Raw genomic sequence first — 56882 nt, 5'->3', positions numbered from 1 at the left:
TATCAATGCAGGTCACCGTGTTGAACATGCTAATCACTCAGAAGATATGGGGATTACTGTTGAGAACGTAAAGGTTGATTTCGGCAAAGTCCAAGAGTGGAAAGCTGGCATCGTGAAGAAGCTTACAGGCGGTGTTGAAGGACTTTTAAAAGGTAACAAAGTTGAGATCATCCGTGGTGAAGCTTATTTCGTAAATGAAAACACAGTTCGTATCATGGACGAAAAGAATTCTCAAACTTACACATTTAAAAATGCTATTATTGCAACAGGTTCACGTCCGATCGAAATACCAGGATTTAAATGGAGTGATCGTGTCATTTCTTCAACTGGTGCTTTAGCACTTAAAGAAATTCCTAAGAAGCTTGTCGTTATCGGCGGTGGATATATTGGAATGGAGCTTGGAACGGCTTATGCAAATTTCGGTACTGAAGTTACTATCCTTGAAGGTGGAAAACAAATCCTTCCAGGTTTCGAAAAGCAAATGAGTCAAGTAGTTTCTAAGCGTTTAAAGAAGAAAGGCAATGTGGAAGTCTTTACTGAAGCAATGGCTAAAGGCGTTGAAGAAACAAAAGATGGTGTTACAGTAACTGCTGAAATCAAAGGTGAGTCAAAAACTTTTGATGCTGATTATGTACTAGTAACAGTTGGACGCCATCCAAATACTGAAGAACTTGGTCTTGAGCAAGTTGGTGTTGAAATGACTGAACGCGGTCTTATCAAGATTAACAAGAAAGCTCAAACAAGCGTAAGTGGCATCTATGCGATTGGTGATGTTGTAGAAGGTCCAGCGCTTGCTCATAAAGCTTCTTATGAAGGTAAAGTAGCAGCTGAAGTTATCAGCGGACATGCTTCTGAAATCGACTACTTAGCGATTCCTGCTGTTGTATTCACAGATCCAGAACTAGCTTCAGTTGGATATGATGAAAAGTCAGCTAAAGAAGCAGGGTATGAAGTAAAAGCTTCTAAGTTCCCATTTGCAGCTAATGGACGAGCTCTATCTATGAACGAAACAGATGGCTTCATGAAGCTTATCACTCGTAAAGAAGATGGACTTGTTCTAGGTGCTCAGATCGCTGGCGGAAATGCTTCTGATATGATCGCAGAACTTGGATTGGCAATCGAAGCAGGAATGACTGCAGAAGATATTGCTATGACAATTCATGCGCATCCAACATTCGGAGAGATTTCAATGGAAGCTGCAGAAGTTGCAATCGGACTTCCTGTTCACATCGTAAAATAATCCATATAAAAACCCCTTGTACCGTATCATGAACTGCACCCTATAAAATAGACAGTTTATAAAAAGGACCTTTTAAGCAGCTAGTAGATGACCTCGGAATTGTTCCGGGGTCATCTTTTTTAATCCCCATTGATAGCGTGCAGAGTTGTAATACTCCATATAATCTTCAATCTTTCCTCTTAACTCAGCCACCGTTTTGCATGTTGTGGCGTCTACTTCATCTTTGAAATGGCCGAAAAAGGATTCTATTGGTGCATTGTCTAAACAATTTCCTTTACGCGACATGGATTGAGTGAACCCCAGTTCTTTCACTCTTTTGCGATATTCAGGATGAGTATAGTGAACTCCTTGATCGGAATGCAGGAGCGCTTCAGGGTGGACGTTTCCGTCCAAGGACATTATTAAGTTATCTAATGTTTTATATACAATTCCCATCTCTAATGAAGTAGATAGATGATAGGCCAATATTTCACGTGTTGTACCGTCTTTAACACATGACAAATAAACTTTTGTTCGATTCTCCAAGTATAAATACGTAATGTCTGTCAGTAAAACCACACCTGGTTCTTGAACGAATTTTCGGTTCAATACATTTGGACAGGTCTTATGTTTTTGAGTAGCCTTCGCCAAGCGTCTGTAAGGATTCTTTCTTCTGATAATGGATTGGATGTTAAACTTTCTTGTGAGACGAAATATCTTTTTAAGATTCATGATTACCCCATAATCATTCTCTAACTTCATCTTGATCTCACGTCCACCATCTCTTTTGTTTCTTTTATCGTATATTTGTTTAATGAGCTTATAATCCTCTTCATCACGCTGCTCGCGTTTACTACGTTTGTCTTCCGCTTTTAACCATGCGTAATAGCTTTTACGCTTAACCCCAGCAATCCCACAGAGGTAGGAGACCATTCTCTTAAGTTGGAATCTCCTAATGGTTTCTTCAATTAGTTGAAATTTCTCTGATAACGTTAATGCTTGTTCTTCTTCGCCTGCCTCTCTAGTTCTTCGAGCTTTTTTAAGAAGTCATTCTCCATTTCTAGAAAGGCAATACGAGCTTCTGCTTTCTTTAATTTTTCTTCCGCCGTTAATTCCTTCGAAGAAGGACGTCCTGTGCTGCCTTTACCTCGACGCTCGGTGTAAAACCCTTCGTTACCAAACTTTTCATAGGAGCGTCTCCAACGCTTTAAACACTGTTTTGGTTTTTCTGGGCCAATCATTTTAAGATCGAAACCATGTTCAAGAAATATGTCCATTGGTCCTTTTCCAGCTAGGTTCTCTTGAACAGCTTTCTCTTTAAACTCTGGTTTATAGCTGATATTCTGTTCTGAAACATGACTGACATTCGGATTGTTCTCCAGTTGTTTACGCTGAAATTCATCAAATTTAATTTTACTCATTTTCTAATCCCCGTTCTCCTCATTTGATTTGATTATAACGGGTTTATTGCAGAAGAACACAAAAAACCCGAATAAGGGACTTTTTTATAAGTGTCCATTATTCGGGTGACAGTTCATCAGCGGTACAAGGGGTTTTTTGTTTCTACATATAATACAAATCTCTTCATAACATTTAATATAAAGCTTATATGGAGGATGCTATGAATGTGATGCTGTGTATTACTATTCAAATCTTGGTATGGTGCGGATATTCGTTAGTTCTTTATCTATCGCACCATGACCATTCATTTTATGAAACCGTGCTTTTACTCATGTTTTCTTACTTTAATTTTTTAATCGCTATGAGGTTTATTCCTAAACGAACCACAGGTGTAAATATAACGATTTTATTTACCGTGATCTATGTGGCGGGTAGAATTGTATTTTTATGATTTTCGTTTCTCTTCTGAAAGTGCCTTTTGCAGAGAAATCATCATAAAGATCAAAACAAATGCAAATGGGAAAGCTGCGATTATCGAAGCGGTTTGCAATGCTTCTAGCCCTCCTGAATACAGTAATATTGCCGCCGCTGCAGCAATAACCATACCCCAGACGAACTTAATCTTAGAAGAAGGCTCTAGTCTCCCATGACGGGTTTGCATACCGAGAACAAAGGTTGCTGAATCCGCAGACGTAATGAAAAAGGTACTGATTAAGAAAATCGCAAGCAAGGACATAATGAAACCGAATGGAAGATGCTCAAGCATAGCGAATAATGCAGTTTCAGTTCCTTTATCAGCAATGATCTTATTAAGTCCGATGTTATCAAAAATCTCCAGATGTAGTGCTGCCCCTCCAAATATAGAGAACCATAATGCGCCAAAAAGAGTTGGGACAAGCAGTACGCCTAACACAAATTCTCTGATTGTTCTTCCTTTTGATACACGTGCGATAAAAGTACCGACAAAAGGTGCCCAAGCAATCCACCATGCCCAATAGAAGACAGTCCAGCCTTGAATCCAGCCGGCTTCACTAGGAACGAAAGGACTTAACTTTAAACTCATGCTAGGTAAAAATTGAAGATAGTTCCCTAAAGACTGCACAAAAACATCCATAATGAAATTCGTAGATGATGCGAACAGCAAGAATAGCATCAATATTATGGCAAGAATAATATTCAAATTACTTAAATATTTTATTCCTTTATCAAGTCCAGTCTGTGCTGAAACAGTAAATAAGACGGTTACAACAGCGATGATGATAAGTTGTGTAGTGAAATTGTTAGCAATATTCGTCACATAAGATAGACCGCCGCTAATTTGTACGGCACCGAGTCCAAGAGACGTAGCAACACCGAAGATGGTTGCAAATACGGCAACGATATCAATTGTCTTTCCTATAGGTCCATTTACTTTGTCACCAATTAGAGGAGTAAAGATTGCACTAATAAGACCTGGTGCCCCTTTTCTAAATTTAAAATAGGCTAACGAGAGACCAATCAGGGTATAAATTCCCCAAGGGTGTAATCCCCAATGGAAGAAGCTGTAGCGCAGTGCTGCTTGTGCTGAGGCGGCATTTCCACCTTCACCGCTAGGAGGTGTATAAAAGTGGCTGATAGGTTCTGCTACACCCCAGAATACAAGTCCTATCCCCATCCCGGCACTAAATAACATCGCAAACCAGGTAACCATACTGTATTCTGGTTTGTCATCGGGCTCTCCTAGTTTAATTTTCCCAAACTTACTAAAGGCCAGATAGAGGACGAAAATTAAAAAGCTTGTTGCTGATAGAAGATAAAACCAGCCGAATTTCTCTTGCAAGAAATTTTGGATTGTAGTGGCTTTTGCTTGTAATTCCTCTGGAAATAAAAATCCTATGACAATAAAAACGACTGAAATGAGTAATGAAACGATAAAAACCGTATTCGTTTTTTTCATTTCTTCACCAACCTTTCTTAGTATGTATCTATTTTATTTTTCCCTAAGGGCCCGAAAGTTTACATTGTAATTCAAATAAAATAGGAAGTCCAATCATATGATTGACCTCCTTAAGGAATGTACCCATTTAATTATTAATTCAACCTATTTTTTGGGTAATAATACATGACCCTGCCGTTAAAAAGGTGAAGTTCACCTTTTAATTTTGAAGCTAAGAACTTACAGAACTCATTCGCTTTTCCTTTATCACCGTGTGTAGAGATGTCAGTAAGGGAGACTTGAATATAGCATTGCTGATTTTCTGGAAATTCATCTGAATCATCCTTTTGCTCAAAACCGACTCCAACTAGAATATATCTGTTTTTCCTTGGGTCAGTTCCTCTTAAATAGAACCATTCGTTTTTTGCATCTTCTTTCTCCTCGATAATATAAGGAAAAGCTGCTTCGGAGTACCCCCAAGAAAGCTGTTCTCCGGTTTTACTCGTGATTGATTTGTAATAATGGAACATCTCTTTAACTTCTTCAAGGGTGACAGCTAGTTTTTCAGATGCAGGAACAAGCTTTATGTAAGCGTTTTGGGACATTTGGACTCACTCCAGTTAGTCATTATTAACAATATTTGTTCATACAATAGTTTATCATATTTTAAGAAGATTTTGACAATATAAGTTTGAAAGTCATTTAAAAAGGGAATTACTCTTACATCAATTTTGATCTTAACAGGATATTCAGTCATGTATATCGACAAAGTTTGAACAACCCGTTCGATGAACAATGTTTTATCATACGAGGAGGGATAACATGGAATGGTTTGAAAAATTGTATGACGAGAGTGAGTCCGTTAAGGTTAGGTTTGTAGGTTTTACTACAGACACGGTGAGATATGACTTTGGTATTGTATACACAAATATGTTTTTCGGGAAACCTCTAGTCGTCTGTATGCAGACTGGCAGATCAGCGCTTCTTGATTCCAATGACATGAGAAACCTTGAATATATTAAACAGGTTTTCCACATAAAAAGCTTAAAAGAAGCTGAAGATCTTGTGCTTTTCTTTGAAGAAGCTGTGCCCCATCTCCCTGTTACGGAACAGTATGATTAATTAATGAGCACATTTTTTTAAATGTGTTATACTAAAAGTGTTGACAAACGAAATGTGACATAATATTATACAGATATAGACGAAAGCGCTTTCAAAATGCGAAGGGAGATGGAACGGATGGGAGTAATCATTTGCCAAACGTGTGAGACAACTATTGAACATTTTGAAGAGGAAAAAGTAACTACCTTATATGCTAAAACATGTCCGCATTGCCAAGAGCAATCTAAATTAAAAAAATAGAAAAAGAAGACCTGCATGGGTCTTCTTTTTTTGTGCTATCGGATCGCTACTTGTTCTTTGATCACTTTAAGGTATTTTAAATCGGCATTTTCCGGACCTTGTACAGGTAAACCTGCTTCAAGGTTTTCTTTAATATAGGCAAGGTTTTCGTTTGTAATGATTTCTCCAGGAATGAAGATCGGAATTCCTGGTGGGTATACCATAACAAATTCTGCTATGATTCTGCCGGCTGATTCTTCGAAAGGAACGCTTTCTGTATTTGCATAAAATGCATCACGTGGAGAGAGGGCAAGAACCGGAATATCTGGAACGTGTACCGGCAATGATTTGACTTCTTCCGTTTTAGATGAGCTTTTTTCGTATGATAGCTTAGTCAGTGCTTCAACTAGAATCATGGTGTCTTTTTCATGATCCGCAGTAGTAATCAGACACAAGATGTTATAAAGATCTGATAACTCCACCTCGATGTTGTAATGTGTACGAAGCCATGTTTCAGCTTCATAACCTGTGATCCCAAGATCTTTTACTGAAATAAGCAGTTTAGAAGGATCGTAATCGAAGGTCGCTGAAGTGCCAAGTTTCTCTTCGCCAACACAATAAAGGTTCGGTATTTCGTTTATTTTTGCCCTTGTTTGATTGGCAAGGCGTATCGTTTTTTCTACTAACGTATATCCTTCTGTCGCTAAGCGTCTGCGCGCTGTATCTAAAGAAGCCAGTAGGATATAGGATGTAGAGGTTGTTGTCATCATACTTAATATGGTTTGAACACGTTCTGGCGAGACAAGTCCTTCTTTTATATTTAAAATAGAACTGCCGGTAAGTGAGCCCCCGAGTTTGTGTACGCTTGTAGCGGCCATATCTGCACCAGCTTGCATAGCAGACAGAGGCATCTGGTCATGAAAATGGATGAGAACCCCATGAGCTTCGTCAACAAGGACGGGTACATTAAAACAGTGTGCAACACTTACAATGCCTTTTAAATCTGCCGCAAATCCAAAATAAGTTGGATTGATGACTAGAACTCCTTTTGCATCAGGATGCTGGTTCAATGCTTTTTCAACGCTGTCAGGTGTTATCCCGTGTGAGATTCCGAGTTCAGGATCGATTTCAGGATGGATAAAAATAGGTGTGGCACCAGAGAATACGATGGCTGTCATAATGGATTTATGAACATTTCTTGGTACAAGTATTTTATCTCCCGGCGAAACGACCGACATGATCATCGTCATGATCGCACCACTAGTACCTTGAACGGAAAAGAAAGTATGATCTGCACCAAAAGCTTGTGCTGCAAGATCTTGTGCTTTTTTAATCATGCCTTTAGGGTGATGCAGGTCATCGAGTGGTGTGATATTTATTAGATCGATCGAAAGCGCATTTGGCCCGATGAAATTCTTGAACTCTTCATCCATTCCTTGGCCTTTTTTATGACCGGGGATATGGAATTGCAATGGATTTCGGTCTGCGTGTTCTCGCAAGCCCGTAAATAAAGGAGTTTCATGTTGAGACAATTTAATTACACCTCATCTATTGTTAACTTTTATTTTCATTTATTATTGCTTTTAAAAGAATGTTGCTCAACGACTTCCAAAAGCTTCAATTGTTTCTATCAAGTTTCTATTAGCCTTTTATTTATAAAACAAAAGAAGTATAACAGAAAATGCATGAATATGTAAGTCAAGGATTTGATTTTTGAGGAGGAGAGAATAGATGTTTAAAACACGTGTAACCACTTTGTTAGATATTGATTTACCGATCATTCAAGGAGGTCTAGCTTATTTAGCTTATTCCGAACTTGCTGCGGCTGTTTCTAATGCAGGAGGACTTGGACAGATTACCGCGATGTCGCTTCCTAATAGTGAAGCGTTAAGAACTGAAATTAAGAAAACAAAGCAGATGACATCACGTCCGTTTGGTGTGAATTTTGCAATTGGCCAGCATGGAAGATCATATGAGGAACAATTGGAAACTGCTATTGAAGAAGGAGTAAAGGTTATTAGTATAACAGGGGGAAATCCGGCACCTGTTTTAAAACGATTAGAGAATACAAACATCAAGACGCTTGTATTGGTCTCGAGTAAACGCCAAGCATTGAAAGCGGAGCAGCTGGGAGCGGATGCGGTAATGGCTGTAGGTCAGGAAGGCGGAGGGCATATTGGAAAAGAAGATACAGGAACATTTATCTTGATCCCTGAAGTTGCAGAGTCTTTATCGATCCCTGTAGTCGGTTCTGGTGGGATCGTCGATGGAAAAGGGATGATGGCCGCCTTGGCGCTTGGTGCAGAAGGGATTGAGATGGGGACGAGGTTTATAGCAGTGAAAGAATGCGTGCATGCTCACCCATCCTATAAAAAATGGATACTCGAAAGCTCCGAAAACGATACGATTGTTATCAAAAGGCAGTTAGGTATGCCAGGCAGGACGCTTAATACACCTTTTGCTTTAAAAATTGTTGAAGAAGAAAACAAAAATGGAACATATGAGCATTTAAAAGAATTTATCAGTGGAGAAGCCAATCAGAAATTTATTTATGAAGGGAAGAGTGACGAAGGATTTGGTTGGGCAGGTCAAGGAGCTGGAAGGATCAATGAAGTTTTATCTGTCAGTGAACTGTTTCAGCAAATAAAGGAAGAAGCAAAAGCAGTCCATCAAAAGTGGAACAGCCTTTTCTAACACTTTTCTTACAATAGTGATACATACCCATACATTTAACCAGTACGGCAATATACTAGTGGTAAGAAGCAGCTAAACTTCTGCTTCCTGCCACTTTTTTTATTACAGTTGTTTTTTTAAGTTGTAAAGAGGTAAAAGGGTTTTAAATGTTTCAGAAATCCGTGTAAACCATTCTTGTTCTGTCATGGCAACAGCCTCATCTTTTGAAATATGAACACCGCAAAGTAACTCAGCTTTTTTAACAGAACTTAAACGCTCAGCCATCTCTTTTAATCTTTTCTTTTTAACTTCGCCATGTTTAAAGCTATCAGGCTTAGTATGATCATCCGACCAAACGTAAGAATCAGGAATTTGCTTTTTTATCTGACTAAGATTCTTTAGAAAAGTTTTGCCATAAGAATCCTTAATGGGTGACTCATAGATAAGCGCAAACCAGATAAAAACGTGTGTTTCAAATAATCCAATCTGAAAATGTGGCAGCATTTTGTATCCTCTTTTATTTGGAGCAAAAGCTACCCATGTATCTTTTGGCGGATTCACAGTACGTCTTGCATGTTTGGCAACATGATAAAACATTTCCTCTCCTGTTAAACCTGTAAGTTCATCCGCATATTTAACGCCCAGAGCCTCGAACTTAGGACGTATATGGGTAATGATTTGATCCATTCGCTGCTCTAAACCATCCGTTTTAAAAACATTAAAATCTTGTTCTTTAAATCCATTGAATGTCATGTATGGTCCTCCTGAATAGTAAACGATACAAAAAAAGTTTATCACACAAGCTTATGTTTAAAAAAATGTTTGCTTTAGATTCCGCAAAGTGCCGTTTCCATATACCCCAGTCATTCATAAAATAATAAAAAACGAAATCGAAAAAAGAAAGGATGTGCCGGCGATATGAAACAAGTAATGAATACATTAAAAAGAACGGATGCAGAGAGAAGAATTCCAGTTTTAAAGCTTGAAATTGACTATGAATTAGCTACCTTGTTTGATGCCTTAAAATCTAAAGACCAAAAACAAATAAATGATTCTAAGCGTAAGCTCGAACGACTAAGGCTGGAGCTCGTGAGACTTGAGGCATGATTCAAAGAAATAGCGGGTAGCAAAAACGAATCCATCATGAACGGATGGTTCGTTTTTTTGTGAACAGACCGAATATGACTTATACTATAAGAAAGTCAAGGGGTGAGACGATGGAAAAAGAAACATGTATAAAGATAGAAGAAGCAGCAAAAGCTTGGACGGCTGAAGCCGCAGAGATGCTGCAAAAGTCATTCGAAGATACATTAACGATTACATATAAATCACATATTGCTGACCTTGTCACAAATATGGATAAGAATATTGAAAAGTTTTTTATAGAAAAGATACAAAAGGTGTTCCCTGATCACAAAGTTTTAGGCGAAGAGGGGTATGGGGATGAGATTCAGGATACTTCAGGTATCATCTGGATTATTGACCCGATCGACGGCACAACAAATTTCATTCATCAGCAATCAAATTTTGCAATTTCAATCGGTATTTATGAAGATGGTAAAGGTATAATGGGTTTGATCTATGATGTTGGCAACCAGAATCTTTATTTTGCCAAAGATGGTAAAGGTGCTTTTTTAAATGACTATAAACTTCCAAAATTAGATAAAACGACTCTTTCTGAAGCAGTTATTGGGGTAAACGCTACATGGGTCGGTCCGAATAAAAGAATTAATCACGAAAATGTACAGGAAATTGTTAGAAAATCAAGAGGCACGCGTTCATATGGTTCTGCTGCTATCGAACTCGCTTATGTGGCATCAGGAAAACTTGATGCTTATATGACAATGAGGTTGTCTCCATGGGATTTTGCAGCTGGCCTGATTCTTCTGAATGAAGTTGGGGGAATTGCTACCAATACAGACGGCAAACCGATACAGCTGTTGAAACAAAACAGCATCTTAGCGGCTAGACCTGGTCTACATGAAGAAATATTAAATGTTTTGGTACGGTGAGGCTTAAGCGGGAATAGCGATCCGGAGAATTAAAGCAATTAGCAAGGAAAGGTAACTTTCGTGTAAAAAATCCGTACATAACCAAAGTGAATAATAGTCAAAAAGAAAGAGAGCCTTCTTTATGAACGCTCTCTTTGCTTTTTCTTTAATGTAAATCCAAAACCCATTAAAATGAAAACAGAAATCAAGGATATGATAAAAATAAGTAAACTTTTTTCGCCGATCGCCACACCTATTCCGCATATAGCTAGAGCTGTAAGCAAGGCGATAATAAAGAAAAATACGTTCATGTTGACCTCCACATGTAAAAAAATCAGTAGATGCTGCATAATAAGTGTAACGAATTTACATAAAAAGAAAAAGCCTTTAATTAAATTTGTGATATAATAGTCAAGTTGAACAAAAAAAGATAAGAAAAAGAGATAGGATATAAGGAGAGAATAATTTGAATACAAGAGATGATTTACGTAATATAGCGATTATCGCCCACGTCGACCATGGTAAAACAACGTTGGTTGACAAACTGCTTCACCAATCAGGAACATTCCGCGAAAATGAGCAAGTAAATGAACGCGCAATGGACTCAAATGACTTAGAACGTGAGCGCGGTATTACCATTTTAGCAAAGAATACTGCCATTAATTATAATAACAAACGCATCAATATTATGGATACTCCAGGACATGCTGACTTTGGCGGAGAAGTAGAACGTATCATGAAAATGGTTGATGGCGTTTTACTTGTTGTTGATGCTTATGAAGGCTGTATGCCTCAAACACGCTTTGTACTAAAAAAAGCGCTTGAGCAAAAATTAACTCCGATCGTAGTCGTTAACAAGATCGACCGTGATTTTGCCCGTCCTGAAGAAGTTGTAGACGAAGTAATCGATCTATTTATCGACCTTGGCGCTGAAGAAGAGCAGCTTGAATTCCCAGTTGTATACGCGTCAGCATTAAAAGGGACAGCTTCAATGGATCCAGATCCAAACAAGCAAGATGAAAATATGACAGCGTTGCTTGATACTATTATTGATACGATTCCTGCACCTGTGGATAACAGTGAAGAGCCGCTTCAATTCCAGATTACAATGCTTGATTATAACGACTACCTTGGCCGTATTGGAATCGGACGTGTATTCCGCGGTACGATCAAAGTTGGACAAGCGGTATCACTAATGAAGCTTGATGGTTCCGTGAAAAAATTCCGTGTTACGAAGCTTTTTGGGTTCTTAGGGTTAAAACGTATTGAAATTGAAGAAGCAAAAGCGGGAGACCTTATCGCTGTTTCCGGAATGGAAGAGATCAACGTTGGGGAAACAGTCTGTCCTGAAGGCCAAGAAGAAGCGCTTCCAGTACTTCGTATTGATGAACCTACATTGAAGATGACTTTCTTGGTAAACAACTCTCCATTCGCCGGCCGTGAAGGTAAATGGGTAACTAGCCGTAAGATTGAAGAACGTTTAATGGCTGAATTAGAAACAGATGTAAGTTTGCGTGTTGAAAACACAGATTCACCAGATGTTTGGACAGTTTCCGGCCGTGGTGAGCTTCACCTTTCCATCCTAATCGAGAACCTTCGTCGTGAAGGATTCGAGCTTCAAGTATCAAAACCTGAAGTTATTATCCGTGAGATCGATGGTGTGAAATGCGAGCCAGTAGAACGTGTTCAAATTGATATTCCTGAAGAGTACACAGGTGCGATCATGGAATCACTTGGAGACCGTAAAGGTGAAATGCTTAATATGGTCAACAACGGTTCAGGACAAGTACGTTTAGAGTTCATGGTTCCTGCACGCGGATTGATCGGTTATACAACTGAATTCTTAACACAAACTCGAGGATACGGGATCCTAAACCATACGTTCGACAGCTATAAGCCAATGGTTGCCGGAAACGTCGGTGGACGCCGTCAAGGTGTTCTTGTTTCTATGGAAAACGGTAAAGCAACTCAATACGGAATCATGGGTGTTGAGGACCGCGGTACAATCTTCGTAGAGCCTGGTACAGAAGTTTACATGGGGATGATCGTTGGGGAACATACTCGTGAGAACGATATTACCGTTAACATTGTTAAAATGAAACAGATGACGAATATGCGTTCAGCTAACAAAGACCAGACGGTTACAATGAAAAAGCCTCGTGTTATGTCACTAGAAGAAGCGTTAGAGTACTTGAACGATGACGAGTATTGTGAAGTAACACCAGAGAGCATTCGTCTCCGTAAAAAGATTCTAGACAAGAGCGAACGTGAAAGAGTAGAGAAGAAAAAGAAACTTGCTCAAGGCTAAACTTATTTTTTAAGAAGCGGGAGTGGGGAATCGTGAAAGAACAAGATATCATGGAAGCAACAGGTGAAGGTTCGTCCTCAATGGCTTTGCTGCTGGGGATCGAACACAACGAAGTCAGAGCTTTCTTGCTGCTTTATTTAATCATTACAGTGCTTAGCATCATTGTATTTAAATTAGGATTTGCAAAAAAATTGCCACCGTTAAAATCGGTCGTGATCTATCTGTTTTTGATTATCGGCTGCATACCTTTAGCGTTTTTCGGAATCGGACTTCCAGTCGCAGAAGGCTTGATTGTAGCTGCACTTATCCTGATCATCTATAAGGTAAGATTACACCAAAGTAAAAAAGAAAACGGCTAAGCAGGAGGTTCTAAATGAAACTTATCGATGCTCTTTCCAACTGGCTAAGCATTAAAAAAGTACATGAAGAACGGCCGAATGATTTAGCTGCAAAAGATACTTTTGATTTTTTTAGTGAAATCTTAAGAGATGACCATCGCGTAATCATTCATTCTGTTTCCGTTCAAGGACCGTTTTACATTGTAGCGTTTGAAGTGGACGGAGTGGAACAAACTGAACGATTTTTTGTCGATGCAGTGGATGCTTTATACGAAGGAATACAAAATGAACCCAGATATAACGAGGAGTGCTGATCAATCAGCACTCCTTTTTTTATGTAGAACAGATACAAAGTATCCAATAATCATAGCAAAAAGAAAATGTCCGATCAGCCAAAGTGTAAATGGCAAGCTTAATGGGGGTTGAATGGGCTTTGTGATAGCCAAACGATAAAGAGGAAAAAAGGTAAAGGACATACAGGCATTTATGATTAAAGAGATAAGATAGGGGCGCCTATACGTTTCAGAGAAAAGATCAACAGCTGCTATCAAAACCACTGAAATAACAATATGAGAGAGGTACTGAATCAAAAAAGAGGAAAGAATGGAATCAGGTAAGGGTAAGAAATCAATATTCACTAAAAACGTATAAAGGCTAATTCCAAAGCTTTTTTCTAATAGATAAAAAAAACAAGCCAGCAGGGTGCCGGCAATTGTTCCATAAAAAGTCCAAGTGAATAAGCGATTACCAATCATTGTTTGTATCTGGACTTCTATATAAAGTAAAATTACCTGTAGCTTCCCGCTGGGCTGTTTTTCGAGTAATACGCTCTCTGCATGTTTCGCACATAAAGGTGTGTATGGGTCTATTTCGTAACTTCTTTGCAAGTGAACATTCATTTTCAATAACTTCAATATTATCGCATAATACGCATTTTACACGCATTTGATTTCACCTCTTTCGAATAGTATACCATAAAGAAAAACGTAAATTAAATAAACGAATGAATACCAATAAAGGTTATTAAGTGGTACAGGTATTTTTCAAGAAGAATTAGAGGCTTGTTGTTGGCTGAATAAGACACGGCCGTTAGACAGCCGAGCTTCTTAATATCACACAAAAAAGTATGATAATTCACATAAAAATGAACGATATCACATGTTTTGCCAATTAAAGGAAAATGAAAACGCGCATAGTTTGTACATACATAAGTAACAAAAAAAACTGACAAGGAATGATTCTTCCTTATCAGTCTCGTTATTCTTAGCTTTCGTTTTTTAACCGCTGTGGCTGATTCTTTTTTGATTTTTCTTGTTTTTGCTGGTTATTTTTCAGTTCACGTTCCTCTTTCTCAGAAAGCTGACCGTTGTTTGTTTCTGTAGGAGAAGGTTTGTCAGTATCAAGATTGTGTGGAACTTGTGGCATTAAACGTCCAACGATGCCAGCTAATTCATTCATAATCCCACCGATTGGATGTCCTTGTCGGATCTGTTTTCCCATCTGACGGAGTCTCTCTACAAGATCGGGATCTGCGGTTACAACCGCATTTCTACCGTTAGGATCATCCTTAAGAGCTTCTGTTACAGAGTATTTAATCGAACCGACCCGAGAATTATCAAGGCTGCGGTCTACGTCAATTCCTACAACTGCATATGGACCTAAGACAACAGCTGTGGCATCTTCTACCCCTGGAATCCCTGTTGCTAGGCTAACGAGATGCTTTGAAACCTCCTGAGAACCTTTTGGCTGAGCTTGTTTCTTGCCTTGTGCTGTTTGATTTACTTTAGTCAGACGTGGTGTATTTTTATCGCTTTGCTGTGCATTATTATTGTTTTCATTCATGCAGCCAAAAAGAACAAAGATTGCACTCATTACTGCAGCTATTCGTAATGTCTTCAAAATCATATCAGTCCTTTCCAAGTCATTTCCGTTATTTTTTGTTCATTCTTCTAACTTTATTCCTTCACACATACATTTTTAATAGGCAGTCCATAAAAATGCACTGAATAGATAGGATTACATTTAAGTCAGGAGGCTGAATGTTGAATAAACGATACGTCCTAGATACAAACGTGCTTTTGCAGGATCCCTATTCCATCCAATCATTTGGGGACAGTGAGGTAATCATACCTGCGGTAGTTTTAGAAGAAGTGGATTCCAAGAAACGTTATATGGACGAAATTGGGAGAAATGCAAGAGAAGTTTCCCGTCTTATTGACCGTGTCAGGCAGAATGGCAAACTCCATCAAGGGGTACAGCTAGAAAATGGGGGAAAGCTTCGTGTTGAGCTAAATCATAAATCCTTTCAAAGGCTTCAGGATACATTTGTTGAACCGACGAATGATAATCGGATCCTTGCAGTTACACTAAATTTAAAACAAGAGGAAGAGGCTAAGAAAAGCGGTGTCAAAGTAATATTGGTTTCAAAAGATGTATTGGTCCGTGTAAAAGCAGATGCTCTTGGGATAGATGCAGAAGATTTTTTAAGTGACCGTGTAATTGATAAGAATGACCAGACTTATACAGGATATAAAGAGATTTATGTACAAGGTGAACTATTGAATAAATTTTATGAAAAAAATGAACTTCAGCTGATCGAACTGACTGGGCATTCCTTTTATCCACATCAATTTGTCATTTTAAAAGATGTTTTTAGATCCTCGGTTTCAGCCCTTGGGAAAGTAGACGAGTTTGGCAAAAGTTTAAAGCCTCTGCGATATGATTCTGAACAAGTATGGGGGATACGTGCTAGGAATGTTCAGCAGAAAATGGCGTTTGAATTATTACTGAGAAAAGACCTGCCATTAGTTACCTTGATCGGAAAAGCGGGCACTGGAAAAACGCTCATTACACTGGCAGCGGCATTACTTCAAACGGAAGACTTGAAAGATTACATCAAGTTATTTATCGCCCGTCCAATCGTTCCTGTAGGGAAAGATATTGGCTATCTTCCAGGCGAGAAAGAAGAAAAACTCAAACCTTGGATGCAGCCTGTCTATGATAATCTCGAATACCTTTTCAATACAAAAAAGCAGGGGGAACTCGAAAAGATTTTAGCTGGTATCGGCTCAATCCATGTTGAGGCCCTTACCTACATTAGAGGGAGAAGTTTGCCAGATCAGTTTATCATTATTGATGAAGCTCAAAACCTGACGAAGCATGAAGTTAAAACGATTCTCACCAGGGTAGGAGAAGGTAGTAAAATTGTGCTTCTGGGTGATCCTCAGCAAATTGATCATCCCTATTTGGATGAATTTACGAACGGATTGACGTATGTAGTGGAAAAATTTAAAGACCAGGCAGTCAGCGGACATGTACGGCTGGAAAAAGGGGAACGTTCGTCATTAGCTCAAATAGCAGCAGACCTCCTGTAAAGAAAAAAGACAGCTTCTTAAAAGGAGCTGCCGCGTTTTGATTTTGAAAATTTATTTAAATAACTGTGATAGCTGTGACTCGTTTGATCGGATTTTCTTTGTTACTTCCATCCCCAAAGTAAAAGTGAACCGGTCCGTCTTCTTTTAATGGTTTACCATTTTCAGAAAAAGCCAAGTAACCGTCTTGTGCTTCTTTAAGTGTGATTTCAACATTTCCGTCACCTGTTTCAAAACGTACTTTTTTCGCTTCAGGTTGCGGTTGTGCATTATAGATAAAATAAGATAAAGAAATCGCGAAAGAACCGGTCAGAAGAGTCTCTTTTAAGGTTTTTTTCGGTGTTTGTTTGTCCTTTTCAGCTGGAGGGACAGCACCTTCTTTTAATTCTCTATCCCAGTGAGCAGAAACGTCTTTTAAGTATTTTTCTTGCTCGCTTTCTTTGTCTTTTTGCTCATCAAACAATGTGTTAAGATTTTCTTTTCTATCATCAAAAATCCAAACACCAGGATCTAAAGTCAGCGGGTAGTTTACTTTCCCGTTAAGGGCAACGATGAATTCCATATGTACCTCCTTGATTTGAAAACACTACTAAAAGCATAGCATGAATATATGAATACTGTAATATGTTGATTTTTTTCAGACAAACCGGTATATTTAAAGTTAGAAATTCGTTCGAACGGAGGGATGATCATTGTCAGCTGAGATGGCAACTGGACATCGGGAAAGGGCATTTGAACTCTTAAAAGCAGATGCAGATAAAATCCTGAAATTGATTGAAGTTCAAATGGAAAACTTAACTATGCCACAATGTCCCCTCTATGAGGAAGTATTGGATACGCAAATGTTTGGTTTATCCCGTGAAATAGATTTTGCAGTCCGCTTGAATTTAGTAGAAGAAGAAGCGGGCAAACAATTATTGGAATCGCTCGAAAAACAGCTCACTGCATTACATGATGCATCTATGAAAAAATGATACACAGCCAGTCCGAAAAAACATTTGGACTGGATTTTTTTATATTTATAAAGAAACCTTTATTTTTAATCAAAAACTGGTACAATGTTACGAAATAATATGTTTAAAGGATGACCCGCAGGCTGAATCATTAAGAAAAAGAATTTCTGTGTTACAATATCTAATAATTATGAAAGTTAGAGAGGAGAAAGGTGGAAAAAGTGAAAAAAGCAGTAAGACCCTATGACTATTCTCTTTTAGTGGCTGTGCTTATTTTATGCAGTTCGGGTTTAGTCATGATCTACAGCGCTAGTATAGGGGTAACGATTAATAAATACGATTATAGCAGCAGTTTTTTCTTTACAAGACAACTTATCTTTTTAATTGTGGGGCTGCTTTTAATGTATTTTACGATGAGGTTCAACGTACAGATCTACAAAAAATTAATGCTTCCAATCGTACTGGTATCTATAGGAGTGCTGGTTGCCGTTTTGATTTTTGGGCGAGAAGTAAACAATGCTAAAAGTTGGTTATACATAGGCCCAGTCGGAATTCAGCCTGCTGAGTTCATCAAACTAACACTCGCCATTTATCTGGCTGCTATCTATTCAAAGAAACAAGGTAAGATGCATGACTTTAAAAAAGGCGTAATTCCTCCACTCAGCATCTTTGCCATTATGTTTATTTTAATCATTTTACAGCCGGATTTAGGGACTGCCATGATTGTAGCAGGTGTAGCAGGAATTATTCTTTTTTGCTCTGGGATTAAATTTAAACATATTTTTTCAATGGCCGCGTTAGCCGGAATAGTGGGGCTTGGGATTTTCTTTCAGCTGAGTGATGAACAGCTTTCTCGTTTTGACGCCGCTTTTGCACCATTTAAAGATCCGGCAGGTGATGGTTACCAGCTTGTAAACGGTTATATTTCTATCGCGGCTGGCGGGATAACGGGAAGCGGTCTTGGACAAAGCATCCAAAAATACGGCTTTTTGCCTGAACCCCATACTGATTTTATCATTGCGATCATCGCTGAAGAATTAGGTTTTATAGGTGTGTTTATCATCATTGCTCTTTTGGGGTATATCGTTTTGAAGGGATTCTGGATCGGTATGCAAAGTGATGATATTTATACGAGTCTGCTAGCCTTTGGCATTTCTGGCATGATCGGTATCCAAACAGTTGTTAACTTAGGAGCGGCAGTAGGTTTGTTGCCTATCACTGGTGTCCCGCTTCCGTTTATATCTTATGGCGGATCTTCCCTTCTGTTGTTCATGACATCGATGGGAATTCTGATAAATATTTCTGCAAAAGTAAAAGTGAATAAGAAAGTACCTGACAAACAACCGAATGTAAAAAGAAAGAGATTAGAAGCCATCATGTAACGGTAAAAGGAGAGGAACTTGTATGAGCAGAAAAATCAGCAAAGTCTTAGTAGCAAACCGAGGAGAAATTGCAATTCGAATATTCCGGGCATGTACTGAACTGGATATTAGAACTGTAGCCATATATTCAAAGGAAGATACCGGTTCCTATCATCGTTATAAAGCGGATGAAGCGTACCTGGTCGGGGAAGGGAAAAAGCCGATAGATGCATATCTCGATATCGAGGGAATTATTGAGATAGCAAAAACAAACGGTGTAGATGGAATTCATCCTGGCTATGGTTTCTTGTCAGAAAACGAAGAGTTTGCAAAGCGATGCCGTGAAGAAGGAATTATTTTTATAGGTCCTGAAGAAAAGCATTTGGATATTTTCGGGGATAAAGTAAAAGCGCGACAAGCTGCTATTGATGCGAATATTCCAGTAATCCCAGGAAGCGATGGTCCTGTAAACTCACTGGATGAAGTGAGGTCCTTCGCAGAACAACATGGTTTCCCAATTATCATTAAAGCTTCAATGGGCGGCGGAGGCCGCGGTATGCGAATTGTCAGAAGCGAAAATTCATTGGCAGAAAGCTATGAAAGAGCAAAGTCTGAAGCAAAGGCTGCTTTTGGTAAAGACGAAGTGTATGTTGAGAAATTCTTAGACAAGCCAAAACACATCGAAGTACAGATTCTTGGAGACTATGAAGGGAATCTCGTTCATCTCTACGAGCGTGATTGTTCCGTACAAAGAAGACATCAAAAAGTAGTTGAGGTAGCACCGAGTGTTTCCCTAACTGAGGAACTGCGTAACGAGATTTGTGAATCTGCGGTTTCATTAATGGAGCATGTTGGATATGTGAATGCAGGAACTGTTGAGTATCTTGTGACGCCAAATGGTGACTTTTATTTTATTGAAGTTAATCCGCGCGTACAGGTAGAGCATACGATTACTGAGATGGTAACGGGTATTGATATTGTTCAATCCCAAATTCTTATTGCTCAGGGCTTCTCATTGCACAGTAAAGAATTAGGAATTCCGCAACAGTCGGAAATTTATTGTCATGGATATGCGATTCAATCGCGTGTTACAACTGAAGATCCTGCCAATCAGTTCATGCCAGATACCGGAAAAATCATGGCATACCGTTCTGGTGGTGGATTCGGAGTACGACTGGATGCCGGTAATGGTTACCAAGGTGCAGTCATCACACCTTTTTATGATTCATTGCTTGTGAAAGTTTCAACATGGGCATTATCTTATGAGCAAGCTGCATCTAAAATGTTAAGAAATTTAAAAGAATTCCGTATTCGTGGGATCAAGACCAACATCGCTTTCCTAGAAAACGTGGTAACCCACAAGAAATTCCTGTCAGGAGACTATGATACTTCCTTTATTGATACGAGCAGTGAATTGTTTGTGTTTCCTAAACGTAAAGATAGAGGAACAAAAATGCTTTCTTATATTGGAGCAACAACGATCAACGGCTTTCCTGGTCTGCAAAAACAAGAGAAACCAGTGTTCAACCAACCTCGTATCCCTAAAGTAAAACGGACTGAACCTATTCCAGAAGGAACAAAACAGCTTTTGGATCGTGAAGGACCGGAAGCAGTTGCTCAATGGGTCAAAGACCAGAAGAAGCTATTGCTAACTGATACTACTTTCCGAGACGGTCATCAGTCGCTACTTGCCACACGTGTAAGAACGAACGATCTTCTTCATATCGCAGAGCCTACTGCCAGATTATGGCCAAATATGTTCTCCATGGAAATGTGGGGTGGAGCAACGTTTGACGTAGCTTATCGTTTCTTAAATGAAGATCCGTGGGACAGGCTTCTAAAGCTTAGAGAAAAAGCGCCAAATGTCTTGTTCCAAATGCTTTTAAGAGCATCGAACGCAGTAGGTTATAAAAACTATCCGGATAATGTCATCGAAGAATTTGTTAGAAAGTCTGCGATGGCTGGAATCGATGTCTTCCGAATCTTTGATAGCTTAAACTGGGTGGAAGGCATGAAAGTCGCGATTAACGCTGTACGTGAAACAGGGAAAATTGCTGAAGCAGCTATTTGCTATACAGGAGATATCCTTGATAAAAACCGCACGAAATACGATCTAAACTATTACGTAAATCTAGCGAAGGAACTTGAACAAGAAGGTGCTCACATTCTTGCGATCAAAGATATGGCAGGACTGTTAAAGCCTCAAGCAGCTTATGATCTCGTTTCAGCACTAAAAGAGTCAATTGACATTCCGATCCATCTTCACACACATGATACGAGCGGAAATGGTATCTATACCTACGCAAAAGCAGCAGAAGCTGGTGTAGATATTGTCGATGTGGCAGTGAGTGCAATGGCAGGAGGAACATCACAGCCAAGTGCTAACTCGTTATACTATGCACTAACAGGCAATGAACGACAGCCAGATTTGAACATCCAGCATGCAAATCAGCTTTCCGGTTATTGGGAAGATATCAGAAAGTATTACTCAGGCTTCGAAAACGGCATGAACGCTCCAGATCCAGAGGTTTACGAACATGAGATGCCTGGTGGCCAGTTCAGTAACCTGCAGCAGCAAGCGAAAGCTGTCGGCCTTGGAGAGCGCTGGGATGAAGTGAAGCAGATGTACCGACGAGTAAATGATATGTTTGGAGATGTTGTTAAAGTAACACCGTCTTCAAAAGTCGTTGGTGACATGGCGCTTTATATGGTGCAGAATGATTTAACTGAGGATGAAGTCTATGAAAGAGGAGAATCACTCGATTTCCCTGATTCCGTTGTTGAATTCTTCCAAGGTTACCTCGGACAGCCATATCAAGGGTTCCCTCGTGAACTTCAGCAGATCATCCTAAAAGGTAGAGAGCCTTTAACGGTTCGCCCTGGTGAAACGCTTGAAGCTGCTGATTTTAAAGATATAAAAGAAACGCTTTTCCATAAGATCAACCGCCAAGTTACGAGTTTCGATGCTCTTGCCTATGCTTTGTATCCGAAGGTGTTCTTAGACCGTGAAAAAATGCACGGCCAATTCGGAGACATCTCTGTTCTGGACACACCTACATTTTTCTACGGCATGACATTAGGTGAACAGATCGAAGTTGAGATCGAGCAAGGAAAAACGCTTATTGTAAAACTCGTTTCGATCGGTGAAGCTCAAAGTGATGGATCTAGAGTTCTCTATTTTGAGCTTAACGGGCAATCTCGTGAAATCGTCGTTACCGATGAAAGTGCAAAAGTAACGGTTTTAGCTAAACAAAAGGTCGATCCTTCGAACCCTTCTCAAATCGGGGCAAGCATGCCAGGAACAGTGATCAAAGTCTTGGTTGAGCCAGGGGAGACAGTGAAGAAAGGCGATCATTTGATGATTACCGAAGCAATGAAAATGGAAACTACCGTCCAAGCACCATTTGACGGGCGAGTTAAAACCATTTCTGTATCAAACGGAGAAGCCATCAGCGCCGGCGATCTCTTGATCGAACTAGAAAAATAATCACTAAAAAGACGTCTCATGAAGAGGCGTCTTTTTTTAGTGTGGATTTTAGTTGATTTTATTTTGGTATTTACCAGGTGAAACTTTGTGAGATGTGCATAGAACCTCTTAAATGATGTATAGAAGTCACATTTTTGTGCATAGAAAAGCGTAATATGCATAGAGCCTAGTTTTATGTGCATAGACGAATCAAATTAGTGCATAGGATTCGAAAATTATGCCATAGACCTCACAATACAGTGCATAGAAAACCTTTTACGTTATTTCATAATATACAAAAAGTCTGACACGCACAGTTGGCGTCAGCCAAGTTTCAGTATAAGTAAGAATTCCGGCTTTTTTAGAAAAGATAAGGGGCATTTCCTAGTATAAAAAGCTAGAAAAGCTGGTGATTCTTAGCCCGACAGATGCTCGGGTACTCACGGTTCAACTTCATTCCAGTGTTCGCGCAGACTAATAACCCACTTCATTTCTATAAAAATAGCTGACAGCTAAGTCTCCTATATGACCTAACTGTCAGCTAATAAAAAAACTATTTCCGATAAATGATCAAAGTTACGAAACTGAGTGTTCCGAATAAGAATGAAATGATTAAACCATGTGATAAAGCTACGAATAAGTTCAAATCGGATAAAACGATCATGGCACCTGAAACACCTTGGAGTAAAGCGAATAATGCAGCATACATCAAACCTTTGTTTAATGTAGTCTGATTTCTATAAAACTTTCTGGCATGATACCACGAGTAGACGATCCATACGAACAATAGAATAGCTGCCATTCGATGGAGAAAATGTATGCTGGCTTGAGAACCTAATTCAGTAATCGTACCGCCGCATGTCGGGAACTCTTGCCCGCATCCCATACTTGAACCTGTATGTCTTACTAACGCGCCAGTGTAAACAACCGCATATAAGTAAGCAAAGAGCCAGTAGAGGTTCTTTTTAAATGCTGCAGAAACTCTTGCTGTATAAGGATTCTCACGGTCTTCAAAAGATAGCAATGCAATTAGCAGTACGCTGGCAAATGATACGAGTGAGAAACCAAAATGTGAAGCAAGTACTGCAGATGACTGACTCCATATAACTGCCGCCGCTCCTAAAAGACCTTGGAGAACAATGAAAAATACAGCTGATACAGCGAGTATCTTAACTTCTTTTCTTGGATCTCTTTTCCACGCCCATATCGCTAGAATGATTACTAAAATGCCTAACCACGCAGATACATAGCGATGACTGACTTCTATAATCGTTTCAAGCTTAGGCTGAGTCGGGAGTAATTCTCCATAGCAAAGAGGCCAGGAATTACCGCAACCATCGCCAGAATCTGTTTTTGTAACAACAGCTCCCATAAGTAAAACGAGGAGCATACCGAATGAAGTAATAATAGAGAATAATTGATAAGCTCTTTTCACTTTTAATTCACCTGCTTCATAGTTCTATAAACTTCACAAAATTGTAAAAAAATTTGCTAGTAATCCTACCGAGCTGATAGTACAAATAATATAAGGTACTGTCGGTACGAGTCGAAGTATACAAAGTACTTGTTTTGTTTTATAATGTTAAAGGACATTTTCTTTACTTTCTTTGTACATTCTTATCCTAACATATGGGGAAATCAATCTACTTTACATATTGTGAACAGATCAAGACAATTTTTAACCGTTGATTTTACGTACAAGCCCATATAGAATGAATGAGGGCTTATCTTACACTTGAAGAAAGAATTGGAACTGAATTCCCCTTAGAAGGAGGTGTATCTGTGTTGAGCAAAACACCAACTGCATATGAAGCCGCTAACAAGGTTATGGAACCGGGACCTCTTTCAGAAGCAAGACCAACGGGTACTTGGAAAGATTTCTTAACCATCGCAAAACTTGGAATTGTAATGAGTAACTTGATTACGACTTTTGCGGGGTTCTTCCTAGCCCTAAAGTATAATGGTTATTTGCTTACAGACAACATCCTTCCATTAGTATTGTGTATACTTGGAGCGGCGTTAGTTATTGCCGGAGGATGCTGCTTAAATAACTATATAGATAGAGATATCGATCAGCTTATGGAAAGAACCGTAGAAAGACCAACTGCAACAGGCCGTATTTCTGCCAGTCAGGTCCTATGGGTGGGAATTATTCTATCAGGTATAGGAACGGTAATGCTTGCGATGACGACAGCTACAGCAGCAGTTATTGGATTGATTGGACTATTTGTATACGTTTTCGTTTATACATATTGGCTAAAGCGTACTCATTCCATTAATACAGTGGTAGGTGGTGTCTCAGGGGCTGTACCTCCGCTAATCGGATGGGCTGCAGTAGATGCGAATCTTCATTGGATCGCATGGATCTTATTCCTGATCATGTTCTTATGGCAACCACCGCACTTTTTGGCACTTGCCATGAAACGCTGTGAAGATTATCGAAAAGCTGGCATTCCTATGCTCCCAGTCGTATCTGGATTTGGAATTACAAAGCGCCAGATGATTTGGTATGTAGCGGCATTGCTCCCAGTGTCTCTTTACCTGTTTGATTTTGGGATGGTATATCTAATTTTGGCTGCCGTGTTAGGTACAGGATGGCTAATTTTAGCTCTCTCAGGATTAAAAACAAAAGATGATATGAAGTGGGCGCGAATGATGTTTGTGTATTCATTGAATTACATGACAATCATGTTTGTCGCAATGATTCTAGTAAATATTTAATATGATGGTTTACAAATTGGAACAGCGTGAATTTGGCTGTTCCTGTAATTGCCTTTACATAAAAGGGCTTTCATAAGCTATTTTGCTATTTCCATTCAAATATCTTTTTATTTGAATTGAATAGATAGAAGATCAGTCAAGACAGACTACAACGAGAAAGTGGGGTATATGTAGTGATGAAAAAATGGCTACAAAAAGGACGTATGGTTTCCTTATTTGCCATGTTGGCACTCTTATTGATGGGGTGCGGAGATCCGACTCTATCGGCGTTAATTCCGCAAGGTGAAGTTGCTGACAAACAGTTCCAGCTAATGCTGATTTCAATTAGTATTATGATTCTGGTTCTAGTGGTAGTTTTCGTTCTTTATGCATTTGTATTATTGAAGTTTAGAAAGAGAAAAGGTGACACATCTACACCGAAGCAAGTGGAAGGTAACCACATGCTAGAGTTATTATGGACTGTTATTCCTATTCTTTTGCTTATCATTTTAGCGGTGCCAACTGTTATGAGAACGTTTGAATTCTCTGCAGATGCAAAACCGGCTTCAAAAAATGAACTGAGCATCAAAGTAACAGGTCACCAATACTGGTGGGAATTTGAGTATCCAAAAGAAGAACTGATTACTTCACAGGAATTAGTATTGCCTGCGGATACAAAAGTTCATGTTGAGTTATCCTCTGCTGATGTTATCCACTCGTTCTGGATTCCTTCATTAGCAGGTAAAACAGATACAAACCCTGGGGATAAGAACAAAAACTTTATGTGGTTTGATACTGGGAGCGAAACAGATGTTGTGTACAAAGGTAAATGTGCTGAGCTTTGTGGGGCATCACATGCTTTAATGGATTTCAAAGTAAGAGTTGTTTCTAAAGAAGACTATAAGAACTGGGTTGCAAGCTTTAAGGCTGCGGACGGTAAATCTTCTGCTAATGCAAACGGACAACAAGTCTTTGAAAAGAACTGTATTTCTTGCCACGCAGTTGGACAAGAAGGCGGTAACACAGGACCAAGCCTAAATGGTTTTGGTGATAAAGACCGTGTAGCAGGTATCTTAGAACATAACAAAGAAAATCTGAAGAAATGGATCAAAGACCCTCAAGAAGTGAAACCAGGCAATAACATGCCTAAAGTAAACCTTTCTGATGAGGAAATTGATGCGGTTTCAGATTACTTGTTAGATCTTAAATTGAAATAGTCTTAAGCTTTGAAAAAAGGAGGTTACACCGTGGCAACTCACGAAAGTCACAAAAAGAGAAGTGGGCTAATGGATTGGCTCACTACCGTTGACCATAAAAAAATCGGTATTTTGTATCTTTTGGCTGGCGGATTCTTCTTCCTAATCGGAGGACTCGAAGCCATCTTGATGCGTATTCAATTGATGGAGCCAGACAGCAAGATCTTTACTGGCGAACTTTATAACCAATTATTAACCATGCACGGTACAACAATGATCTTCTTGGCAGCCATGCCGATCATCTTTGGATTTATGAACGCGATCCTTCCATTGCAGATTGGTGCGCGTGACGTAGCATTTCCATATGTTAACGCAGTAGGTTTTTGGTTATTCTTTTTCGGTGGATTATTATTGAACCTTAGCTGGTTCTTAGGCGGAGCACCTGAAGCAGGATGGACTGCTTATGCACCTCTCTCCACTGTAGCAGAAGATACAGGTGTAGATTTCTACGTTCTTGGTCTTCAGATTGCTGGTGCAGGTACACTTGCCGGGGGGATCAACTTCCTTGTAACAGTTATTAATATGCGTGCGCCTGGTATGACATTTATGCGTATGCCTCTATTTACTTGGGCTTCATTTGTAACATCTGGACTTATCTTATTTGCATTCCCTGCACTTACAGTAGGATTCTTCCTGCTAATGTTTGAACGTGTATTCGATGCTAATTTCTTTAATCCAGATATGGGTGGTAACGTATTGATCTGGGAGCACATTTTCTGGATTTTTGGTCACCCTGAAGTTTACATATTGATCTTGCCTGCCTTTGGTATTATCTCTGAAGTAGTTTCTACTTTCTCAAGTAAACGTTTGTTCGGATACAGCGCAATGGTATTCGCAACAGTTCTTATCGGATTTTTAGGATTCATGGTTTGGGTCCATCACATGTTCACGGTTGGTCTTGGACCTGTTGCAAACTCCATTTTTGCGGTTGCGACAATGGCGATTGCCATTCCGACTGGTGTTAAAATCTTTAACTGGATCTTTACGATGTGGGGCGGACAGATCCGTTTCACAACAGCTATGCTATTTGCTGTAGGATTCATACCAACGTTTGTAATGGGTGGAGTTACAGGGGTTATGCTTTCTGTACCTGCTGCTGACTACCAATACCATGATAGTTATTTCGTAGTAGCTCACTTCCATTATGTAATCGTTGGTGGTTTGATTTTAGGATTATTCTCTGGGTTATACTACTGGTATCCAAGAATGTTTAATCGAGTGTTGAATGAAACACTAGGAAAGATAAACTTCTGGCTGTTCTTTATTGGCTTCCACTTAACCTTCTTCCCTCAACACTGGTTAGGTCTGATGGGGATGCCAAGACGTGTTTATACGTACATGTCTGGACAACAGCTTGATGGTTCAAACTTTGTAAGTACAATTGGGGCAATCTTAATGGGTCTTGGGACAATTGTATTGTTAATCAATATTGTTATCTCTGCTTCAGCGAAGCATGCAGCTACGAAAGATCCTTGGGACGGTCGTACCCTTGAGTGGGCAATGCCGGTTCCAACACCTGAATATAACTTTGCTCAAACACCGCTTGTTCGTGGACTTGATCCGTTGTATGTTGAAAAAACAGCGGGCAATGGTGAAATGACACCAGCTGAACCTGTAGGTGAAATTCATATGCCGAATGGTTCCATCCTGCCATTCTTCTTATCATTGGGTATGTTTGTTGCAGGTTTTGGATTTATTTATGCAAACTGGATCGTTGCTATTGTTGGTCTAGGCGGAGTATTAGTAACCATGTTCCTTCGCTCTGTTATTGACGATCATGGATATCATATTCATAAAAAAGAAGTTGAAGCAGACATTAAAGGGGGTAGAGCTTAATGAATGCTGGAGAACGTTTAACAGATGCTAATTTCCCTGCTCATCCGGAAAAAGCTACCCTTGAAGGTAAAAATAAATTTTTAGGATTCTGGCTTTTCCTAGGTGGAGAAACCGTTTTATTTGCTACTCTATTTGGAACGTATTTAGGTCTAAGAAAGATGCATCTAGATGGTCCATCTGGGGAAGAATTATTCTCACTGCCGTTAGTATTTTTGGCAACTATGCTTTTATTAACAAGTTCTCTTACGAGTGTATATGCCGTACTTTCTTTGAAACAAAACAAAGTACGTTCTTTACAAGGCTGGTTTATCGTAACCTTACTGCTCGGACTCGGATTCCTCGGCCTAGAGATTTACGAGTTTATACACTATGTTCATGAAGGACATACTTTCACTAGTTCTGCATTCGGATCTGCGTTTTATTCATTAGTTGGTTTCCACGGAGCTCACGTATTGTTCGGAATTCTTTGGATCTCAACTTTATTGGCCAGAAACTGGAACAGAGGTATTACATTAGCTAACGCACCTAAGTATTATTTGTTTGCTCTTTATTGGCACTTTGTCGATGTTGTATGGGTATTCATTTTTACAGTTGTATATCTAATGGGAAAGGTGGGTTAATCAATGGCTAATCACCATAATACTACTGAACCAACCGTGCATCGTCATGAGGAAATTCAGCGTAAACTTGCCTTAAAAGAGGAACGAAAGCATCACAATGTTTCCTTTGTTATGATGATTCTTTTAACGATTGTAGCGTTTTTCGCTATTTGGAGTGATAAGATCAGTGATTCTTTTGCTGTTATCTTTATCCTTACATTGGCTGTTGTCCAAGTGTTTTTCCAGCTTTATGTCTGGATGCACTTAAGCCACAAAGGGCATGATTTCCCTATATGGGGTATGGCCAGTGGTGTATTGGTTGCAGCTGTAACTGTAGCCTCATTAATGGCAATGATCTGGACATCGTAATAAATAAAAGGGCTGCGACTTGCAGCCCTTTTTTATTTGTTACAAAATTAAGAATTGTCCCGTCTTACCATTACAAGGAATTAAAAGACTGTTATAGTTATAGTGAGCAGTATCCTAAAAGGAGATGACAAAATTGCATCACAATCATCATATGCCCTCGAGTCTAAGTGAATTTAGCTGGTATGAGCTTTATCCACCATCTGTATATATCATTTCTATCCTGTTGGCCATCATTTATTTTAGATGGATCATAAAAGAAAAAGACGGCACATCTATCGCAACAAAATGGAATATTGCTGCAATGGTTTCATCAATCGTTCTATTTATCGCGATTAAAGGAACACCCATACAAATCTTGGGTCATCATTATCTGTTTAGTGTTCATATGGCACAAATGGCAGTATTATATTTGATGATTGCACCATTGTTCATCTTGGCTATTCCGGAGAAAAAATGGAAAAGCTTTCTTGAGAAAAGTCCATTAATCGCAAAAGTGTTTCATGCACTTACAAAACCATTAATCGCATTAATCGTTTTCAATGCTCTTTTTTCGTTTTACCACATACCTGTAGTATTTGATGCAGCAGTATCAAATGTATTTATTCATTATACCTATCATTTTATACTTATTGTGACTGCCTTCACGATGTGGTGGCCAGTTCTTTGTCCCGTAAAGGAACTTGACACACTTTCAGATATTAAGAAAGTGGGATATGTTTTTGCAAATGGTGTTTTAATGACACCAGCTTGTGCTCTGATTATGTTTGCTGATTATACACTGTATGAAACTTATAGAAATGTTCCTAGGATCTATGCAACCATGACGCCTTCAGAAGATCAGCACGTTGGCGGTGTTACGATGAAAATATTCCAAGAAGTCATCTATGCTTTTGTATTAGGGCTGATCTTCTACCGATGGGTAAGAAAAGAAAGAGCGCGTGACAAGGCTGATTTAGATATGATTAAAAGTCAAAATAACAGACTTGATCCGCAGATGAAATAACCAGTAAATACTGGTTATTTTTTTTATTAAAAAGATGGAATCCATCCTTTATGTTTTTGAATGTATATAGAAAGCGAATGATGGAGGAGAAGAACATGAGAATCAGTGCGAGACAAGCAGCAAGTAAATTTATTGAATCTTATTTTCCGAACTGTGAAGTGGCCTATTTGGCTGGAAGTGTAGTCAGAGGAGAAGAAACCAAAAGTTCGGATCTAGATATCATTATTATTGACAGCAATATAGGAGAATCCTATCGTCAGTCACTAACCGAATTCGATTGGCCGATAGAAGTATTCGTTCATAATATGTTTACGTATAAAGATTTTTTAAAAGAAAATGTTGATCGCGCAAGACCATCTCTTCCGCAAATGTGTGCAGAAGGCATTATCCTGCGTGATACCGGACATGCGTCACGAATTAAAAATGAAGCACTTCAACTATTGAAAGCAGGGCCGACACCTTGGAGATCAAAAGAGATCGAAAAGGCTAGATATCATATCACTGACCTTTTAAACGATCTTGAAGGATCCGTCAATGATGTTGAGGATTTGTTCATCGTGTCAAAGTTAGCCGACTTAGTCCATGAGTTTGTACTCAGGGTCAACGGTCATTGGATCGGAGAAGGAAAGTGGATTATAAGGGCATTAAAGGAATTTGATGAATCATTTGCAGATGATTTTGCTGAGGTGTTTAACTTTTACTTTAGCAGTCGTGAAAAAGAACGTGTCATTCAGTTTGTAGATGAAACGATTGCTCCATTTGGCGGGAGACTTTTCGAAGGGTACTCTTCACATGCACCTAAAAGCGCAGCTGAATAAGGTTGTTGCCATATGGAGAGTACATACTAAAAAAAGCAGCCTTCTTGAAAAGAGTCTTTAATAAAATAAAAAAACCGGTGACTTTCAACCGGTTTCTTGGGTTCCCTCTGATCAAAAGAGGGGATTTTTCATTTTATACATGAAGTTCATTATGAAGGGCTTCGATCAACTTGTTGCATTGCTTCACAACATGTTTCGGAAACTCTTCATCGTATTCTACACCGTGTGGATAATAGTGCTTACCTAAGTATGGAGTACCTAGTTCAACCTTAGCGTGAGGTGTTTCTGTTTCTCCTTCAATGACATGACAAGGAAAGCGGAAATAGTAAACATCACCATTTGTCATATCTTCAAATTTGTAGTCGTATGTAATACGGTCATAGTCCCATTGCCCAGCGCGGATCATTCCGTGGCTTGCCATGACATGTTCTAAAAGTGAGAATTCAATTACCTTCCCGTTTAAGCCGCTTTCTTCAAATTTCATTGTGAAACCTCCTAGGATAATTCAATAAAAATAATAATCACTTCTTAATGATATTATGAAAGCGCTAAAGATGCAATCATTGTCAAAAACATGAATATTTCATCTTATTTCGCAAAAGATAAAAGGTATCAATCAACATATATGAGGAGGCCATTTTTTTGAAAAAAGTAAGTGATATCATGACAAGAGATGTAGATTTTGTAACACCTTTAGATAATGTGTACGAAGTAGCTGTAAAAATGAAAGAGGATAATGTAGGTGTTATCCCAGTATGTGAAAACGACCAGGTGATCGGCGTCATAACGGATCGTGACATTGTCATAAGAGGAGTTTCTGAAAAACGCCCAGGCTCTACAAAAGTAACAGATATAATGAGTGATGATCTGTATACAGGGTCACCAGACATGAGCGTACAAGAAGCTTCTGAACTTATGGCAGAAAAGCAAATCAGAAGACTTCCTATTGTAGAGAACAATAAAATGGTTGGGATCATTTCTTTAGGTGATCTATCGCTTACCAAAGAGAGTGATAATTCTGCAGGACACGCACTAAGCGAAGTTTCGGAGCAGAGAGATCAACTGCAATAAATGGATGACGGGATTATCATAAGGATAATCCTGTTTTTTTATTAACCCTGAAAATCGCTCGATATGCTACACTATAAAGAGATGAAAGATACAGGGGGAACCATTATGCGCGGATTGGTTACTTTTTTTCTATCTATAGTTATCTTGATAGGATTGTTTTTTTATGACATACTGCCAGACCTATCAATGGAAAAAGAGCCATCTGAAAAAAGATTAAAATACATAGAAGAACCGATGAAAATCCCAGAGGGAGCTTTATCAAATTGGTTAGGTAAAGATATAGAAGCTTTTAAAAAGCAATGGGGAGAACCTGATAGAATTGATCCGTCCGCTTATGATTATGAATGGTTAATTTATGGAAGCAGGAGTCCAAAAGGTTATATGCAGGCTGGTGTACAAAACGGCAAAATCGTTACCATTTTTGCAATTGGTTCAGAGCTGAATACGAAACCATTTACGATTGGCGATTCTTCTAACAACATTATTCAGCAATACCCTATTGAGAGCGATATAACGATAAATGAGGGTGCAAATTTTTTCAGGTTTGAACTTTCCGAGGAAGAAGTTATGCTCAGACCGCTCATCAATGTTGGCAAAGATAGATGGGTACAATTGTACTTTGATAAGTTTACAAATAAATTGCTGAGTGTTCGATACACCACTTCCGATGTTTTATTAAAACAAAGGCCGTATTCTATTGTTTACAGAGGAGACCTTCCTGAAATAGAAGAAATTCCGGAAGAAGAACAAAATAAAATTGACCAATCCGAAGAACAGCAAATTTTTGAACTGACGAATATTATCAGGCTAAAATACAACAAGAGTCCGCTACAATGGGATGAAAGCGCATCGGATGTCGCCTTTTTACATTCCAAGGACATGTTGGACAAACAATATTTCTCACATCAGAGCAAGGATGGCAGAACATTATCCGACCGATTAAAAGAAGGTAATGTAGTGTTCCAACAAGCTGGGGAAAACATTGCTGCAAACTACACAGACGGCATTGCAGCGGTTGAGGGTTGGATGAACAGCGAAGGGCATAGAAAAACGATGCTCAATGATGAATATACCCATCTAGGGGTAGGAGCATTTAAAAAGTACTATACACAAAACTTCCTTGTTCCAGCTGCAAAACAGTAAAGAAGAGCTGATTCTTTAATCAGCTCTTCTTTTTTCATTAGTATCATTCTGGAAGCTTAAAGAAAGTCCCTGTAGCTGATGCGATTAAATTCTCTTTTTCATTCCGGACTTTTCCTTCCATTCTAACTAATTGACGGCCATTATGTATAACTGCTGCCCTGCAAATAAATTTTTTACCAATTCCTGGTGTCAAATAGTCTACTTTTAACTCCACTGTCACGGCTCCCTTTTTATTTCCAGGGACATGGCTTGCTAGAGTTCCTAATGCAGTATCAAGCAATGTAGCAGTTAGTCCGCCATGAACAATTCCAATAGAGTTATCGAGTAGAGGTGAATTTGGCATTTCCATTTCTAAAGTTTTTTCATCTATTACAGTAGTTTGTAACTGCAATAAAGAAGCAATATGAGTTAGTTTTGTATTTTCTCTTTTTGCTTTGAGACTGTTTAAAAAAATTTGTATCACTTCTTTTTCCTGCTCACTGCTTTCACTTATAAAGCGGTTCAATTCATCTTTTATATCCACAGATGCATTACCTCAATCTTTATTTTTGACTGTTATCAAAACAGCTTTTTTTTATTGTACCTTTTTAGGCACTGTGGAATAAAGTAAACAGAATCGACTTATCAATTTTAAAAAAATGGGCGCACCAATTACTGGGCATTTATGTATCATGTAGTAAAACATGATTCGTCAGTGGACGGCTGGGGGTGGATTCTGTGGTAAAGACTGATATCGAAAGCTTTAAAGAATTTGTACAAAAACATCCTGAATTAATAAAAGAAGTACAAAAGAATAAAAGGCCTTGGAAAGAAGTTTACCAGGATTGGATTGTGTTAGGTGAAGAACATGAAAGTTGGAATCAATATTCTAAGGGAAAGAAAAAACAACAAAATAAACAGCCGAATCAACGTACTTCCTCTGCAAAAAATACGAAAGCAGACCTAACGATCGGGGATATTATTGCTGGTCTGAGCAAAATTCAGATTAATGATGTTCAAAAATACTTATCTCAGTTTGGCAGTTTAATGGATGCGCTCCAAGAACTTTTAAACCAGTTTAATAATCAGTCTGACAGACCAAGCCAACTGCCCGAAAAAAAGATGAAAGATTATCCTTCTTATAAAGATTAAAGGATGTGTGTGGTGTGCGGAGAGAAATCCAGGATTATTTGAATACAAGACCTGACCTTAAGTACTTTATTAGAGAAAAACCTGAATGGTATAGAAAACTAAGCCGCAATCCTTTTTTAATGGCAGAGCTAGAAGAGAACGCAAAAGTATTTTATGGCCGGACGTTTGGTCAGAGAGTGGACCGGTTCCATCAGCAGCTTCAAAACTTTGGACTATTAATGGAATTGATATCTGTTATGGGAGAAACGTCAGATGACCAAAACCCGCCAGATGGGTTTCACCCTCCAATGCCTGAAGGGAATTCACCATCAGGCGGATAATTTAATAAATTTTGGAAAAAACTATTCCTATAAGGAGTGGTTTTTTTATGAATAAAAGCAAGGGTATATTACTAGCGGTCTCCGGTTTTATATTATCAATTTGTCTAGTGGTGTTCGGCATAAATAATAACGATAGAGAAAAGCAAAGAGAGTTTAATTATAATGAGGCTGTTGAAGCCTCAAGTGAATATCCCTTGATTGAAAAAGACTGGGCTGTTAACTACCGTGTAAAAAAACAAAATATCTACGTTGAAAATATTATCCCAGGATTTACTTTCCAGGAGAACCTTTCAGAAGAGTTCAATCGATTAAATGGATATATGGCTGTTTTTGTAGATGGAAAATGGAAGATGAATGCTAATCAATCTATCTTTATTTTAAAAAATTTGACCGAAGGAAAACATAAGATCACACTGCAGCTTAAGAAAAAAGACGGGTCAGATTATGGGATCAAAAAACATATATTTGTTAATGTTCGCTAACTCTTCGTTTCGAAGGGTTTTTTTATTTAAATCCATGTAAAACGTTTTCCGTTTCAGATACTCGCTTTCCAGTGGCGTGTGGTGAGCTTCTTGCTGTTTCGCATCATTAGGAGTCTCCACCTGATCGGACATCAGTTCACACACGAGTACTCTACTGAGACAGGGTAGTATCTATTAAAATATTTTATATTTTTCAAAAATTCCCTTGATGGCTATCCTTTATCGTGTTAACATGGCTATTAAATATTAATTTAAAAAGATGTTGGAACTCTTATTTAGAGAGGTGGAGGGACTGGCCCTATGAAACCCGGCAACCATTCAATGATTTTATTGAAAAGGTGCTAATTCCTGCAAAGCGTTACGCTTTGATAAATAAGAGAGGTTTACATAGTTGTTGAGACCTCTTTATTTATAAATAAAGAGGTCTTTATTTTATTGAAAAAGGAAAAATAAGAATTTCTAGCTGCATGATAACGTAAAAAATTAAATAAACATAACAGGTTCTGAGTAAATGATCGACTCAGCTTAAAAGGGAAGCCCGGTGAAATTCCGGCACGGTCCCGCCACTGTAAGAGGGAGCGACTTATCGATCCACTGTTTCACATATAGAAATGGGAAGGGATAAGGAGCTATGAACTTAAGTCAGGAGACCTGCCTGTTGTGAATGCTTGTACTCTACGAGGATATAGAGAGGAGTGGAAAATACGTGTTGAGAAGATCTGTGTACCTCAACTCTAGTTAAGTGCGTATTGAATCTCTCTTTTCTTTATGGAAAGGGAGATTTTTTGTTGGGGATGAAAAATAAAAAGGAGTGGACCAAATAAGATGAGTACATGTAAAAGTTCGAACCTAGGTTATCCAAGAATTGGAGAAAAACGGGAATGGAAAAAAGCACTTGAACAATTTTGGGCAGGGAAATTAGATAAAGAATCTTTCCTGAAGCAAATGGAAGAAATTCGTTTGCAACATCTTCAAAAGCAAAAAGATCAAGGGATCGACTTAATACCCGTTGGAGATTTTAGCTTGTATGATCATGTCCTTGATACTGCTATGATGTTTGGATTAGTACCGAATCGCTTTGAATATGAGGGAGAGAAGGTCTCTCTTGAAACCTATTTTGATGTAGCACGCGGCAATAACAATGCGGTTGCCGCAGAGATGACGAAATGGTTTAACACAAACTATCATTATATCGTTCCAGAACTGGATCATGCCGTTCCGGCTCTTGTTGAAAATCGTCCGCTACAATATTTTAAGGAAGCGAAAGACAAACTTAATATTAAGGGAAAACCCGTTATCTTAGGTCCGATCACTTTTATAAAATTATCTAAAGGATATAACGCAAGTGATTTTAAAACGATGGTTAATCAATTTGCGCCACTTTATGCTGAGATCTTACGACAATTGGAGGATGAAGGTGCAGAGTGGATACAAATCGACGAACCGATTTTGTCAACAACCATTTCAAAAGAAGAAATTACGATATTTAATGAAGTATATCAAGCCTTGCATCATGCAGCCCCCAATCTCAAAATAATCTTACAAACTTATTTTGATAGCATTGAGCACTACGAGGATGTTGTATCACTTCCTGTTCAAGGGATTGGACTTGATTTTGTACATGATCAAGGGCAGAATCTAAAGGCTTTAAAAAAGTATGGCTTTCCACAAGATAAAGTACTTGCTGCAGGAATCATTGACGGGCGTAACATATGGCGGGTAAATCTATATGATAAACTTAACATCCTTGAGAAGATCCGAGAAATTGTTTCAAAAGAAAACCTAATCATACAGCCCTCATCCAGTTTGTTGCACGTGCCTGTGACAATAAAATACGAAGAGACGATCGATGAGACTTTAAAAGGCGCATTGTCATTTGCTGATGAAAAATTACAAGAAGTTATTGTCCTTACGAAAGGGATTAAAGAAGGAAAAGAAGCAATCGAGACCAAAGTTACTGCAAGCGTTGAAGCTATCGACCGGTTAAACCAATCAATTGATCGAAATAATTCAGAAGTTCAAGAAGCCCTAGAAAGTCTCGATACATATCAAGCAGAAAGACAAGCGCCATTTATCATCCGTCAAGAATTGCAGAAACAAGCGTTTCAGTTACCTCTTCTGCCAACAACAACGATTGGAAGTTTTCCACAAACACAAGAAGTACGGAAACATCGTCAGAAATGGCGGAAAGCCGAGTTGTCTGATGTTGAATACGATGCATATATAAAAGCTGAAATAAAAAAATGGATTGATATTCAAGAAGAAATCGGTCTAGATGTGTTTGTGCATGGTGAATTTGAACGGACAGACATGGTTGAATATTTTGGTGAGAAATTAGCAGGCTTTCAATTTACAAAATTGGGTTGGGTTCAGTCATATGGTTCCCGTTGTGTGAAGCCACCTATTATTTACGGTGATGTTGCTTATATTGAACCGATGACAATCGCAGAGACCATCTATGCTCAATCGTTAACAAAAAGACCTGTAAAAGGCATGCTGACAGGACCGGTCACAATTTTAAACTGGTCATTTGTACGCGATGATATATCACGTTATGATGTGGCTAATCAGATCGCGCTTGCTCTCCGAAAAGAAGTTGAAGTCCTTGAGGAAAATGGCATCCGCATGATTCAGGTTGATGAACCGGCAATTCGTGAAGGACTGCCCTTAAAGCGTGAAAACTGGGAGAGTTATTTAAACGCAGCGGTTTACGCGTTTAAACTAGCAACATCATCTGTACAAAATGGTACACAAATTCATACTCATATGTGTTATTCAGATTTTGAAGCCATTATCGATGCTATTAAAGCTCTTGATGCTGATGTGATTTCGATTGAGACATCAAGAAGTCATGGTGAATTGATCTATGCCTTTGAAGAAAATACTTATGACAAAGGCATTGGGCTTGGGGTTTATGATATTCACAGTCCACGAGTTCCAAAGCTTGAAGAGGTTGTAAGAAATAGTAAACGTGCCCTTCAAGTACTTGATCCAAAGCAATTTTGGATCAATCCAGATTGCGGATTAAAAACACGGGGGGTTGAAGAGACAATTAACGCTTTAAAGGTGATGGTAGAAGCTGCAGAGCAAACGAGAGAACAGCTCCTTGTTAAGAAGAATTAACAACGAGATGATTTTAGACAAAGCTAAATGAATGATTGAAGAAAAGCGCTAGTTTCCATTAACCTCTTCTTATTTTTAGAAGAGGTTTTATTTTTTTAACAAGAATTTTGTACTGACGCAGCTTTTATTTACTTCAAATAGACAGCCGTGCTTTTAACTATAATCATTATCCGCTATAATATAAAAGTAACCTCATACCTAAAGGGAGGTGGCTGTATGAGTATCGAACAAGTTGCATTGCTGGAAGAGTCATTATCTTTAGCGGAAATGGTTTCGAGTTCTAGCGTTGCATCCGAATATAGAAAAGCCAAATATATTTTGGAACAAGATAAACAGGCACAAGAGATGATCTCGCGCTTTGCCGATATGAAAGAAAAATATGAAGAAGTGCAAAGGTTCGGCAAGTATCATCCTGACTTTCATACTGTTTCTGCGCAAATCCGTATGCTTAAAAGAGAGCTAGATTTCAATGAGAATATAGCGAACTTTAAGAAGGCGGAAAAAGAGCTTGAAAAGCTTTTAATTGAGTGCAGCAGAATTATTGCCGGGAGTGTTTCGGAGCAGATAAAAGTTCCAACAGGCAATCCGTTTTTTGATGAGAGTTCTTGCAGTGGTGGATGTGGATCTGGTGGATCATGTGGCTGTGCATAGCAATTAAGGATTTCTCAGCCTGATACAGTCAAAACATAAGTTACCGCAACAGAACATTTTTTCTTGCGGAACTAGGAAACGCATACGGAAAACATATATGTTTTCTTCGGATCTAACAAAAAAAAGCTCCAATGATAGACGTTTTCCTTTCATTGATTTTACGGCATACTCTTTTAAAATATCTGTTGCAGTATCGAGTGAAGTGTTTGGGACAACAGATACATAGACGAAAGGAATACCTGCCATTAATTTTTTTTCAATGGTGATGACTTTAGGATCTGATTTGATTCGGTTAAAAAAATCTTCCCATATAATCGCAAGATCCATATATGAACACATCCTTATTTTGATCAGTATAATGGGTAAAATATAGTATCTCAATCTATACAATATGTGCACATCATTATTTATTAAAGGGGCTTATGTTATGATTGGTAATCGTCGTGGACTCTCTGTCTTTCTCCATTCATTAAAATTTTCAAAACAGCTGCGGCGCTATGGAAATGTTCATTATGTTTCGAGAAGACTTAAATATGCGGTTTTATATTGTGATGGAAATAAGGCAGATGAGATTGCAGCCAAACTTGAATCACTGCACTTTGTAAAAGAAGTTAAGAAATCGCATAAACAAGAAATTAAAACCGAATATGAAAGTAAGATTCATGATAAAGCAAAAGAATATGATTATAAGATGGGTATTTAAAAAAACAGGCAAGCAAAGGTATAAAAACTGCTGCCTGTTTTTTTTTACGTTAATGATGGAATTAAATAATTTAATCTTAAAATACCGGTCAAATAATGGAAGTAAAGCTCTGTTTCCGCAAAATCTGTGGATGGTTTGACATCAAAAGAAATAATGTCTTTATTGATCTCAGCAGCTTTTTCTTCAAATAGATTATACCGTTTAGAAGGAATCGGTACCCCTTCTCGGCATATGTATAACGGCTGGAAATTACCTTCTGCTGCAGGGTTAAGAACTGCTACGAGTGAAGCATACTCTTTATCTTCTTTTTGAAGCCTTAGACATAAAAGCTGTGAAACTCTGTCTTTATTGGTCTCAATAATTTCTAAAAGCTCATATAAATCTGAATACCCTTCCCCAAGCTCAATAAATCGTTGAATCATAATAGATTGCTCCTTTCTCCTAACTCTCCTTCATTAGGATAACAAAAAGCAATGATAAAGAGAACGAAGAATGAAAAAAACCTGCAGCGTCTGCTGCAGGTTGCCTTTAAACAAAAATCACTTCTGTTCAAAGGCGATGGGAGAGGAGAAACCGGATGAAGAACTTATGGGGAGTAAGTCTTCTCCGCGGTTGGCAACAACATCGTTCGTGATGTTGTTATATGTAGTATGACCCCTTTTATTTTGCTCTATACTTATTAGTAAAAGATTTGATTGTTTGATTACGTGTTTACTTGTGATAGGATAGGTAATGGAAAAAAGGATAAAAGAATCAGGTGAAAAAACGTGAGAGTAATAGCGGGAGAATGCAAAGGAAGGCCACTAAAAGCTGTACCGGGCACAAATACGAGACCTACTACCGATAAGATTAAAGAATCCATTTTCAACATGATTGGTCCCTTTTTTGAGGGAGGATCTGGACTGGATCTCTATGGCGGAAGCGGGGGTCTTGGACTCGAGGCACTAAGCCGCGGTATGGATCATTTTATTTTTATTGATAAAGATCAAAAAGCTATACATACCATTAAAGAAAATATCAAACAATGCGACTATGAAGAAAAAACAGAAGTTTTTAGGAATGATGCAAAACGCGCATTGAAAGCGCTTCACAAAAGGGAAATTCAATTTAACATGATCTTTCTGGACCCTCCTTATGCAAAACAAATGTTAATGAAAGATATGGAAGAGATCGATAAACTCGGATTGCTAGCAGATGATGGAAGCATTGTCGCGGAACATGGGACAGATGTTTCCTTGCCTGAGCAGGTTGGCAGCTTTCATTGCATAAGACAAGAAACCTACGGAAAGACAACAACGATTTCCATTTTTAGACGCATTTAAGAAAATAAGAGGTGAAGATTATGCCAACGACTGCTGTTTGTCCTGGAAGCTTTGATCCTGTTACAAGAGGTCATCTGGACATCATTAAACGTGGAGCAAAAGTATTCGACGAAGTGATTGTAGTGGTAGCCAACAATCAAAGCAAAGATCCATTGTTTACAGTAGATGAAAGAATTGTTTTATTAAAAGAAGTTACACAAGAGTTTCCTAATGTAAAAGTAGACTCTTTCAACGGTCTACTGATCGACTATGTTAAAAGTATTGGTGCGAATGTAATTTTAAGAGGACTTCGGGCTGTATCTGATTTTGAGTATGAAATGAAAATAGCTTCAATCAATAAAAAATTGGACGATGAAGTGGAAACTTTCTTCATGATGACGAACAATCAATATTCATTCTTAAGTTCAAGTATTGTAAAAGAAGCTGCCAAGTATCATGCTAACGTATCAGACTTGGTTCCAGAAGTTGTAGAAGAAGCTTTAAAAGAAAAATATAACAGCCCCCGTTAATAACGGAGGCTGTTTTTCTTAATAAGTCTTCGATGCCAAATGAATATCGAAAGCAATAAAAATACGAGAGTGGCGTAGTGGCTATGTGCGAGTACTGTCATACCGATTTGTCCCATATCTGCACTTTTATCGGTGATGAAGGCAAATGCAGGAGCAGCCCCACTTTTAACGTGATACAAATAGGGGAATACTAAGACACAAATAAAGGCAGATAAAAAACCATGTATGATTCTTGCAATAAAGAATGGTTTAAAGTTTATCTCGGTATCTGCAAGAATACTTGCTACTTGGGCCTGTACTGAAAAACCGCTAAATGCCAAGATAAAACTAACAATCGCTGCCTGTTGTAGAAGAGAGGATGCCGCACCACTTGTTAAGTTGCTTCCAAGTGTAATTTCAAATATTCCTTTTATTAATGGAAGACTAAGTGTTTCTGAAAGAGAAAAGAGTGTAAATACATAGCTCATAAGCTTCGATAAAAGATCTGCAACGTGTAACAGATCCATCATGCGGCTTAACACCGAAAATAGAATGATAAAACCGCCGATCATTAATAGCGTTTTTGTGGACTGCTGAATGGCATCACCAAGGAGCTGACCTATAGGCCGGTTATCAGCGAGCCTTGCTTCATGCATGTGCTTAAAAGCATTCTTGATCCCTTTTCCGCGATAAGTATCAGTTTGTGCACTTTCGTCTTTTTTCCAGCCATGAAATCTCATAAGTAAACCAACAAAGAAATTACCTAAATAATGACTAACGGCAAGGACGATGCCAAGTGCAGCATTATGGAAAAAACCAACTGCTATAGCGCTGAACATAAATAGAGGGTTGGAACAGTTTGTGAAAGAAACGAGACGCTCAGCTTCTACGGTGGTAATTTGTTTTTGATGCCAGAGACGGGCGGTCAATTTTGCTCCTGCAGGAAAGCCCGACGAAATCCCCATTGCCCAAACGAATCCTCCGGATCCAGGTACACGAAAGAGCGGCCGCATGAGAGGTTCAAATAAGACACCAATAAGGTGGACAACCCCAAAGCCCATCAAGACTTCAGACAAAATGAAAAAGGGCATAAGAGAAGGGAAGACAACATCCCACCACATTTTAAGTCCGGTTACTGATGCCATATAGGTGTCTTTTGGGTATATAATAATAGAGAATGCTATAATGATCGCCGATGAAGCCAGTACTAAAGTCTTTAGGTGTGTTTTATTCATAAAGGGGATTACTCCTCTCACTATATAGTACGCATTTCTTACTTGTCCTCATCCTTATTTATACGTATAGCTAATCGCTTTAGACCATATGTTAAAAAAAGACGATGCTTCCAAAGGAGGAGCAAAGGATGACTGAACCTAAAATCGGACTTGCTCTAGGGTCTGGCGGCGCCAGAGGCTTTGCGCATCTTGGAGTGGTAAAAGCAATAAGAGAAGCCGGAATTCCAATTGATATGATAGCTGGAAGTAGTATGGGGGCACTTGTCGGTGCGATGGTTTGCATCGGGCATAGTGACGAAAATCTATATAAAATGGCAAATCTTTTTAAGCGAAAATATTATATGGATTATACGGTCCCTAAAATGGGGTTCATTACAGGAAAAAAGATTAAAGAATTAATAAAACTGCTTACGAAGCAAAAACATATCGAGCAAACCCAAATTCCATTATCCATCGTTGCAACGGACTTGCTGTTGGGTGAGAAAGTAGTGTTCACATCAGGCCCCATCGCTGATGCAGTAAGAGCAAGTATTTCAATTCCTGGAATCATGGTCCCTGAAAAAATAGACGGCAAGCTGTTAGTAGATGGAGGCGTGATTGATCGTGTGCCAGTTTCTGTAGTACGGGAGATGGGGGCAGACTTGGTCATAGCAGTGGATATCTCCCATTTCAAAGCTGAGCATGAGGTATCATCCATCTTTGATGTGATCATCCAGAGCATCGATATTATGCAGCGAGAAATGGTCAGGTGGCATGAAGTATCAGCGGATATTATGATTCGTCCAATGGTAGAACAATTCAGCTCAACAGCATTTAAAGATGTTAATGATATTATTGCTATAGGAGAGGAAGCTGGCAGAAAGCAGGTTCCACTAATTCTAGAAAAGATTAAGACCTGGAAGGAGTCATCGAATGACCATCAATAGAGAAGAGAAAAAGAAAAATTTTTTCTCGCAAAATAAGTTTGTTATCTTGTTTTTACTTGTATTTGCGTTCCTCGCCTTTTATCCCCTGCCTTATTACATTACTTCTCCTGGTGATGCTAGGGAGCTAGACCCGATCATCCATGTAGAAGGTGGTGATGAAGATAAAGGGACTTTTATGCTTACAACTGTATCGATCGGAACGGCAAACATACCTCAGTACATATGGGCAAAATTTAGTGATTATCGAGAAATCATACCTGCCGATCAAATCAGAAGCGAAGATGAGACAGATGAGGAATACAATCAAAGACAGCTTCAAATGATGGAAGACTCACAACATGCAGCAACCATCGTGGCTTATCAAGAAGCAGGTAAGAAAGTCGACATTGAATATCATGGTGTGTATGTGACCGGAATCATGTCTGGTATGCCAGCAGAAAAAAAATTAAAAGTTGGAGATAAGATAGTAGCAGTTGACCATAAACCTGTTATGGAAACTAAAAGACTGTTAGATGTGCTAAGTCCTAAAAAAGCAGGAGACAAAGTAGATCTGACTGTCTTACGCGGCGACAACAAGATGAACGTTGCTATAAACATTGAAGAATTCCCAAAGAAATATGTGCAGAACCAAGGTCCTAAAGCAGGGCTTGGCATCACTTCACCTGTAACAGACGTTACCATCGTAACGGAGCCTAAAGTTAAAATTGACACTTCTCAAATCGGTGGACCGTCTGCTGGTCTTATGTTTACGCTTGAAATCTTAGATCAGCTCTCTAATGAAGATTTGACCCATGGCAAAAAGATCGCGGGGACAGGTACGATGGACCTTCAAAGAAAGGTAGGTCCGATCGGAGGGATAAAGCAAAAGATCGTTGCAGCGGACGAGGCAGGAGCAGAAATATTCTTTGCTCCGGTTGAAGCAAACAACTATCGTGATGCGGTTAAAGCACAAAAAGATATTGGTTCAAAGATGAAGATTGTACCTGTGAAGACGTTAGATGATGCTTTAGAGTATTTAGAGAAGCTTTAGGAGTCTCGGGGCAACTTCCACATAGGAAGAAAATACTTAAAAGCAATAGTCTTTTAAAGAATAGCATTAAAAAAGGATGCAGTTCCAGTTATGGAGCAGCATCCTTTTCTTAATTTAGAAGTATTCTTATTTTATCATCACCGGTGGAGTATTATACTCTTCCTTTTCGGCTAATGATCCGTTTAATACGGCGCCTTGAGCATAGACAAGCGACGTTTTTGCCTCCATTTTTAGGCCTTCAAAATCGTGCTTTGAAACAGTGGTGACTAAAGGGAGTTCTAGAGATTTTTTCACAGAACTAAGGTATTCTCGTCCCGTTTCTGTCATCCCAAGAACACGTAGATATTTAGGAGGAGCGTCCAAAATTTGATGCATATCCTCTTTCTGGATTTTATTCAGTACGTGAAGACATGCTCGCTGGAGCCGTGTCCAGGTGTATCGTTTTGTTTTTAGGCGGCTCATAAATGACTGGAAATCTTCAGCTTCCTTCATCGCCTCGATCATTCTAAATTCTAATCCTTCTTCTATTTCATAAAATTTGTTTATTTCAGAAGGACTTGAAGATAATAGTTGATAACGCAGGAGGGGGTATAAGCGTTCCCAGCTCATTAATGTTCCTTTTTCCTTTTTCTCAACTTTTAAAATGTTAGAGGTGTAATCCGGTATGTAGCTGGCTGCTTTTTCGATATCATGGGAGAAGACGGCTTCCCTTATAGCAGTTGCACTTGCAATATCCCCTTTACCCAGAAGAACATCATGATAATTGGCATTCTTCCTCTTGATCGTGAAGGGCTGTATGGCTGAACCGAGTTCTCGGCTTGCACGGATGTACTCAAACCCTAAAATATTATTTGGTTTGCTAAGATCAAGGGGCAATGGTCGTTTCAGCTGTTCAAAAGCTCTTGCAGCAGCTGTAGGATAGGATAATCCTTGGGCTATAAATTCACTAACATAGGCTTGGAAGTCTTGATCCTGAGAGTTCACTAAATCCAGCGTTTCATGAAAAACCGATACATCGCCTGATTCGCTGCCAAAACAAAAAGAATCTGCACCTGCTGCCTGCAGCAGAAAGATGCTTCCAAAAGCAAAACGAGGTGCGTAGCTTGTGGCGTATGCATAAGGAAGTTCTATAACAAGATCAGCGCCTCCCAAAAGAGCCATTTTTGTTCGTTTCCATTTAGATAGGAGAGCAGGTTCCCCGCGTTGAAGAAAATTCCCGCTCATTACGGCGATTACACAATCGGCTTGTGTTACATTCCTGGATTCTTGCAAATGATAATAATGACCATTGTGAAAAGGGTTATATTCTACAACTACACCGGTGGCTTTCAATAAATCCACTCCTTAACAGTCCTTGAATCTTTTACGTTTACATTGTACTAAAAACAGTTTAAAATCAAAAGCATCACTGTAAAGATATAATATTGACATTTTATATTTTGACCGATATAATTACTACTGTTGCCTTGAGGTGATAAAGACATGAAATGGTCACTACAGGAATTAAAAAATTTTTACCGTAAAAAACCGTTAACGTTTGAACAACACGTTGATGCGAGCGGTGTTATGGAAAAAGACCCTGAGATCAGAAGCATTGATCCTGTTTACGTAGAAGGACATGCGGATGTTACTCAACAAAAAGCCACTTTTTATTTGACTATAAAAGGAAAAATGGTGCTGCCTTGTGCAAGCACTTTGGCGGATGTGGAATTTCCATTTTCGGTAAAAATGACGGAAATTTTCATTTTCGACCCGAACTATACGGAATTTGAAGATGAAGAAAGCCTTCATAAAGTCGAAGGTCATTACGTTGATCTTCTCCCTGTCATCGAAGAGCATATTTTGCTTGAAAAGCCGCTGAAAGTAACGGCTGGAGATGTCACAGATGGTCCTGCTCCCCAAGAGGGAAAGGGATGGCAAAGGATAACGGATGAAGACCGTCAAAACCGGGTTGACCCGAGAATGGCTGGTCTGGCTAAATTTTTTGACAAAGACAATGAATGAAAGAATAGTTTATAATGATTCTTTCAAGACCTTTAAGGAGGTGGATACAAAATGGCAGTACCTTTTCGCAGAACATCACAAACTCGCCAAGCGAAGCGTCGTACACACTATAAGCTTTCCATGCCTGGTATGGTAAAGTGTCCACAGTGCGGAGAATACAAGTTATCTCACCGTGTTTGTCGTGAGTGTGGATCTTACAAAGGAAAAGAAGTAGTAAGCAAGTAATGAAAAACAGGAAGCCTTATGCTTCCTGTTTTTTCATATACATAAAAAGAAGCGCTTTCTTTTATCGGAGGTGTAAGCATGGAGCAGGCCGTACTTTGGCATAAAGAGAATCATATTGGATGGATCACACTAAACCGTCCTACGGTAAGAAATGCAATTAATTTTGAAGTGATGGAGAAATTATCGTCATTTTTAAATAAGGCCAAAATGGATAACGAGATAAAAGTAGTAATTATAACGGGAGCTGGCACAAAAGCATTTTGTTCTGGCGGTGATCTAAATGCTTTTCATTCATTAAAAACGGAAGAAGAAGCATTTGGTATGCTCTCAAAAATGGCTGATGTACTGAATGAACTCTTTTTCTTTCCTAAACCAACGGTTGCACTTATAAATGGTTCCGCTGTTGGAGGAGGCTGTGAGATAGCAACTGCATGTGATATTAGACTGGCACGCGCAGAAGCAAAAGTTGGATTTATTCAAGGCAGACTCGGAATCACAACAGGGTGGGGCGGAGGAAGTTATCTGTTAGAGAGAGTCAGACAGACAGAAGCAATGGATCTTCTCTATAGTTCCTCTCCCATAACAGCTAAACAGGGGATGGACCTCGGTTTTATCCAATATGTAATTAAAGGGAATAGTAAGAAGGAAACAGAGCGGTATTTAAGAAGATACACCGCTCAGCCTCTTGGTGTTATTACTTCTTATAAAACACTGCAGCTTACTAGGTATGATCAGAACAAAATTAAACAAAACGTTCAGGATGAAGTCAGAAGATGCGCAAAGCTCTGGGCTTCTGATGAACATCATAAAAGAGTAGAGGCCTTCTTAAAGAAGTCTTGAATTTTACTCTTTTATAACGGCGATTGATGTAAAAAAAACAGCCCAAAAATAAACTTCCCTCCATTTTAGTAGAATAAAAAGTCTATCTTTTCTAGCACTAGCATATTCATAATACAAACCACTAAAATGGGGGGATTATTATGAGCAATTTGCGCCAGGATGCCTGGACAAAAGACGAAGACGCGATTCTTGCAGAAATCACACTAAGGCACATTCGAGAGGGCAGTACACAGCTTGTTGCATTTGAAGAAGTAGGTGAGAAATTATCAAGAACTCCTGCTGCTTGTGGGTTTAGATGGAACTCACTCATACGAAAACAATATGAGAAGGCGATAACAGAAGCGAAAAAAGTTCGTAAAGAACGCAATAGAAGAAATGGAAAGCATTTCGCTTCCCAATCGTCTGATCATGCATTCACCTTTAATGCTGAGGTTACTAGCAAGAATGAACGAGTAAAAAATCTATCGTTGAATGAAATTATTTTATATCTCCAACAGCTTCAGACAGAAGGCCCATCAGCAAAGAATTTAGAATCAGAAAACAAAGCCCTACTTTCAAAACTACAGCATATGAAAAAAGAAAACGGCAATCTAAAAAATAAGTTAGAGAAGATCAGTAAAGAATATGAAACGGTTTGCCGTGATTATAAAGAAATACTTCAGCTCATGGAAAGAGCAAGAAAACTTACGGAAGTCCCTGTTCGAAATTAAAAAAAGATGGCATTTGCCATCTTTTTTCGGTTTATGCAAGTCTCTGTTCACTTACTCCGGTTGGATACCATACATAAGGGTTTTGTCCGCGATCGCGGTCTTGGTTATAGGTAACAGCTTCAAAGCCCATCTTCTCCCAGAAACTTCCTGATTGCTGTCGGCCGTTTGTTTTAATAGGTAAATTGAACGTTTTAGCAAATTCAACAAGTGCTCTTCCGAGTCCTTTTGTCTGATAATGTGGAAGTACTTCTAGTTTCCAGAGCTCTAAATAATCTTGCGGAGGATCAAAATACTGATCATATGCCGCTTGAATCTGATATAAACTCATACGGGCGACTAGCTTATCTCCGTAATAAATTCCGTAGAATGGGGACTCGCTGTCGTTTTCGATCATATTTTCTTGAAGGTCTTCGAGCATTGACAGTTCTTGTACCCCATATTCTTTAAACTGCTTAAACTCTTCCAATGTTTTATAGTTAACTAATAATTTCTTAACTTCATATTGTAACATCTTCTCTCCCCCAGTCATTCTGTACTTTTCTCTATACTTATAGTATATACTAATTATGCTAAAAATTCTTTAAAAATAAAATATTCGTTTAGTTTGCGCTTTCAAAAAAGGAAAAAGAGCCTTTTTGTCGAAAAAGGTAATGTTGACAACAGGAAGGAGGATGAAGATGAAAAAAATCTTAATCGCAAACCGAGGAGAAATCGCACTTCGAATTATTCAAACGTGTAAAGAAATGAATATTGAAACAGTTGCTGTTTATTCTGATGCAGACAGAGACCTCCCTTTTGTGAAGGCTGCGGATGAGGCAATACATATTGGGGAATCACCCGTTGCAAAATCATATTTGCAAAGTGATACCATATTAAAAATCGCTATCGATCAAAAAGTTGATGCTGTTCACCCTGGGTATGGGCTTTTATCTGAAAATGACGAGTTTGCTAAAAAAATAGAAGAAGCAGGTATTACATTTATAGGCCCATCGCCTCAAACGATTGAGTGGATGGGTGATAAGATCATGGCTCGAAAAACGATGCAGCAAGCAGGCGTTCCCATCGTGCCAGGGACGATCGAACCAATCGATGATGTAGAAGAAGGTGTGAAACTCGCTGAACAGATCGGCTATCCTGTTATGTTAAAAGCAAGCAGCGGTGGTGGCGGAATTGGAATGGTAAAATGCGAGAATAAGGAAGATCTTCATAAACATTTTGTTTCATCTCAGCAAAGAGCAAAGAATTATTTTGGTTCAGGAAGAATGTTTATTGAGAAATGTATTGAGAACGCAAGGCATATCGAAGTTCAAATTATGGGTGATACACTAGGAAATATTGTTCACTTATACGAACGTGATTGCAGCATCCAACGCAGAAATCAGAAAGTGGTAGAAGAATCTCCTTCACCATTTCTAACAGAAACCCTTCGTTCAAAAATTACAGAAGCTGCAGTTGAAGCGGCTAAAGCTGTAAATTATGTAAATGCAGGAACAGTGGAATTCGTAGTAAGTGAAAACGGAGACTTCTATTTCCTTGAAATGAATACACGTCTTCAAGTTGAGCATCCGGTAACAGAAAGTATCACGGGGCTTGATCTGGTAAGATGGCAGATACAGATCGCACAAGGTGAAGCTTTACCTCTCACACAAACGGAGATCATGAGCAAAGGGCATGCGATGGAATTTAGACTGTACGCAGAAGACCCTGTCACTTTCTTCCCTGCACCTGGAAAGATTGAAGAATTAGTATGGCCAGATATGGATAATGTTAGAATCGATACGGGTTATGAAAGTGGAAACCAGGTTACACCTTTTTATGACCCAATGATTGCGAAGATTATTGTAAGCGATTCCAATCGATCTGAATGTCTAGAAAGTGCAAAGCGTTTCTTTGACAGCATCCAGATCAAAGGGCTTAAAACAAACGCTCTTCTTTTTCAGCAGCTTTTAGAAGAAGAAGGATTTATAAGAGGGAACTACACGACAGAATTTCTTAGCAAAAGATCAGTAAGTAGAACGTAATCAAAAGGAGAGAGAAACATGAAGGAAATTACAGCATCTATGGCAGGGACAGTATGGCAAGTATTAGTAAGTGAAGGTGATGAAGTAACAGCAGGACAAACCGTAATCATTTTGGAATCTATGAAAATGGAGATTCCAGTCGATGCTGCAGAGGCTGGAACAGTTGAAAGCATCAAGTTTGCATCTGGTGATTTTGTAAATGAGGGAGACGTTCTCGTTACCTTAAAATAAAGTTATGACTACATTCTGAGCGAGCGCTCACTCTCTTAAGGAGGTACATGATGGTAGCAAAATTAGAAAATCAGCTGAAAGAGAAAATTGAACAGATCGAAGCAGGCGGAGCTCAAAAATATCACGAAAAAAACAAAGCACAAAATAAAATGTTCGTACGTGACCGTCTTAAACAATTATTCGATGATGGTGATTACACAGTAGAGGATGCCAAGTTTGCCAACAACCAAGCAGGTGATCTTCCTGCCGATGGTGTGGTCACTGCTATTGGAAAGATTGGCGGGAAAACGGTTTGTGTGATGGCCAACGATTCGACCGTAAAGGCAGGATCTTGGGGAGCTCGAACGGTTGAAAAAATCATCCGAATACAAGAAACGGCTCAAAAGTTAAAAGTACCGATGCTGTATCTTGTTGATTCAGCGGGAGCAAGAATAACAGATCAAATCGATATGTTTCCTAATCGGCGAGGAGCAGGGAAGATTTTTTATAATCAAGTAAAGATGTCAGGGATGATTCCTCAGATCTGTATCTTATTCGGTCCTTCAGCAGCAGGTGGAGCATATATTCCAGCTTTCTGTGATGTAGTGATCATGGTTGACCAGAACGCTTCCATGTATTTAGGAAGTCCGCGGATGGCCGAAAAAGTTATTGGTGAAAAAGTAACGCTAGAAGAAATGGGTGGAGCCAGAATGCATTGTTCGGTAAGCGGATGTGGTGATGTTCTGGCAAATGATGAGACAGAAGCCATTAATGAAGCTCGCCGTTATCTTTCTTATTTCCCTCACAATTATAAAGAAAAAGCGCCGGTTTCTGATCCTCTATCTCCAAAAGCAGGTAGAGAACTGGAGGAGATTGTACCTGAAAACCAGAATGTTCCGTTCGATATGTATGAGTTTATCGATAGATTGATTGACGAGGACAGCTTCTTTGAAATGAAAAAGTTGTTCGCTCAAGAAATCGTTACTGGGTTTGGTCGTATCGATGGAAAGCCAGTCGGGATCATAGCTAATCAGCCGAAGGTAAAAGGCGGTGTATTATTTGTAGATTCAGCGGATAAAGCTGCACGTTTTATAACACTGTGCGATGCTTTCTCGATCCCCCTTCTTTTCTTGTCGGATGTTCCTGGTTTTATGATCGGAACAAAAGTTGAGCGGGCTGGAATTATCCGACATGGAGCAAAACTGATCGCTGCGATGAGCGATGTCACCGTACCGAAAATCTCAGTAATCGTTCGTAAGGCATATGGTGCTGGTCTTTATGCAATGGCTGGTCCTGCGTTTGAACCGGATTGCTGCTTAGCACTACCAACAGCACAGATTGCTGTTATGGGACCTGAAGCAGCGGTAAATGCCGTATATTCGAATAAAATTAATGAGATTGAAGATGTGAAAGAGCGTATTCAATTCGTACAACAAAAACAACAGGAATACAAAGAACATATTGATATTTACAAGTTAGCTTCAGAAATGATCATTGATGACATCGTTTCACCTGCTTCCCTAAGAGATGAACTTAAAAAACGATTTCGTTTTTATGAAAACAAAGAAATGGTTTTCAGTGAACGCAAGCATCCTGTATATCCTGTATAACAGGCACCCCTCCTTTAAAGGAGGGGTGTTTTATATGGTAGAATCATACTAAGAAAATGATTGCAGTACAGGAGGCATATAATGAATATTGGTGTGATCGGAGGGGGCGCAATCGGCCTTCTAATTTCTTATTTTTTAAAAAAGAAGGGTCATGAACCTGTTATCTATACCCGAACACGTGAACAAGCTGCATGTATCAATCGAAATGGCATAACCTATAAAAATCAATCGAATAACGAGGATATCGTTTACGTAAGAGCCGTACCTGTTAAGGAATATAAAGGAGAGGAATCGTACTGTATCATTTCGGTGAAACAAACGGCGATACTTGAATTATCCTTTTTGCAAGATAAAAGATTCCAAGAGGTTTCTTACCTATTTTTACAGAACGGGATCAGCCATCTGAAACTTCTAGAGCGTCTTCCCCAGCAGAACCTCCTAGTGGGAGTTGTGGAGCACGGAGCAGGTAAAGACGGATACTCAACGGTTAATCACTTGGGAAAAGGTAAGATTAAGGTCTCTTCCATTAAAGGTGAATTAACTTCTCAATGGGTTGATATCCTTCGTGACACAAATTTCCCTATTACTTCTGAAAGTGATTGGGAAGAGATGCTCTACATTAAATTGATCATGAACGCTTCTATAAATCCCTTAACAGCTCTCCTTAGAATAACGAACGGACAACTCGTGGAAAATGAATATGCGCTCTCCATCATGAAGGACCTTTTTGAAGAATCTATCTTCGTTTTAGATATGAATCATAAACGGGAAGAACTTTGGAAGGAATTGTTAGTCCTTTGCAGAAATACTTCCTCTAACCGCTCTTCTATGCTAAAGAGCGTCGAAAGCGGCCAACAAACGGAAATTGACAGCATAACAGGTGAAATTATTGAGCGTGCAAACCATAGAAACATACAGGTTCCTTGTTCAAGATTTGTGTTAAAGGCTGTTAAAGCGTTGGATTGGAGAGGATGAGTGGTTGTCTAGTGTTATTGGTTCGGTTATGGCTACATGCATAACAGGACCATATCTTGTTCTATTTTTTGTTAATAAGAGTATCTATCAAATAACTAAGAAAAAAGCATTTAAAGTTAGTAGCGATATCACAACTTTTTTCTTATTCCTCTCTATAGAAAGAATGACAGTTGTAATTTGGGGTCAATCTTATTATTGGGTTTTAATTTTGTTGTTTGTAACGGGAAGTGTCGTTTTTTCGTTACTGAGCTGGAAGAATGATCTGCACTTAGCGCTTTTGAAGATCTTCAGACTGAACTGGCGATTGCAGTTCTTAATCTTTCATTCGGCTATTTTTCTTTACTTACATATGGAATAATAAAAAGCATTCTTGAGGCTTAGAGCATATCTTTTATAACCTTTGCCGTTTCTTTGCTATACTCGTTAAGGATGTAATTGATATGCAGAAAGGAAGTACATAAATGAGACTGGAGGAAATTAAACTTCAGACATCTCCATTTCTAGAGAAGTACGTTAATGGAGATGAAGATGCTGTCGGTTTTTTTGATTATAAAGAGCCCTTTAACAGAAGTGCACTTTCAATGAGACAGCAGGAGTTAAAGCAATATACTTTTCCAAGAAATGACCTGACTGAATACTTGGATTCATATAACCATAGAATTGGTACTTCTGATCAAACACGGAATAATATTGATAAATTAAAAAACAGTGATGGGCTAGCCGTTGTGGGAGGTCAGCAAGCGGGTCTTCTTTCCGGACCGCTGCTCGTTATCTATAAATGCATCAGCACCATTCAATTAGCCAAACAGGCAGAAAGAGAGCTGGGTGTTCCTGTAGCTCCTGTTTTCTGGATTGCAGGTGAAGATCATGATATGGATGAGATTAATCATGTTAGGGTACCGAAGAATGATACGGCTAAGAAAATTTCATTAAAAGCTGCGACATCTGTAAAATCATCGGCTTCACTCTGGGAATGGAATCCAGATGATGTCAAGCCTTGGCTTCATTATGTTTTTCGTTCGTTCGGAGAAACTGCTTTTACAAATGATTTCCTTGCACAAACGGAACGTCTTCTTTACGAATCAGACTCGATCGTGACCTTTTTTGCAAAACTTCTTTCGAATTGGTTTTCGAAAGAAGGGCTAATTTTATTGGATGCCGGAGATCCTGCATTCAAAAAGCTTCAATCGAAGTTCCTTGAACGGATGATTCGCAACAATGTTAATATCGATCACGCATTTAAAACACAAACAAAGAATTTGAATGAAGCAGGATTTACTGATCCGATTGAGGTTCAAGAAAATAATGCTCACCTCTTTTATACTAAAAATGGGGAGCGTATTCTGCTTTTTCGAAATGGGAATGGGTTCACATCTAAAGAAGAGGACTTTAGCATTTCTGAAGAAGAACTGTTGCGGGAAGCGAAACGTTCTCCGGAAAAATTCAGCAACAATGTAGTGACTCGGCCATTAATGCAGGAGTTCTTGCTGCCGACATTATCCTTTATAGCAGGACCTGGAGAGATTTCTTATTGGGCTTCGCTAGGGAAGATATTCCATCATTTTGAACGAAAAATGCCTGTGTTGATGCCAAGACTCTCAATCACTCTCGTTTCAGGAAGAATTAATAGCCTTCTATCTTCTAAAGAGCTTAAAGTGGAACAAGTGTTAGAAGAAGGGACAGATAAATACAAAAGAAATTGGTTCAATGTGAACAGACCGGTTGAAACAAATGATTCAATAGAGGCTGTAAGATCTGATATCGTCAAATCCTATTCACAGCTTGTAAAACTTGCTGAAGAAATAGATCCTAAACTGCTTCCTGTCACAGAACAAAACTTAAATCGCATTCTATCTGAAGTTAGTTATATTGAACATAAGATGGAACAGCGCGTTAGACAAAAAGTAAAGGTTCCACTGGCTGAATTTGATGAGATTATGCTGGAGTTAAAGCCCGGTGGTGTGTTGCAAGAAAGAGTATGGAACGTGTATCAATATTTGAACGAAGAAGGCTCAGATCTAATAAAAGACCTACTAGAATACCCTTATTGTTTCAATGAAAAACATAAAATTGTTTACTTATAAAATATAAAAAAATATTACGAAAAAATCCTGTTAGACAGCAGGATTTTTTTTTTTGTAAACGAATAATACTTGTAGTGGTGAAAAGTGGAGCGTTGTGGTAGATTTAGGGGAGAAAGTGGGGTGATCATATGTTCATGGGAGAGTATCAACACAGCATTGATGAAAAAGGACGTATGATCATCCCCTCCAAGTTTCGAGAAGAACTTGGCACAGAGTTTATTTTGACTCGCGGATTGGATCAATGTGTATTCGGCTATCCTTTAAGTGAATGGAAGGTTATTGAGGAAAAATTAAAAGCCCTACCGTTTACTAAAAAAGATGCACGGGCATTTACCCGTTTTTTCTTTTCTGGAGCAGCTGAATGTCAGCTGGATAAACAAGGAAGAGTGAACATTGCATCTCCGCTCAGAGACTATGCAAAACTAGAAAAGGATTGCGTCGTGATAGGTGTGTCGAATAGAATTGAGATTTGGAGCAAATCCGTTTGGGAAGAATATTTCTCAAAATCTGAAGACTCTTTTGGAGAAATTGCAGAGAGTCTCATGGACTTTGATCTATAACCCTTAAGTTTACAGCAGAAAGGAATTTTCCATTGTTTGACCATATAACCGTTTTAAAACAAGAATCAGTAGATGCATTAAGCATTAAACCAGATGGAATTTATGTTGATTGTACGTTGGGAGGGGCAGGCCATAGTGCACTTATTCTGTCCCAACTAGAAACAGGGCATTTATATGCTTTTGATCAAGATGACAAAGCGATTGAAAATGCACGACAGGTGTTGAAGGAATACGAAGGAAAGTTCACGATCGTACGAAGCAATTTTCGCTACATAAAAGAAGAACTGAACCGCATTGGCGTACATGGAGTAGATGGGATTCTGTTCGATCTTGGAGTCTCATCGCCTCAGCTTGATGAAGCCGAAAGAGGATTCAGTTATCAGCATGATTCTGAATTAGATATGAGAATGGATCAGTCTAGTGAACTTACAGCGAAACAAATTGTAAATGAATGGTCTTTCCACGAGTTGATGAAAATTATTTCTCGATATGGCGAAGAAAAGTTCGCTAAGCAGATTGCCCGAAAAATTGAAGCAGCTAGAGAGAAAAAAGAAATTCAAACAACCGGTGAACTTGTCGAAATAATAAAGGACGCGATCCCTGCACCTGCTAGAAGGACAGGTGGTCATCCTGCAAAAAGGACATTTCAAGCCATTCGCATTGCCGTTAATGATGAACTGAACGCCTTTGAAGATGCACTCAAAGACTCCATTGAACTGTTAAACGTTGGTGGACGTATTGCGGTCATTACATTTCATTCACTTGAAGATCGTGCTTGTAAAAATATATTGAAACAAGCAAGTACAGGTCCGGAACTCCCTCCAGGGCTCCCTGTCATACCAGATGAATACATGCCAACACTGAAGCTGATCACACGCAAACCAATAGTGCCAACAGAAAATGAGCTTGAAGAGAACAGAAGATCTCGATCGGCGAAACTGAGAATTGCCGAGAAACAGAAATAGAGAGGAGAGATTGTATTGAGTAATTTAGCTTACCAAGTTCAAAAACAACAAATACAAACACAAAAACAGCCGCAAAAAAATCCTAGACCGGTCGAACAACCCTCACGAAAGCTTTTTACAAAAGGTGAAGTGATG

At 38.9% G+C, this 56882-nt stretch carries 64 protein-coding genes and 2 riboswitches (2 of these 66 running past the window's edge); of the genes, 46 read left to right on the top strand and 18 right to left on the bottom strand.

The window, feature by feature from the left end; genetic code table 11:
- Positions 1 to 1240: the 3' portion of a dihydrolipoyl dehydrogenase gene (lpdA, locus tag M3206_RS03065; protein ID WP_251311026.1), read on the top strand. 173 nt of this gene lie to the left of the window's left edge; only the last 1240 of its 1413 coding nucleotides appear in the window; its start codon lies beyond the left edge, outside the window; the stop codon is at positions 1238 to 1240.
- Positions 1241 to 1312: 72 nt separating this feature from the next.
- On the opposite strand, the gene M3206_RS03060 is transcribed toward lpdA, so the two are convergent.
- Positions 1313 to 2640, bottom strand: a protein-coding gene (locus M3206_RS03060) for an IS3 family transposase (RefSeq protein WP_251311025.1) whose coding sequence is annotated in 2 segments (ribosomal slippage) — positions 1313 to 2268 and positions 2268 to 2640 — 1329 coding nt in all. Because the reading frame shifts where the segments join, the coding sequence is not laid out codon by codon here.
- Positions 2641 to 2840: 200 nt separating this feature from the next.
- Here M3206_RS03060 and M3206_RS03055 point away from each other — a divergent pair.
- A complete protein-coding gene (locus M3206_RS03055) occupies positions 2841 to 3071 on the top strand; it encodes a hypothetical protein (RefSeq protein ID WP_251311024.1) in 231 nt (76 codons plus the stop codon).
- On the opposite strand, the gene M3206_RS03050 is transcribed toward M3206_RS03055, so the two are convergent.
- Both M3206_RS03050 and M3206_RS03045 read right to left on the bottom strand, forming a co-directional pair.
- A complete protein-coding gene (locus tag M3206_RS03050; RefSeq protein WP_251311023.1) occupies positions 3066 to 4556 on the bottom strand; it encodes a glycine betaine uptake BCCT transporter in 1491 nt (496 codons plus the stop codon). The genes M3206_RS03055 and M3206_RS03050 overlap by 6 nt on opposite strands.
- 134 nt (positions 4557 to 4690) lie before the next feature.
- The gene (locus tag M3206_RS03045) at positions 4691 to 5140 is read right to left on the bottom strand and encodes a DUF1885 family protein (protein WP_251311022.1); all 450 of its coding nucleotides are present in this window, start codon (positions 5138 to 5140) and stop codon (positions 4691 to 4693) included.
- 217 nt (positions 5141 to 5357) lie between these two features.
- Between M3206_RS03045 and M3206_RS03040 the strand changes: the two genes are divergently transcribed.
- Positions 5358 to 5657, top strand: coding sequence for a DUF3055 domain-containing protein (locus tag M3206_RS03040; protein ID WP_251311021.1), 300 nt, complete (start codon positions 5358 to 5360; stop codon positions 5655 to 5657).
- 96 nt (positions 5658 to 5753) lie between these two features.
- Positions 5754 to 5897, top strand: a complete 144-nt coding sequence (locus M3206_RS03035; RefSeq protein ID WP_425590696.1) for a GapA-binding peptide SR1P — start codon at positions 5754 to 5756, stop codon at positions 5895 to 5897.
- Positions 5898 to 5932: 35 nt separating this feature from the next.
- Here the strand turns inward: M3206_RS03035 and M3206_RS03030 are convergent, their stop codons facing one another.
- Positions 5933 to 7408 (bottom strand): aminotransferase class I/II-fold pyridoxal phosphate-dependent enzyme, encoded by a 1476-nt coding sequence (locus tag M3206_RS03030; protein ID WP_251311019.1) that lies wholly within the window; start codon positions 7406 to 7408, stop codon positions 5933 to 5935.
- Positions 7409 to 7607: 199 nt separating this feature from the next.
- Here M3206_RS03030 and M3206_RS03025 point away from each other — a divergent pair, with 199 nt between their 5' ends.
- Positions 7608 to 8570 (top strand): NAD(P)H-dependent flavin oxidoreductase, encoded by a 963-nt coding sequence (locus tag M3206_RS03025; protein WP_251311018.1) that lies wholly within the window; start codon positions 7608 to 7610, stop codon positions 8568 to 8570.
- A 102-nt stretch (positions 8571 to 8672) separates the two neighbouring features.
- Here M3206_RS03025 and M3206_RS03020 read toward each other — a convergent pair whose 3' ends face one another.
- Complete coding sequence (locus M3206_RS03020; protein ID WP_251311017.1) at positions 8673 to 9302, bottom strand: YktB family protein; 630 nt, start codon at positions 9300 to 9302, stop codon at positions 8673 to 8675.
- Positions 9303 to 9467: 165 nt separating this feature from the next.
- Here M3206_RS03020 and M3206_RS03015 point away from each other — a divergent pair, with 165 nt between their 5' ends.
- Positions 9468 to 9656: a hypothetical protein gene (locus M3206_RS03015; protein ID WP_066289027.1), complete on the top strand. Its 189-nt coding sequence runs from the start codon at positions 9468 to 9470 to the stop codon at positions 9654 to 9656.
- Between the two features lie 110 nt (positions 9657 to 9766).
- Positions 9767 to 10561 (top strand): inositol monophosphatase family protein, encoded by a 795-nt coding sequence (locus tag M3206_RS03010; RefSeq protein ID WP_251311016.1) that lies wholly within the window; start codon positions 9767 to 9769, stop codon positions 10559 to 10561.
- Between the two features lie 119 nt (positions 10562 to 10680).
- Here the strand turns inward: M3206_RS03010 and M3206_RS03005 are convergent, their stop codons facing one another.
- Positions 10681 to 10851 carry a DUF5325 family protein gene (locus M3206_RS03005; protein WP_251311015.1) on the bottom strand — a complete coding sequence of 57 codons (171 nt, stop codon included), beginning with the start codon at positions 10849 to 10851 and terminating at the stop codon, positions 10681 to 10683.
- 155 nt (positions 10852 to 11006) lie between these two features.
- On the opposite strand from M3206_RS03005, the gene typA reads away from it, so the two are divergent.
- The 3 genes from typA to M3206_RS02990 all read left to right on the top strand — a co-directional run bounded on the left by typA (position 11007) and on the right by M3206_RS02990 (position 13500).
- Positions 11007 to 12848: a translational GTPase TypA gene (gene typA, locus M3206_RS03000; protein ID WP_251311014.1), complete on the top strand. Its 1842-nt coding sequence runs from the start codon at positions 11007 to 11009 to the stop codon at positions 12846 to 12848.
- Between the two features lie 80 nt (positions 12849 to 12928).
- Entirely contained in the window at positions 12929 to 13207 is a 279-nt protein-coding gene (locus M3206_RS02995; protein WP_251311045.1) for a YlaH-like family protein, read from the top strand.
- Positions 13208 to 13221: 14 nt separating this feature from the next.
- Positions 13222 to 13500, top strand: a complete 279-nt coding sequence (locus M3206_RS02990) for a hypothetical protein (RefSeq protein WP_251311013.1) — start codon at positions 13222 to 13224, stop codon at positions 13498 to 13500.
- On the opposite strand, the gene M3206_RS02985 is transcribed toward M3206_RS02990, so the two are convergent.
- The 3 genes from M3206_RS02985 to M3206_RS02975 form a co-directional block, all read right to left on the bottom strand.
- The gene (locus M3206_RS02985) at positions 13501 to 13941 is read right to left on the bottom strand and encodes a hypothetical protein (RefSeq protein WP_251311012.1); all 441 of its coding nucleotides are present in this window, start codon (positions 13939 to 13941) and stop codon (positions 13501 to 13503) included.
- Positions 13931 to 14131, bottom strand: a complete 201-nt coding sequence (locus M3206_RS02980) for a YlaI family protein (RefSeq protein WP_251311011.1) — start codon at positions 14129 to 14131, stop codon at positions 13931 to 13933. Before M3206_RS02980 ends, M3206_RS02985 begins: the two co-directional genes overlap by 11 nt.
- A gap of 318 nt (positions 14132 to 14449) precedes the next feature.
- Entirely contained in the window at positions 14450 to 15085 is a 636-nt protein-coding gene (locus M3206_RS02975; RefSeq protein ID WP_251311010.1) for a YhcN/YlaJ family sporulation lipoprotein, read from the bottom strand.
- Between the two features lie 140 nt (positions 15086 to 15225).
- On the opposite strand from M3206_RS02975, the gene M3206_RS02970 reads away from it, so the two are divergent.
- Complete coding sequence (locus M3206_RS02970; protein ID WP_251311009.1) at positions 15226 to 16560, top strand: PhoH family protein; 1335 nt, start codon at positions 15226 to 15228, stop codon at positions 16558 to 16560.
- Positions 16561 to 16615: 55 nt separating this feature from the next.
- On the opposite strand, the gene M3206_RS02965 is transcribed toward M3206_RS02970, so the two are convergent.
- A complete protein-coding gene (locus M3206_RS02965) occupies positions 16616 to 17119 on the bottom strand; it encodes a peptidyl-prolyl cis-trans isomerase (RefSeq protein ID WP_251311008.1) in 504 nt (167 codons plus the stop codon).
- Positions 17120 to 17261: 142 nt separating this feature from the next.
- Between M3206_RS02965 and M3206_RS02960 the strand changes: the two genes are divergently transcribed.
- The 3 genes from M3206_RS02960 (at position 17262) to pyc (ending at position 22358) form a co-directional block, all read left to right on the top strand.
- Complete coding sequence (locus M3206_RS02960; RefSeq protein WP_413466112.1) at positions 17262 to 17531, top strand: YlaN family protein; 270 nt, start codon at positions 17262 to 17264, stop codon at positions 17529 to 17531.
- Positions 17532 to 17731: 200 nt separating this feature from the next.
- Complete coding sequence (gene ftsW, locus M3206_RS02955; RefSeq protein ID WP_251311007.1) at positions 17732 to 18892, top strand: putative lipid II flippase FtsW; 1161 nt, start codon at positions 17732 to 17734, stop codon at positions 18890 to 18892.
- Between the two features lie 22 nt (positions 18893 to 18914).
- The gene (gene pyc / locus M3206_RS02950; protein WP_251311006.1) at positions 18915 to 22358 is read left to right on the top strand and encodes a pyruvate carboxylase; all 3444 of its coding nucleotides are present in this window, start codon (positions 18915 to 18917) and stop codon (positions 22356 to 22358) included.
- 532 nt (positions 22359 to 22890) lie between these two features.
- Here pyc and M3206_RS02945 read toward each other — a convergent pair.
- The gene (locus tag M3206_RS02945) at positions 22891 to 23772 is read right to left on the bottom strand and encodes a COX15/CtaA family protein (protein ID WP_251311005.1); all 882 of its coding nucleotides are present in this window, start codon (positions 23770 to 23772) and stop codon (positions 22891 to 22893) included.
- A 392-nt stretch (positions 23773 to 24164) separates the two neighbouring features.
- Between M3206_RS02945 and cyoE the strand changes: the two genes are divergently transcribed.
- The 7 genes from cyoE (at position 24165) to M3206_RS02910 (ending at position 30918) form a co-directional block, all read left to right on the top strand.
- The gene (gene cyoE, locus M3206_RS02940; protein ID WP_251311044.1) at positions 24165 to 25058 is read left to right on the top strand and encodes a heme o synthase; all 894 of its coding nucleotides are present in this window, start codon (positions 24165 to 24167) and stop codon (positions 25056 to 25058) included.
- 176 nt (positions 25059 to 25234) lie between these two features.
- On the top strand, positions 25235 to 26254 hold the full coding sequence (gene coxB / locus M3206_RS02935; RefSeq protein ID WP_251311004.1) for a cytochrome c oxidase subunit II: 1020 nt from the start codon (positions 25235 to 25237) through the stop codon (positions 26252 to 26254).
- A gap of 30 nt (positions 26255 to 26284) precedes the next feature.
- Complete coding sequence (ctaD, locus tag M3206_RS02930; RefSeq protein ID WP_251311003.1) at positions 26285 to 28129, top strand: cytochrome c oxidase subunit I; 1845 nt, start codon at positions 26285 to 26287, stop codon at positions 28127 to 28129.
- The gene (locus M3206_RS02925) at positions 28129 to 28749 is read left to right on the top strand and encodes a cytochrome c oxidase subunit 3 (RefSeq protein WP_251311002.1); all 621 of its coding nucleotides are present in this window, start codon (positions 28129 to 28131) and stop codon (positions 28747 to 28749) included. Before ctaD ends, M3206_RS02925 begins: the two co-directional genes overlap by 1 nt.
- A gap of 3 nt (positions 28750 to 28752) precedes the next feature.
- Positions 28753 to 29097 (top strand): cytochrome C oxidase subunit IV family protein, encoded by a 345-nt coding sequence (locus M3206_RS02920; RefSeq protein WP_251311001.1) that lies wholly within the window; start codon positions 28753 to 28755, stop codon positions 29095 to 29097.
- 133 nt (positions 29098 to 29230) lie between these two features.
- On the top strand, positions 29231 to 30100 hold the full coding sequence (locus M3206_RS02915) for a cytochrome c oxidase assembly protein (RefSeq protein ID WP_251311000.1): 870 nt from the start codon (positions 29231 to 29233) through the stop codon (positions 30098 to 30100).
- 95 nt (positions 30101 to 30195) lie between these two features.
- Complete coding sequence (locus tag M3206_RS02910) at positions 30196 to 30918, top strand: nucleotidyltransferase domain-containing protein (protein WP_285876671.1); 723 nt, start codon at positions 30196 to 30198, stop codon at positions 30916 to 30918.
- 133 nt (positions 30919 to 31051) lie between these two features.
- On the opposite strand, the gene M3206_RS02905 is transcribed toward M3206_RS02910, so the two are convergent.
- Positions 31052 to 31402 (bottom strand): YugN family protein, encoded by a 351-nt coding sequence (locus M3206_RS02905; protein ID WP_251310999.1) that lies wholly within the window; start codon positions 31400 to 31402, stop codon positions 31052 to 31054.
- A gap of 158 nt (positions 31403 to 31560) precedes the next feature.
- On the opposite strand from M3206_RS02905, the gene M3206_RS02900 reads away from it, so the two are divergent.
- Together M3206_RS02900 and M3206_RS02895 are read left to right on the top strand one after the other, a co-directional pair.
- Positions 31561 to 31989, top strand: coding sequence for a CBS domain-containing protein (locus M3206_RS02900; protein WP_251310998.1), 429 nt, complete (start codon positions 31561 to 31563; stop codon positions 31987 to 31989).
- Between the two features lie 105 nt (positions 31990 to 32094).
- Entirely contained in the window at positions 32095 to 33132 is a 1038-nt protein-coding gene (locus M3206_RS02895) for a CAP domain-containing protein (RefSeq protein WP_251310997.1), read from the top strand.
- A gap of 43 nt (positions 33133 to 33175) precedes the next feature.
- Here M3206_RS02895 and M3206_RS02890 read toward each other — a convergent pair whose 3' ends face one another.
- Entirely contained in the window at positions 33176 to 33655 is a 480-nt protein-coding gene (locus M3206_RS02890; protein ID WP_251310996.1) for a PaaI family thioesterase, read from the bottom strand.
- Positions 33656 to 33849: 194 nt separating this feature from the next.
- On the opposite strand from M3206_RS02890, the gene ylbD reads away from it, so the two are divergent.
- From ylbD to M3206_RS02865, 5 genes are all read left to right on the top strand, one after another.
- Positions 33850 to 34263 carry a YlbD family protein gene (gene ylbD, locus M3206_RS02885; RefSeq protein WP_251310995.1) on the top strand — a complete coding sequence of 138 codons (414 nt, stop codon included), beginning with the start codon at positions 33850 to 33852 and terminating at the stop codon, positions 34261 to 34263.
- 14 nt (positions 34264 to 34277) lie between these two features.
- A complete protein-coding gene (locus M3206_RS02880) occupies positions 34278 to 34583 on the top strand; it encodes a YlbE-like family protein (protein ID WP_251310994.1) in 306 nt (101 codons plus the stop codon).
- 47 nt (positions 34584 to 34630) lie between these two features.
- Positions 34631 to 35065, top strand: a complete 435-nt coding sequence (locus M3206_RS02875; protein WP_251310993.1) for a hypothetical protein — start codon at positions 34631 to 34633, stop codon at positions 35063 to 35065.
- Between the two features lie 268 nt (positions 35066 to 35333).
- Positions 35334 to 35444, top strand: a riboswitch (SAM riboswitch).
- Between the two features lie 102 nt (positions 35445 to 35546).
- Positions 35547 to 35738: riboswitch (cobalamin riboswitch) on the top strand.
- A 152-nt stretch (positions 35739 to 35890) separates the two neighbouring features.
- Positions 35891 to 38188, top strand: a complete 2298-nt coding sequence (gene metE, locus M3206_RS02870; protein WP_251310992.1) for a 5-methyltetrahydropteroyltriglutamate--homocysteine S-methyltransferase — start codon at positions 35891 to 35893, stop codon at positions 38186 to 38188.
- A 216-nt stretch (positions 38189 to 38404) separates the two neighbouring features.
- A complete protein-coding gene (locus M3206_RS02865) occupies positions 38405 to 38839 on the top strand; it encodes a YlbF family regulator (RefSeq protein ID WP_251310991.1) in 435 nt (144 codons plus the stop codon).
- Positions 38840 to 38842: 3 nt separating this feature from the next.
- On the opposite strand, the gene M3206_RS02860 is transcribed toward M3206_RS02865, so the two are convergent.
- On the bottom strand, positions 38843 to 39166 hold the full coding sequence (locus tag M3206_RS02860) for a hypothetical protein (RefSeq protein WP_251310990.1): 324 nt from the start codon (positions 39164 to 39166) through the stop codon (positions 38843 to 38845).
- Positions 39167 to 39266: 100 nt separating this feature from the next.
- Between M3206_RS02860 and M3206_RS02855 the strand changes: the two genes are divergently transcribed.
- Positions 39267 to 39542, top strand: coding sequence for a YlbG family protein (locus M3206_RS02855; protein WP_251310988.1), 276 nt, complete (start codon positions 39267 to 39269; stop codon positions 39540 to 39542).
- A gap of 44 nt (positions 39543 to 39586) precedes the next feature.
- On the opposite strand, the gene M3206_RS02850 is transcribed toward M3206_RS02855, so the two are convergent.
- Positions 39587 to 39964, bottom strand: coding sequence for a DUF7147 family protein (locus M3206_RS02850; RefSeq protein ID WP_251310986.1), 378 nt, complete (start codon positions 39962 to 39964; stop codon positions 39587 to 39589).
- 345 nt (positions 39965 to 40309) lie between these two features.
- Here M3206_RS02850 and rsmD point away from each other — a divergent pair, with 345 nt between their 5' ends.
- Positions 40310 to 40864, top strand: a complete 555-nt coding sequence (rsmD, locus tag M3206_RS02845; RefSeq protein ID WP_251310985.1) for a 16S rRNA (guanine(966)-N(2))-methyltransferase RsmD — start codon at positions 40310 to 40312, stop codon at positions 40862 to 40864.
- Between the two features lie 20 nt (positions 40865 to 40884).
- Positions 40885 to 41373, top strand: a complete 489-nt coding sequence (gene coaD / locus M3206_RS02840) for a pantetheine-phosphate adenylyltransferase (protein WP_251310984.1) — start codon at positions 40885 to 40887, stop codon at positions 41371 to 41373.
- Here the strand turns inward: coaD and ylbJ are convergent.
- A complete protein-coding gene (gene ylbJ / locus M3206_RS02835; protein WP_251310983.1) occupies positions 41370 to 42587 on the bottom strand; it encodes a sporulation integral membrane protein YlbJ in 1218 nt (405 codons plus the stop codon). The two genes, coaD and ylbJ, sit on opposite strands and share 4 nt — an antisense overlap.
- A gap of 128 nt (positions 42588 to 42715) precedes the next feature.
- Between ylbJ and M3206_RS02830 the strand changes: the two genes are divergently transcribed.
- A complete protein-coding gene (locus M3206_RS02830; RefSeq protein ID WP_251310982.1) occupies positions 42716 to 43513 on the top strand; it encodes a patatin-like phospholipase family protein in 798 nt (265 codons plus the stop codon).
- The gene (locus tag M3206_RS02825) at positions 43500 to 44543 is read left to right on the top strand and encodes a SepM family pheromone-processing serine protease (RefSeq protein ID WP_251310981.1); all 1044 of its coding nucleotides are present in this window, start codon (positions 43500 to 43502) and stop codon (positions 44541 to 44543) included. Before M3206_RS02830 ends, M3206_RS02825 begins: the two co-directional genes overlap by 14 nt.
- Before the next feature lie 126 nt (positions 44544 to 44669).
- Here the strand turns inward: M3206_RS02825 and M3206_RS02820 are convergent, their stop codons facing one another.
- The gene (locus M3206_RS02820) at positions 44670 to 45875 is read right to left on the bottom strand and encodes a nucleotidyltransferase (RefSeq protein WP_251310980.1); all 1206 of its coding nucleotides are present in this window, start codon (positions 45873 to 45875) and stop codon (positions 44670 to 44672) included.
- Positions 45876 to 46025: 150 nt separating this feature from the next.
- Between M3206_RS02820 and M3206_RS02815 the strand changes: the two genes are divergently transcribed.
- The 4 genes from M3206_RS02815 to M3206_RS18960 all read left to right on the top strand — a co-directional run bounded on the left by M3206_RS02815 (position 46026) and on the right by M3206_RS18960 (position 48322).
- Positions 46026 to 46547, top strand: coding sequence for a YceD family protein (locus tag M3206_RS02815; RefSeq protein ID WP_251310979.1), 522 nt, complete (start codon positions 46026 to 46028; stop codon positions 46545 to 46547).
- A 51-nt stretch (positions 46548 to 46598) separates the two neighbouring features.
- A complete protein-coding gene (gene rpmF, locus M3206_RS02810) occupies positions 46599 to 46772 on the top strand; it encodes a 50S ribosomal protein L32 (RefSeq protein ID WP_066240492.1) in 174 nt (57 codons plus the stop codon).
- 78 nt (positions 46773 to 46850) lie between these two features.
- Positions 46851 to 47612, top strand: coding sequence for an enoyl-CoA hydratase/isomerase family protein (locus M3206_RS02805; RefSeq protein WP_251310978.1), 762 nt, complete (start codon positions 46851 to 46853; stop codon positions 47610 to 47612).
- 140 nt (positions 47613 to 47752) lie between these two features.
- The gene (locus M3206_RS18960; protein ID WP_285876670.1) at positions 47753 to 48322 is read left to right on the top strand and encodes an RsfA family transcriptional regulator; all 570 of its coding nucleotides are present in this window, start codon (positions 47753 to 47755) and stop codon (positions 48320 to 48322) included.
- 31 nt (positions 48323 to 48353) lie between these two features.
- Here M3206_RS18960 and M3206_RS02795 read toward each other — a convergent pair whose 3' ends face one another.
- A complete protein-coding gene (locus M3206_RS02795; protein ID WP_251310977.1) occupies positions 48354 to 48833 on the bottom strand; it encodes an N-acetyltransferase in 480 nt (159 codons plus the stop codon).
- Between the two features lie 166 nt (positions 48834 to 48999).
- Between M3206_RS02795 and M3206_RS02790 the strand changes: the two genes are divergently transcribed.
- From M3206_RS02790 to ftsL, 9 genes are all read left to right on the top strand, one after another.
- The gene (locus M3206_RS02790; protein ID WP_251310976.1) at positions 49000 to 50343 is read left to right on the top strand and encodes an acetyl-CoA carboxylase biotin carboxylase subunit; all 1344 of its coding nucleotides are present in this window, start codon (positions 49000 to 49002) and stop codon (positions 50341 to 50343) included.
- A gap of 18 nt (positions 50344 to 50361) precedes the next feature.
- On the top strand, positions 50362 to 50574 hold the full coding sequence (locus tag M3206_RS02785) for an acetyl-CoA carboxylase biotin carboxyl carrier protein subunit (RefSeq protein WP_251310975.1): 213 nt from the start codon (positions 50362 to 50364) through the stop codon (positions 50572 to 50574).
- A 47-nt stretch (positions 50575 to 50621) separates the two neighbouring features.
- A complete protein-coding gene (locus M3206_RS02780) occupies positions 50622 to 52163 on the top strand; it encodes an acyl-CoA carboxylase subunit beta (protein ID WP_251310974.1) in 1542 nt (513 codons plus the stop codon).
- Between the two features lie 81 nt (positions 52164 to 52244).
- Positions 52245 to 53138 (top strand): ketopantoate reductase family protein, encoded by an 894-nt coding sequence (locus M3206_RS02775; RefSeq protein WP_251310972.1) that lies wholly within the window; start codon positions 52245 to 52247, stop codon positions 53136 to 53138.
- Positions 53139 to 53142: 4 nt separating this feature from the next.
- Entirely contained in the window at positions 53143 to 53496 is a 354-nt protein-coding gene (locus M3206_RS02770; protein WP_251310971.1) for a DUF3397 family protein, read from the top strand.
- Positions 53497 to 53599: 103 nt separating this feature from the next.
- Positions 53600 to 55222 carry a bacillithiol biosynthesis cysteine-adding enzyme BshC gene (gene bshC / locus M3206_RS02765; protein WP_251310970.1) on the top strand — a complete coding sequence of 541 codons (1623 nt, stop codon included), beginning with the start codon at positions 53600 to 53602 and terminating at the stop codon, positions 55220 to 55222.
- Between the two features lie 128 nt (positions 55223 to 55350).
- Positions 55351 to 55782, top strand: a complete 432-nt coding sequence (gene mraZ / locus M3206_RS02760) for a division/cell wall cluster transcriptional repressor MraZ (protein WP_251310969.1) — start codon at positions 55351 to 55353, stop codon at positions 55780 to 55782.
- Positions 55783 to 55814: 32 nt separating this feature from the next.
- On the top strand, positions 55815 to 56747 hold the full coding sequence (gene rsmH / locus M3206_RS02755; protein ID WP_251310968.1) for a 16S rRNA (cytosine(1402)-N(4))-methyltransferase RsmH: 933 nt from the start codon (positions 55815 to 55817) through the stop codon (positions 56745 to 56747).
- Between the two features lie 15 nt (positions 56748 to 56762).
- Positions 56763 to 56882, top strand: the 5' portion of a protein-coding gene (gene ftsL / locus M3206_RS02750) for a cell division protein FtsL (RefSeq protein WP_251310966.1). It continues 246 nt past the right edge of the window; 120 of the gene's 366 nt are visible here — the first part of the coding sequence; the start codon lies at positions 56763 to 56765; its stop codon lies beyond the right edge, outside the window.

It is taken from the genome of Fictibacillus phosphorivorans (assembly GCF_023715845.1).
GTDB classification, from domain to species: domain Bacteria; phylum Bacillota; class Bacilli; order Bacillales; family Fictibacillaceae; genus Fictibacillus; species Fictibacillus phosphorivorans_D.
The sequence above is the reverse complement of the archived record's forward strand: the minus strand, read 5'-3'. Positions and strand labels throughout refer to the sequence as shown.

Bases quoted from the DNA above. Each gene is read 5' to 3' on its own strand.
- M3206_RS02960 (WP_413466112.1), top strand. From the start codon at position 17,262: ATGGCAACTGGACATCGGGAAAGGGCATTTGAACTCTTAAAAGCAGAT.
- metE (WP_251310992.1), top strand. From the start codon at position 35,891: ATGAGTACATGTAAAAGTTCGAACCTAGGTTATCCAAGAATTGGAGAA.
- M3206_RS02815 (WP_251310979.1), top strand. From the start codon at position 46,026: ATGAAATGGTCACTACAGGAATTAAAAAATTTTTACCGTAAAAAACCG.
- M3206_RS02830 (WP_251310982.1), top strand. From the start codon at position 42,716: ATGACTGAACCTAAAATCGGACTTGCTCTAGGGTCTGGCGGCGCCAGA.
- M3206_RS02805 (WP_251310978.1), top strand. From the start codon at position 46,851: ATGGAGCAGGCCGTACTTTGGCATAAAGAGAATCATATTGGATGGATC.
- M3206_RS02990 (WP_251311013.1), top strand. From the start codon at position 13,222: ATGAAACTTATCGATGCTCTTTCCAACTGGCTAAGCATTAAAAAAGTA.
- M3206_RS02920 (WP_251311001.1), top strand. From the start codon at position 28,753: ATGGCTAATCACCATAATACTACTGAACCAACCGTGCATCGTCATGAG.
- M3206_RS02965 (WP_251311008.1), bottom strand. From the start codon at position 17,119: ATGGAATTCATCGTTGCCCTTAACGGGAAAGTAAACTACCCGCTGACT.
- pyc (WP_251311006.1), top strand. From the start codon at position 18,915: ATGAGCAGAAAAATCAGCAAAGTCTTAGTAGCAAACCGAGGAGAAATT.
- M3206_RS03020 (WP_251311017.1), bottom strand. From the start codon at position 9,302: ATGACATTCAATGGATTTAAAGAACAAGATTTTAATGTTTTTAAAACG.
- M3206_RS02895 (WP_251310997.1), top strand. From the start codon at position 32,095: ATGCGCGGATTGGTTACTTTTTTTCTATCTATAGTTATCTTGATAGGA.
- M3206_RS02875 (WP_251310993.1), top strand. From the start codon at position 34,631: ATGAATAAAAGCAAGGGTATATTACTAGCGGTCTCCGGTTTTATATTA.
- M3206_RS02925 (WP_251311002.1), top strand. From the start codon at position 28,129: ATGAATGCTGGAGAACGTTTAACAGATGCTAATTTCCCTGCTCATCCG.
- bshC (WP_251310970.1), top strand. From the start codon at position 53,600: ATGAGACTGGAGGAAATTAAACTTCAGACATCTCCATTTCTAGAGAAG.
- M3206_RS02850 (WP_251310986.1), bottom strand. From the start codon at position 39,964: ATGATTCAACGATTTATTGAGCTTGGGGAAGGGTATTCAGATTTATAT.
- M3206_RS03010 (WP_251311016.1), top strand. From the start codon at position 9,767: ATGGAAAAAGAAACATGTATAAAGATAGAAGAAGCAGCAAAAGCTTGG.
- M3206_RS02795 (WP_251310977.1), bottom strand. From the start codon at position 48,833: ATGTTACAATATGAAGTTAAGAAATTATTAGTTAACTATAAAACATTG.
- mraZ (WP_251310969.1), top strand. From the start codon at position 55,351: ATGTTCATGGGAGAGTATCAACACAGCATTGATGAAAAAGGACGTATG.
- M3206_RS03015 (WP_066289027.1), top strand. From the start codon at position 9,468: ATGAAACAAGTAATGAATACATTAAAAAGAACGGATGCAGAGAGAAGA.
- M3206_RS03035 (WP_425590696.1), top strand. From the start codon at position 5,754: ATGCGAAGGGAGATGGAACGGATGGGAGTAATCATTTGCCAAACGTGT.
- cyoE (WP_251311044.1), top strand. From the start codon at position 24,165: ATGGAACCGGGACCTCTTTCAGAAGCAAGACCAACGGGTACTTGGAAA.
- coxB (WP_251311004.1), top strand. From the start codon at position 25,235: ATGAAAAAATGGCTACAAAAAGGACGTATGGTTTCCTTATTTGCCATG.
- M3206_RS02825 (WP_251310981.1), top strand. From the start codon at position 43,500: ATGACCATCAATAGAGAAGAGAAAAAGAAAAATTTTTTCTCGCAAAAT.
- M3206_RS02905 (WP_251310999.1), bottom strand. From the start codon at position 31,402: ATGAAATTTGAAGAAAGCGGCTTAAACGGGAAGGTAATTGAATTCTCA.
- M3206_RS02970 (WP_251311009.1), top strand. From the start codon at position 15,226: ATGTTGAATAAACGATACGTCCTAGATACAAACGTGCTTTTGCAGGAT.
- M3206_RS02775 (WP_251310972.1), top strand. From the start codon at position 52,245: ATGAATATTGGTGTGATCGGAGGGGGCGCAATCGGCCTTCTAATTTCT.
- M3206_RS18960 (WP_285876670.1), top strand. From the start codon at position 47,753: ATGAGCAATTTGCGCCAGGATGCCTGGACAAAAGACGAAGACGCGATT.
- M3206_RS03045 (WP_251311022.1), bottom strand. From the start codon at position 5,140: ATGTCCCAAAACGCTTACATAAAGCTTGTTCCTGCATCTGAAAAACTA.
- rpmF (WP_066240492.1), top strand. From the start codon at position 46,599: ATGGCAGTACCTTTTCGCAGAACATCACAAACTCGCCAAGCGAAGCGT.
- M3206_RS02790 (WP_251310976.1), top strand. From the start codon at position 49,000: ATGAAAAAAATCTTAATCGCAAACCGAGGAGAAATCGCACTTCGAATT.
- M3206_RS02780 (WP_251310974.1), top strand. From the start codon at position 50,622: ATGATGGTAGCAAAATTAGAAAATCAGCTGAAAGAGAAAATTGAACAG.
- ylbJ (WP_251310983.1), bottom strand. From the start codon at position 42,587: ATGAATAAAACACACCTAAAGACTTTAGTACTGGCTTCATCGGCGATC.
- M3206_RS03025 (WP_251311018.1), top strand. From the start codon at position 7,608: ATGTTTAAAACACGTGTAACCACTTTGTTAGATATTGATTTACCGATC.
- M3206_RS02985 (WP_251311012.1), bottom strand. From the start codon at position 13,941: ATGATTGGTAATCGCTTATTCACTTGGACTTTTTATGGAACAATTGCC.
- coaD (WP_251310984.1), top strand. From the start codon at position 40,885: ATGCCAACGACTGCTGTTTGTCCTGGAAGCTTTGATCCTGTTACAAGA.
- M3206_RS03005 (WP_251311015.1), bottom strand. From the start codon at position 10,851: ATGAACGTATTTTTCTTTATTATCGCCTTGCTTACAGCTCTAGCTATA.
- M3206_RS02910 (WP_285876671.1), top strand. From the start codon at position 30,196: ATGAGAATCAGTGCGAGACAAGCAGCAAGTAAATTTATTGAATCTTAT.
- M3206_RS02980 (WP_251311011.1), bottom strand. From the start codon at position 14,131: ATGCGTGTAAAATGCGTATTATGCGATAATATTGAAGTTATTGAAAAT.
- M3206_RS02865 (WP_251310991.1), top strand. From the start codon at position 38,405: ATGAGTATCGAACAAGTTGCATTGCTGGAAGAGTCATTATCTTTAGCG.
- M3206_RS03040 (WP_251311021.1), top strand. From the start codon at position 5,358: ATGGAATGGTTTGAAAAATTGTATGACGAGAGTGAGTCCGTTAAGGTT.
- M3206_RS03050 (WP_251311023.1), bottom strand. From the start codon at position 4,556: ATGAAAAAAACGAATACGGTTTTTATCGTTTCATTACTCATTTCAGTC.
- M3206_RS02785 (WP_251310975.1), top strand. From the start codon at position 50,362: ATGAAGGAAATTACAGCATCTATGGCAGGGACAGTATGGCAAGTATTA.
- M3206_RS02860 (WP_251310990.1), bottom strand. From the start codon at position 39,166: ATGGATCTTGCGATTATATGGGAAGATTTTTTTAACCGAATCAAATCA.
- M3206_RS03055 (WP_251311024.1), top strand. From the start codon at position 2,841: ATGAATGTGATGCTGTGTATTACTATTCAAATCTTGGTATGGTGCGGA.
- M3206_RS02855 (WP_251310988.1), top strand. From the start codon at position 39,267: ATGATTGGTAATCGTCGTGGACTCTCTGTCTTTCTCCATTCATTAAAA.
- M3206_RS02995 (WP_251311045.1), top strand. From the start codon at position 12,929: ATGGCTTTGCTGCTGGGGATCGAACACAACGAAGTCAGAGCTTTCTTG.